We start from the raw sequence: 50,486 nt of genomic DNA, 5'->3' as shown, positions 1-50,486 counted from the left end.
CGAACGGAGGCACCAGCTGACAGCGGGCGCCCCGCACTCAGCTGACACAGCGCACCGCATAACGCCTTCACCCGCCCTCCGACGGAGCGCCGACTCGTCCAGCCACCACCCTCGCGACGGGGCGCCCGCTCCCCCAGCGGGCTCCGCGATGCCGCCCAGGCCGAAAACGACAGAAAAACTTCTGTACCCACCGCCCCACCTGTCACAGCACCAGGCTGTGCACCGCACTGTGCACTACCTGAGGTCAACCGTGCGATTCACCCCAAGGCGCGTCCACAACCACCGCGCCGTCCCCAACCCGTCACCAAGGGCGCCGTTGATATCCACACCCTGCTCACAGGTCGACGCCCCCGCTGGCCAGCGCCGACACCACGTTGTCCCCAGTGTGCACAACACCTACTACTGTTACTGATCTCAATACATCAATTTCTTCTAGAAGAAGCGTCTTGGGGACGCCGTGCTCACAGGCCTTCCCAGAGCCCCGAACGTCGCCGATGTCGGCGGGATGGATTAGCTTTCAAGTTGAGACGGAAAGCTCTACGGTGGTTCATCGACAGCCGTTGCGCTCGCTGCACTGTGCCCGCCCGGGCGCACGTGCGGTGGCGGGAAAACCGCTGATTGACGCTTTATCGGGGTGTGCATCGAAGGGACGCTATGAACGTGGCGACGACAACGGCTGGTCTCACGGATTTGAAATTTCGACTGGCCCGCGAAGACTTCGCCGATGCGGTTGCCTGGGTCGCGCGCAATCTGCCGTCCCGGCCGACGGTCCCGGTGCTGGCCGGCGTGCTGCTCACCGGCACCGACGAGGGACTGACGATCTCCGGGTTCGACTACGAGGTCTCCGCCGAGGTGCAGATTCCGGCCGAGATCGCTTCTCCGGGAAGCGTTTTGGTGTCCGGACGGTTGCTCAGCGACATCGTGCGCGCGCTGCCGGCCAAGCCGGTCGACGTCAGCGTCGAGGGCACGCGGGTCGCGTTGAGCTGCGGAAGTGCACGTTTCTCGCTGCCCACCATGGCGGTCGAGGATTACCCGACGCTGCCCACCCTGCCCGACGAGACCGGAGTCGTGTCCTCCGAGCTGTTCGCCGAGGCCATCGGCCAGGTCGCGGTCGCGGCGGGGCGCGACGACACGCTGCCCATGCTGACCGGCATCAGGGTCGAGATCTCCGGCGAGAAAGTGGTTTTGGCCGCCACCGACCGGTTCCGCCTGGCCGTCCGGGAGCTGACCTGGTCCACCGACGCCGCCGGCGTCGAAGCCGCAGTGCTGGTCCCCGCCAAAACGTTGTCCGAAGCAGCCAAGGCCGGCGCTGACGGCGCCGACGTGCACCTGTCTCTCGGCTCCGGTCCGGCGGTCGGCAAGGAAGGTCTGCTCGGTATCCGCAGCAAGGGCAAGCGCAGCACCACCCGGCTGCTCGATGCGGAGTTCCCCAAGTTCCGCCAGCTGCTGCCCACCGAACACACCGCGATGGCCACCTTGGGCGTGGCCGAGCTCACCGAAGCCATCAAGCGTGTGGCCCTGGTCGCCGACCGCGGCGCGCAGGTTCGGATGGAATTCGCCGACGGTGTGCTCCGGCTGTCCGCGGGCGCCGACGACGTCGGTCGCGCCGAGGAAGACCTACCCGTCGAATTCGCCGGTGAACCGCTCACCATCGCGTTCAACCCGACCTATCTGACCGACGGCCTCGGTTCGTTGCACGCCGATCGCGTGACATTCGGGTTCACCACACCGAGTCGGCCGGCGGTGTTGCGTCCCGCCGGCGACGACGACGCCGCAGCCACCGGCGCCGGGCCGTTCCCGGCGGCGCAGACCGACTATGTCTACCTGTTGATGCCGGTTCGCCTTCCCGGCTGACCGGTGCGAACACACGAAAAGGGGCGTTGACATGCAGCTGGGTCTGGTTGGCCTGGGAAAAATGGGGTTCAACATGCGCGCGCGCCTGCGCGACGGCGGCCATGAGGTCGTCGGGTACGACCCCCGGCCCGAAGTTTCCGATGTCGCGTCGCTGGAGGAACTGGCCGAGAAGTTGCCCTCTCCCCGAGTCGTCTGGGTGATGGTGCCCTCCGGCACGGTCACCAACGAGACCATCGTCGGTTTGGCCGGGGTGCTCGAGAAGGGCGATCTGGTGATCGACGGCGGCAACTCTCGTTACACCGAGGACCAGCCTCACGCACACTTGCTGGCCAACAAGGGAATTGGATTCATCGACGCCGGGGTGTCGGGTGGTATCTGGGGGCTGACTGAAGGCTATGGCCTGATGGTGGGTGGTTCCGAGGCCGACGTCGAGCGCGTCATGCCGATTTTCGACACGCTGCGCCCGCCCGGACCCCGTGAGGACGGGTTCGTCCATGCCGGCCCGGTCGGTGCCGGTCACTTCGCCAAGATGGTGCACAACGGGGTCGAGTACGCGCTGATGACTGCCTATGCCGAGGGCTACGAGATGCTGGCCGCCGAAGAGCTGGTTCAGAATCCGCAGGCGGTCTACCAAGCGTGGACGAACGGCACAGTGGTGCGGTCGTGGTTGCAGCAGCTGCTGGCCAAGGCGCTCAAGGAAGACCCGAATCTCGCCGAGATCAGCGGCTACACCGAGGATTCCGGTGAGGGTCGCTGGACGGTGGAGGAAGCGATCAGGTTGCGGGTGCCGGTGCCCGGCATCGCCGCGTCGCTGTTCGCGCGGTTCCTGTCCCGGCAGGACGACTCCCCCACCATGAAGGCGGTCTCGGCTTTGCGCAACCAGTTCGGCGGACACGCGGTGAAGCGGATCAGCGAATCCGGCTGAGCGAGAAGATCGGTGTACGTCCGCCACCTCGTCTTGACCGATTTCCGGTCGTGGCCGCGAGTCGAGCTCGAGCTCGCTCCGGGGCGGACGGTGTTCGTCGGGCCCAACGGCTACGGTAAGACCAATCTTGTTGAAGCACTGTGGTATTCAGCGACCCTGAATTCCCACCGGGTGGCGACGGACGCTCCGTTGATCCGGGTCGGTGCTGACCGGGCCATCATCTCGACGATCGTCGTCAACGAGGGCCGCGAGTTGGCCGTGGATCTGGACATCACCTCCGGCCGGGCGAACAAAGCCAGGCTCAACCGCTCGCCGGTCCGGTCTGCCCGCGAGGTGCTCGGTGTTCTGCGCGCGGTGTTGTTCGCCCCGGAAGATCTTGCCCTCGTCCGTGGCGACCCGGCAGAACGGCGGCGCTATCTCGATGAATTGGCCACCACGCGGCGGCCGAGGATCGCCGGGGTCCGCGCGGACTACGACAAAGTGGTGCGCCAGCGCACAGCGTTGCTCAAGACCGCCGCCGGTGCCCGGTTCCGCAGTGATGACAGTGCCCTGCAAACCCTGGACGTGTGGGATGGCCACCTCGCCGCCCACGGCGCCCAATTGATCGCTGCCCGAATCGATCTCGTCAACGAGTTGGCTCCGGAGGTCGAGAAGGCCTATCAGCTGCTCGCGCCTGCGTCTCGGCCGGCGTCAGTGCGGTACCGCAGCCGCGTGGACGTGGTCGAGCACGAGGCCGCCGCCGGTAACACCGATGTCGAGGTGCTCGAGGCGGCGTTGCTCGACGAGCTGAGTCGGCGCCGGTCCGCCGAATTGGAGCGGGGGGTCTGTCTGGTGGGTCCACACCGTGACGACCTCGAGCTGAGACTGGGCGAGCAGGTCGCCAAAGGGTTCGCCAGCCACGGTGAATCGTGGTCGATGGCATTGTCGTTGAGGTTGGCGTCCTACGAGTTGCTGCGAGCCGAAGGCAGCGATCCGGTGCTGCTGCTCGACGACGTGTTCGCCGAACTGGACACCGCACGCCGCGAGGCACTGGCTCAGGTCGCCGCGTCGGCCGAGCAGGTGCTGGTCACCGCCGCGGTCGCCGAGGACATCCCGGCCGACTGGGACGCGCGGCGCATCGACATCACCATGCGGGACACGGATTCCGGTCGGATCTCGGAGGTGCAGCAGTGAGCGACGAACCGGACAACACCGAGGGCGCCCCCGCCGGCCCGCCGGCACATCTGTCCCACCTCTCGGGCATGGATCTGGTGCGCCGCACCCTCGAGGAGGCCCGGGGCGCGGCGCGCCAGCAGGGGAAGAATGTGGGGCACGGCCGCAGCGCGCCGCCGCCGAGGCGGGTCGCCGGTGGCGGGCGGCGGCGCTGGTCGGGTCCGGGCCCGGACGGTCGCGACCCGCAACTGTTCGGCAACGTCACCAACGAACTGGCGCGCAGCCGCGGATGGTCGAACCGGGTCGCCCAAGGGGCGGTGTTCGGCCGGTGGCGGTCAGTGGTCGGTGATCAGATCGCCGCCCACGCCTCCCCGACCTCGCTGCACGAGGGGGTGTTGACCGTGTCGGCGGAGTCCACGGCGTGGGCCACCCAGTTGCGATTGGTGCAATCGCAGCTGCTGGCCAAGATCGCGGCAGCTGTCGGCGACGGCGTCGTGACATCGTTGAAGATCCAGGGACCGGTCGGTCCTTCCTGGCAGAAGGGCCGCTACAGCGTGCGCGGCCGCGGTCCCCGCGACACCTACGGGTGAGTTCCGGGAGCTGCGCCTGAGAGCCACCAGGACGCGAGCGCAGTGTTTCCGAGGCGTCAAGACCTATCCTGAATCGAGAAATTCCGTGCACGGCGCGATTAGGTGTGTGGAAACGCCGCCACAGAATCGGTCCTGACGGTCGGTAACGGTAGACTGTACGAAGACCTGCGAGCGGTGCTCGATCGCTTGCCTGCGAAACATCCAAGGAGACGCGTCCAACGTGGCTGCCCAGAAGAAGAATGCTCCGAGCGAGTACGGCGCCGATGCGATCAAGGTCCTCGAAGGCCTGGAAGCGGTACGTAAACGTCCGGGTATGTACATCGGTTCCACCGGGGAGCGCGGTCTGCACCACCTGATCTGGGAGGTGGTCGACAACGCCGTCGACGAAGCGATGGCCGGGTTCGCCACCAAGGTCGATGTGCGCATTCTCGAAGACGGCGGCGTCCAGGTCACCGACGACGGCCGCGGCATCCCGGTGGCCATGCACTCCACCGGCATCCCCACCGTCGACGTCGTGATGACCGTGCTGCACGCCGGCGGCAAATTCGAAGAGGGCGCCTACCAGGTCTCCGGTGGTCTGCACGGCGTCGGCGTCTCGGTCGTCAACGCGTTGTCGACGCGGCTGGAAGCCGACATCCGCAAGGACGGCTACGAGTGGTTCCAGACCTACGACAAGTCGATTCCGGGCACCCTCAAGCAGGGTGAGAAGACCAAGAAGACCGGCACCACCATCCGATTCTGGGCCGATCCGGACATCTTCGAGACCACCGTCTACGACTTCGAGACCATCGCGCGTCGCCTGCAGGAGATGGCGTTCCTGAACAAGGGACTGACCATCGAGCTCACCGACGAGCGGGTGGCCGCCGAAGAGATCACCGACGAGGTGGTCAGCGACACCGCCGAAGCGCCCAAGACCGCCGAGGAGAAGGCCGCCGAGGCGACCGCCCCGCACAAGGTGAAGCATCGCGTCTTCCACTACCCCGGCGGGTTGACCGACTTCGTCAAGCACATCAACCGCACCAAGACCGCGATCCAGCCCAGCATCATCGACTTCGAGGGCAAGGGCGACGGCCACGAGGTCGAGGTCGCGATGCAGTGGAACGCCGGCTATTCCGAATCGGTGCACACGTTCGCCAACACGATCAACACCCACGAAGGCGGTACGCACGAAGAAGGTTTTCGTACCGCACTCACCTCCGTGGTGAACAAGTACGCCAAAGACAAGAAGCTGCTCAAGGAAAAAGACGCCAACCTCACCGGCGACGACATCCGGGAGGGGCTGGCGGCGGTCATCTCGGTCAAGGTCTCCCAGCCGCAGTTCGAGGGTCAGACCAAGACCAAGCTCGGCAACACCGAGGTGAAGTCCTTCGTCCAGCGGATCTGCAACGAGCAGCTCAGTCACTGGTTCGAGGCCAACCCCGCCGAGGCGAAAACGGTGGTGAACAAGGCGGTCTCGTCGGCCCAGGCCCGGCTGGCCGCCCGCAAGGCACGGGAGTTGGTGCGGCGCAAGAGCGCCACCGACATCGGCGGTCTGCCCGGCAAGCTGGCCGACTGCCGCTCCACCGATCCCCGGAAGTCGGAACTGTATGTGGTGGAGGGTGATTCCGCCGGCGGCTCGGCCAAGAGCGGCCGCGACTCGATGTTCCAGGCGATCCTTCCGTTGCGCGGCAAGATCATCAACGTCGAGAAGGCCCGCATCGACCGGGTGCTGAAGAACACCGAGGTCCAAGCGATCATCACCGCGCTGGGCACCGGCATCCACGACGAGTTCGACCTCGCCAAGCTGCGCTACCACAAGATCGTGCTGATGGCCGACGCCGACGTCGATGGGCAGCACATCTCGACGTTGCTGCTGACGCTGTTGTTCCGGTTCATGAAGCCACTGGTGGAAAACGGGCACATCTTCCTGGCGGCGCCGCCGCTCTACAAGCTCAAATGGCAGCGCAGCGAGCCGGAGTTCGCCTATTCCGACCGCGAGCGCGACGGTCTGCTCAAAGCCGGACGCGAGGCCGGCAAGAAGATCAACGTCGACGACGGTATCCAGCGCTACAAGGGTCTGGGTGAGATGGATGCCAAGGAACTGTGGGAGACCACGATGGATCCGTCGGTGCGGGTGCTGCGCCAAGTCACCCTCGACGACGCGGCGGCCGCCGACGAACTGTTCTCCATCTTGATGGGCGAGGACGTCGAAGCGCGCCGCAGCTTCATCACCCGGAATGCCAAAGACGTTCGCTTCCTTGACGTTTAGTTACTGATTCTGCGATAGGGCCAGGGAAAACTCTATGACTGACACCACGTTGCCTCCCGGCGACGAAGCCGGCGACCGCATCGAACCGGTCGACATCCAGCAGGAGATGCAGCGCAGCTACATCGACTATGCGATGAGCGTCATTGTCGGGCGTGCGCTGCCCGAGGTTCGGGACGGTCTCAAGCCGGTGCACCGCCGGGTGCTCTACGCGATGTTCGATTCCGGGTTCCGCCCGGACCGGTCCCACGCGAAGTCGGCCCGCTCGGTCGCCGAGACGATGGGTAACTACCACCCGCACGGCGACGCGTCGATCTACGACACCCTGGTGCGGATGGCGCAGCCCTGGTCGCTGCGTTATCCCCTGGTGGACGGACAGGGCAACTTCGGTTCGCCGGGCAACGATCCGCCGGCCGCGATGCGTTACACCGAGGCGCGGCTGACTCCCCTGGCCATGGAGATGCTGCGCGAAATCGACGAGGAGACAGTCGATTTCGTCCCGAACTACGACGGACGTGTTCAGGAGCCGACGGTTCTGCCGAGCCGCTTCCCGAACCTGCTGGCCAATGGTTCCGGCGGTATCGCCGTCGGCATGGCCACCAACATTCCGCCGCACAACCTCGGTGAGCTCGCCGAGGCGGTGTACTGGTGCCTGGACAACCACGAGGCTGACGAGGAAGCGACCCTGGCCGCGGTCTGCGATCGCGTGAAGGGTCCGGACTTCCCCACCCATGGCCTGATCGTCGGGTCCCAGGGCATCGAGGACACCTACAAGACCGGACGCGGTTCGATCCGGATGCGTGGCGTCGTCGAAATCGAGGAGGACTCGCGCGGTCGCACCGCGATCGTCATCACCGAGTTGCCCTATCAGGTCAACCACGACAACTTCATCACCTCGATCGCCGAACAGGTCCGCGACGGCAAGATGGCCGGGATCTCCAACATCGAAGACCAGTCCAGCGACCGGGTCGGTCTGCGCATCGTCGTCGAGATCAAGCGCGACGCGGTGGCCAAGGTGGTGCTGAACAACCTCTACAAGCACACCCAGCTGCAGACCAGCTTCGGCGCGAACATGCTCTCGATCGTCGACGGCGTCCCGCGCACCCTGCGCCTGGACCAGATGATCCGCCATTACGTCAATCACCAACTCGACGTCATCATCCGGCGGACCACCTACCGGCTGCGGAAGGCCAACGAACGGGCCCACATCCTGCGTGGCCTGGTCAAGGCGCTCGACGCGCTCGACGAAGTGATCGCGCTGATCCGGGCCTCGGAGAGCGCGGACGTCGCCCGCACCGGCCTGATGGAGCTCCTCGACGTCGACGAGATCCAGGCCCAGGCGATCCTGGACATGCAGCTGCGCCGGCTGGCCGCCTTGGAACGCCAGCGCATCGTCGACGACCTGGCCAAGATCGAGGCCGAGATCGCCGACCTCGAGGACATCCTGGCCAAGCCGGAACGCCAGCGGGCCATCGTGCGCGACGAACTCAAGGAGATCGTCGACAAACACGGTGACGCGCGCCGTACCCGGATCATCCCGGCCGACGGAGATGTCGCCGACGAGGACCTGATCGCCCGCGAAGAGGTGGTCGTCACGATCACCGAGACCGGTTACGCCAAGCGGACCAAGTCCGACCTGTACCGCAGCCAGAAGCGCGGCGGCAAGGGGGTGCAGGGCGCCGGCCTCAAGCAGGACGACATCGTCAACCACTTCTTCGTGTGCTCCACCCACGACTGGATCCTGTTCTTCACCACGCAGGGCCGGGTGTACCGGGCCAAGGCGTACGACCTGCCCGAGGCCTCCCGCACCGCGCGGGGCCAGCATGTGGCCAACCTGCTGGCGTTCCAGCCCGAGGAGCGCATCGCCCAGGTCATCCAGCTCAAGAGCTACGAAGACGCCCCCTATCTCGTGCTCGCCACCCGCAACGGACTGGTCAAGAAGTCGAAGCTCACCGATTTCGACTCCAACCGGTCCGGCGGCATCGTCGCGGTGAACCTGCGCGACGGTGACGAGCTCGTCGGTGCGGTGCTGTGCTCGGCGGACGACGACCTGCTGCTGGTGTCGGCCAAGGGTCAGTCGATCCGTTTCTCGGCCACCGACGAGGTGCTGCGCCCGATGGGGCGGGCCACCTCCGGTGTGCAGGGCATGCGGTTCAACACCGACGACGCGCTGTTGTCGCTCAACGTGGTGCGCGACGACACGTATCTCCTGGTCGCGACGTCGGGCGGGTACGCCAAGCGCACCGCGATCGAGGAGTACCCGGTGCAGGGCCGCGGCGGCAAGGGTGTGCTCACGATCCAGTTCGACCGGCGGCGTGGCACGCTGGTCGGAGCGCTGATCGTCGACAACGACACCGAGCTGTACGCCATCACCTCCGGTGGTGGGGTGATCCGCACCGGTGCTCGACAGGTCCGCAAGGCCGGGCGCCAGACCAAGGGCGTTCGCTTGATGAACCTGGGTGAGGGCGACACACTGATCGCGATCGCGCGTAACGCCGAAGCCGGCGACAGCACCGACGAGGTCAACACCGACCCGGGCGCGCCGACCAGTGAGGAGTCGTAGGTGAGCTCACCCAACGAGCCGGGTTCTGCTCATGACGCGGGTTCGTCGGGCGGCCAGGCGCCGCGCGGCGGGCCGCAGCAGTCGGGGTCGTCGCCGGCGCATGTCGCCGAGTCCGGCGACGTCCCGCCCTGGCAGCGGGGGCCGGCAGCCCGCGCTCGCCAGCAGCAGACGCCGGACGGGTCGGCCGGTGAGGCCCGGCGTGGCGGCGGGCAGCAGGGCCTGGACGCGCGGCTGAACCGCTTCATCGCGGGCGGTTCCCCGGCCGAGGGCGACACCACTTCCCGTAATGAGCGCACCGACACGATCCGACCCGACAGTGCGAGACCGGACAGTGCCAGGCCCGACAGTGCCCGGCCGGAAGCCGGGCGGGCCGATGGTGCGAGGCCAGAGGCCGGCCGCCCGGAGTCCCGGCCCGAGGGTCCCCGTCCGGACGCGCGGCCCGAGGGTGCCCGTCCGGAGTCGAGGCCGGAAGGCCCCCGACCTGAAGGGGGGCGTCCCGACGGCAACCGCACCGAGCAGGCCGCCCGGCCAGACGGCGGCAAGTACAACAGCGAGCTGCCCGACCTGTCCGGTCCGATGCCGCGTCCGGCTCAGCAGCGCAAACCGGCCGAGCGTCCCAGCGTCGAGCAGCGCCCGCCACAGCCGAACAAGGGCGTGCAGGTCGCGACCCGCCAGCACAAGGGTCCGGTGCGGGCCAGCATGCAAATCCGCCGCATCGACCCGTGGAGCACGCTGAAGGTGTCGCTGCTGCTGTCGGTGGCGTTGTTCTTCGTGTGGATGATCGCCGTGGCGTTCCTGTATCTGGTGCTCGGCGGGATGGGCGTCTGGACGAAGCTGAACAGCAACGTCGGCGACCTGCTGACCAGCGCCAGTGGTGCCTCCGGGGGTGAGCTGGTGTCCAGCGGCACGATCTTCGGCGGCGCGGCACTGATCGGCTTGGTCAACATCGTGCTGCTGACGGCGGCAGCCACGATCGGCGCGTTCATCTACAACCTGACCACCGACCTGGTGGGCGGCGTCGAGGTGACCCTCGCCGATCGCGACTGACGGTTTGGGAGACAGCGACACCGTACGGTAATCTCGTCGCTCGGCCCGTGTGGTGCACGGGGCTATAGCTCAGGCGGTTAGAGCGCTTCGCTGATAACGAAGAGGTCGGAGGTTCGAGTCCTCCTAGCCCCACGGAAAGGTTCACATCGATGAAGTTGGTGTTCCTGCTCGCAGCCGGCGTCGCTGTGGCCGCCGCGGTGGTGTGGCGGACCCAGCACGAACCCGAGGTGTGGCACACCTTGCCGGGCCGCCTCACCGATGTTCCTTCCTGATCGGGGGCCTTAGCTCAGTTGGTAGAGCGCTGCCTTTGCAAGGCAGATGTCAGGAGTTCGAATCTCCTAGGCTCCACAAGTGCGTCAGCATTCGACGACGTTGAGGGCGAGCCCGCCCAGTGACGTCTCCTTGTACTTCTCGGCCATGTCGGCCCCGGTGTCGCGCATCGTCTTGATCGCGGTGTCCAGGCTGACGTGATGGATTCCGTCGCCGCGCAACGCCATCCGCGCGGCGGTGATCGCCTTGACCGAGGCCACGGCGTTGCGTTCGATACACGGGATCTGCACCAGGCCGCCGACGGGATCGCAGGTCAGCCCGAGGTTGTGCTCGATGCCGATCTCGGCGGCGTTCTCCACCTGTGCCGGCGTGCCGCCGAGCACCGCGGCCAGGCCGGCGGCCGCCATCGAGCACGCCGAGCCCACCTCCCCCTGGCAGCCCACCTCCGCGCCGGAGATGGAGGCATTGGTCTTGAACAACTGGCCGATGGCCGCGGCGGTGAGCAGGAACTCGACGACGCCGTCCTGGGAGGCGTCCGGGACGAAGCGCCAGTAGTAGTGCAGCACAGCGGGAATGATGCCGGCGGCACCGTTGGTGGGTGCGGTGACAACCCGGCCGCCTGCGGCGTTCTCCTCGTTGACCGCGAGCGCGAAGACGGTCACCCAGTCCATCGCGTAGAGCGGGTCGGTCGGATCGGCCTCGAGTGCCTGCGCCAGCGCCGGTGCCCGACGACGGACCCGCAGACCGCCCGGCAACACCCCTTCGGCGCGCAGTCCGTTGTCCACGCACTCGCGCATCACCGCCCAGATGCGCAGCAGGCCCGCGCGTAGCTCCGCGTGCCCGAGCGCCGCCTCGTTGCGGGCCATGATCTCGGCGATCCGGCAGTTGTTCTCGACGGCCAGGCCCACCAGTTCCGCGCCGGTGGTGAACGGATGCGGCACCGCCGGAGTGGCGGCAGTCGCTTCGCCCTCGGCGAGGACGAATCCCCCGCCCACCGAGTAGTACACCCTGCGCAGCAGCTCTCCCCCGTCACCGGCGAACGCGGTGAACACCATGCCGTTGCTGTGGAATTCCATGGCGCGCAACGACAGAACGACGTCTGCGGCCGGGTCGAACTCGATCGGGTGCTCTCCGGCCAGGCGTAGCCGCCGGTCTGTGCGGATGGCGTCGACGCGGTTCCGGGCCTCGGCGGGGTCGACCGTCTCGGGAGCGAAACCCTCGAGGCCGAGCAGGACCGCGCCGGGGGTGCCGTGACCGGCCCCGGTGGCGCCGAGTGAGCCGTAGAGCTCGACACGGATGCGGGCCACGTCGGTGAGCCGCCCGTCGGCCACCAGCTGGTCGACGAAGCGGTGTGCGGCCCGCATCGGCCCGACGGTGTGCGAACTCGACGGTCCGATACCGACGGAGAACAGATCGAACACCGAGACGGTCATGGCGGGGGACGCGTTACGGCTTGGGGGTGACTTCGACGCTGGGTTCCAACGCCGACGGCTCCGGCTGGGTGGAACGCCGCACGATCACGAATGCCGCCGCTCCCCCGGCGAGGACGACCGTGCCGACACCGGCGATCAGCAGCGTCCGGCGCCGAGAGCGGGTCCGGCGCGCCTTGGTGAGGGTGTCGGGCAGCTGCGCCACCGCTTCCTGTGCCGCGGCCAGTTCGGCGGCGACGGTCTCCTGCGCCGCGTTCAGCTCGGCCTTGAGTTGTCTGGCCAGTTCACTGCGCCGGTAACGGTCGCCGACCCAGGCCGCCGACGAGCGGGCCGAATCCACCCCGATTCCGAGCGCTCCCCTGGTGACGTCGACCGGACCGATCGTCGAGTACTTCAACCCGCGGCTCAGTCGCTGACGTGGGGTCAGTCGGAGTTCGGTCTTGGAGCGCATAGTCCACCTCTTTCACACCTGGCGGTGTCGCGTCTATCAGCCTGCCATCTCGCCGAACTCCACGGTGCCCGGTTGGGCCCGGGAGGGGGCGTGGCACACTGACTTCCCGTGACGAGTCCTATTCAGACCGCGACCGCGACCCTGCACACGAACCGGGGCGACATCAAGATCGCCTTGTTCGGTAACCACGCGCCCAAGACCGTGGCCAACTTCGTCGGCTTGGCTCAGGGCACCAAGGACTACAGCACCGAGAACGCGTCGGGCGGCTCGTCGGGCCCGTTCTACGACGGCGTGATCTTCCACCGGGTGATTGACGGATTCATGATCCAGGGCGGCGACCCGACGGGAACCGGCCGTGGCGACGCGGGCTACAAGTTCGCCGACGAGTTCCACCCCGAACTGCAGTTCGACAAGCCCTACCTGCTGGCCATGGCCAACGCGGGGCCCGGCACCAACGGCTCGCAGTTCTTCATCACGGTCACCGAGACGCCGCACCTGAACCGCCGGCACACCATCTTCGGTGAGGTCGTCGATCCCGAGTCGCAGAAGGTCGTCGACGCGATCGCCAAGACGCCGACCGACCGGGGCGACCGCCCGACGGATCCGGTCGTGATCGAGTCGATCACCATCTCCTAGCGACTTCGGCGTGGTTGTCGGCGCTCAGCGTCGGCGACCACGCCGCCTTCACGCCCGGCCGGGGGCGAATCCGGTTTCGGTGAGCGCGTCGAGCACGTGCAACGGGTCGGTGCCGAGGTCCCAGCGGCTCAGGACGAGCAGTCGGTCGTCGGTCGTGTCGATCTCCAGCAGGCGCACCTTGCGCCCGATGCGGCGGAACTCGGTGATCCGGATCAGGGCGATGTCAGCTTTGGTGAGTTCCCGCTGCCGCCACCAACCGCGGTAGATCAAGGTGCCGTCGTCGATTGCCAGTTTCGGTCGAGCGCGCCACGACATGACGGCAAACAGCAGCAAACCGACCGCGGCAAGGCCGATCAAGATGCGTCCCGGCACGTCTGTGACCAGCGTCACAGCGCCGACGCCGAGGAAAACACCGAGAATCGCGGCCCCGACGAGGCCCGCGGTCGGCGGACCCCACGAAGTTTGCTGGGCGGACATTTCACCCTATCCTACCGCGGACAACGAGGTTATCCACAAGTGCTATCCCCAATGGGGATGAATCACAACCGTGTGATCTGGTGACGATCGGGTAGCGCCGACGGTAACGCGAAGCGACCAAGATGAATTCAATCGGCGGCCGCCGCGGGTCACCGCCACCGCATCGTGAGCAGCAGGCCCGTGATCATGAAGGCAAACGCGATGGCGTAGTTCCACACATTGAGGTCGGCCATCCACTGCAGAAAGCTGGGAGCGTCGGGACCGTTGCCGGCCAGCTGGAACACGATGAGCCACACCAGGCCGAGCAGCATCAGACCAACGAAGAGAACGACGAACCACATGCTCGATGGACCGGCCTTGACCTTCACCGGCGTCCGGCTCACCGGGTTGATGGTGAAGTCGTTCTTCTTACGGACCTTGGACTTGGGCATGCGAACCTTCGGACGATCGGCGTCGCACCGGCCGCCGGTGTCCTAAAACCACCGGTTGGTGCGACGATGTGTAGGCAAAGCCTAACGTAGCCGCGAACCTGCTCCCAGGAGATGAAGCCCATGCCGGACTCGACGCCGCCGCGGCCGACACGCTCGGCGTGGCGCTGGGGCGTGCCGGCGGTGTGTGTGGCCGCGGGATTGCTGCTCGGGGTGACGCACAGCGTCTCGGGGGGCGACGAGATCCGGGGCAGTGACGCTCCCCGGCTGGTCGATCTGGTGCGCGAGGCGCAGCAGTCGGTGGACCGGTTGACCGCCGAACGCGACGCCGCCGCGGACGCCATCGCCAACCATCACGGCGGCACCCCGTCGTCGGCGGCGGCGCTGGAGGCGATCACCCGCCGCGGAGATGCCCTGGCCGGTGCCGCCGGGTTGACCCCGTTGCGGGGCCCGGGCCTGGTGGTGACGCTCGACGATGCGCAACGCGACGCCCAGGGCCGGTTTCCGCGCGACGCCTCCCCCGACGACCTCGTCGTCCACCAGCAGGACATCGAAGCGGTGCTCAACGCCATGTGGAGCGCGGGAGCCGAAGGCGTGCAGGTGCAGGATCAGCGCATCATCGCGACATCGGCGCCGCGCTGCGTGGGCAACACGCTGTTGCTCAACGGCCGCACCTACAGTCCGCCCTATGTCATCTCGGCGATCGGTGATGCCGCGGCGATGCAGGAAGCGCTGGCGGCCGCGCCGATGGTGACGCTGTACAAGCGCTACGTCGATCGATTCGGGCTGGGCTACAGCGAGGAGCAGCGCGACGTGGAGCTCGTCGGCCACACCGAGCCGGTCCGGATGGAGTACGCGGAGCCGATGGGTCCGCTGGGCTACTGAATCGACGGTTTCGAAAATTAGCTGTCGCCTAGCGCTTCTGTGTTCCTCCTGATATACAGAATTTCGCTGTTCGGACAGCAAGACCTGTTCTGAACGCGATTGTCCGCTTGCGGCTGTGCTTCGGGGGAGGGCCATGCCATGTTTGCGTCCGCCGGTGTCGTTTGCTCAAATGAACGCCCAGTGAACTGGCGCCGATCTGCCGGCCGGCACCGCCGACGCACCCCGCGCGGGCGCCGGGGAGCACTGGCCGCCACCCTTTCGACGTCGGCGGCACTGGCCCTGTCGTGGGCCCCGTCGGCACCGGCGGCCACGGTTCTGGTGGCCGAAGGCACCGCCCAACCTGCCGGGACGGCCCAGACCGCGTTCAGCGGGGCCTTCTGTGCGCACAACACGTGCCGCTCGATCAGGAATGCGCGCCACCCGTTCGGCGTCGCGATGGGGTCACAACAGATGCAGGACGCCATCGACGCCACCCAGGGACCGCTGATCGTGATGGGGTTCTCCCTCGGCGCGGCGTCCGTGTACGACAGGATGCGGGCCTGGGAGAACGAACCGGCCATCGCTCCCGACGTCGACCGGCTCAAACTGATCGTCACGTTCGGAAACCCCGAGAACAAGTACGGCGGGGACGACCGCAAGAACTCCTACGCCGGCCTTCCCGAGGCGCAGCCCTACCAGCACCTCGACGTGGCGATGCAGTACGACAGCGTCGCCGACCGGCCCACCCGATGGGGGTGGTATTCGATGATCAATCTGACATTCGCCCGCCATCTGGACTACTTCGATCCCATCGACATCAACGACCCGGACAACCTCGTCTATCAGGATGCCGACGGCAGCACCTACATGCTGATCAAGGCCGATGTGCTTCCGATGCTCAAGTGGATGGACTGGTTCACCACCGACGAACGCATGGCGGAGCTCGACGCCAAGTACCGGCCGCTGGTCGAACGCGACTACGACCGGCCGGACTACATTCCGCAGGGCGAGGGCGCGGATTGGGGCAACGGCACTCCGTCGCCGACCGTGGAGACTTCCCCGGGCGGTGTGGATGACGCCGGGGCGGCCACACCGATGGCCACGGATGAGCCGGGCCGCACGGCCGACGATGCGCAATCGGGTGGAGCTGACCCCGACAGCGTGATCGCCGGCGAGGGAAGCGTCGAGGGAAGCGTCGGGGGAAACACCGACGATGCACACGCCGCCGAGTACCCGGACGACCCAAGCGCCGATGACGGGACCGTGATCGACGACACAGGCGCCTCAGACGCCGGCGGCTTCGACCACCCGGAGGACCGCCTGGACGAGCGGGTGGCCGACCACCCGGACGACCGGCTGGCCGACGACCCGACCGCGCCCGACGACCCGGACGACCACTTGGCCGACGCGGACCTCCCGGAAGGCGCCGGTGACGTTGCTGAGGCCGACGAGGCCGCCGACGCCGACGAACCCGACCCGGGGATCGACACCGACGAGGACGAGGCGGACCGCGCCGACCGGGAAGCGCCCACCTCCGCGCGTCGCGAGTCCGAGGATCCCGCCGGCGACCAGAGCTGAGTCAGGGGTGACGGGCGCGGTCGCGAGTGAGCCCGTCAGCGTCACAACTGCGTAATGGCTGCACCGGGTGAATTTGCTGACCCGATGGGTACGGTTGGGGAGGCGGGGAGCGACAGCGTCCCTGGTAGTCGCAAAATGCCAGGGGCCAACCGGTTATTCCCCGCGTGAAGGGTGAAGTAGGTCCGATGTTTCAGCGAAGAGGACTCGGGCATGTACTTCGCCGCAAGCGGTAACAGCACCACGCCCTGAACACTTGCGTCCAACCCCGTCTGGCTCAGTGACGATGCCGCGAAGGCGGCTGCGCGGTGCCCATTGATCGACTGGTCGAGGAACCCATGAACTCTCATCGCCGGACTGGATATGTCGCCGGAATCGCCACGCTGTTGACGCCTTTCGCGGTTCCGTTTGCCGCGCCGCCCACCGCTGCGGCCGCGACCGCGTTGTTCGCCGAGGGTGCCACGCGGCAGAGCGGTGAAGCGCAGTCCGCCTTCGGCGGCGCGTTCTGCGAGGAGAACACCTGCCGGTCTCTGGGGCGGGGCACCATCACGCCGTCGGGAAGTGCCCGCCGCATCCAGGACGCGGTCGACTCGACCCCGGGCGAGATCATCGTGGCGGGTTATTCGGTGGGTGCGGCCGGCGTATATAACCGGCTGCGGACGTGGGAAGAGGATCCGACGCTGGCCCCCGACCCTGAGCGGGTGGTGCTGGTGGTCACGTTCGGCAATCCCGAGAACAAATTCGGCGGCGACAACCGCCGGGTACCGGGAACCGGCCTGCCGCAGACCCAGCCTTACGACCACCTCGACGTCGTGGCGCAGTACGACAGCGTCGCCGACAGCCCGACACGGTTCGGCTTCTATTCCGCGGTCAACTCGCTGTTCTCGAACCGGCACTTCGCCTACTTCGAGGGTCTCGACGTCAACGATCCGGACAACCTGGTGTACCAGGAGGGCAACACCACCTACATGCTGATCCCGGCGGAGACGTTGCCGATGGTCAGCTGGCTCGCGCCGTTCGTGTCCGACGAGCGCCTGGCCGAACTCGACGCCAAGTACCGTCCGCTGGTCGAACGCGATTACGACCGTCCGGCCTACACACCGCAGGGGGAGGGTGCGGACTGGGGCAACGGGACCCCGCCGCCCAGCCTGCAGGATCCCGTGGCCGAGCCCGATCAGACGACGACGGAGACGGGGGAGAGCGAGTCGCAGTCGCCCGGACGGGTCGCGGGAGCCGACGAGCCGTCAGCTGAGGACTCTGCTGGTGCCGAGTGGGTGAGCGTGAGTGCGTCGGCTGACGCCGCTCCCCACGGCGACGACGCGCAGACCTCTGCTGCCGATGACCCGGACAGCGGCCTCGCGGAGACAGACGTCGCGGCGGAGGTCGCGAACGAAGAGTCCGAGGTCGATCAGAGCGACGCCGACGACACGAGAGAGATCCGTGGCACGCGCGAGGCCGACGACTCGGAAGAATCCGCCGACGCTGACGAGTCCGCAAGGACTGAAGGCTCGGACGACGCCACCGACAGCGACAAGACCGACAGCGACTCGGGCGACAGCGACAAGGCCGGTAGCGACTCGGGCGGTAGCGACTCGAGCAGTAACGACAAGGCCGGCGGCGACAAGGCCGGCGACTGAGCCCGCCGCCCGCGCAGCCTCGAACCGGGCGGTAACCTGTGACAATGCAGGTGTTGGTCGTCGACAACTACGACAGCTTCGTGTTCAACCTGGTCCAGTATCTGGGCCAGCTCGGGGTGGACGCGCAGGTGTGGCGTAACGACGACGACCGCCTGGGCACCCCCTCCGATATCGCTGCTGCAGCCACCGAGTTCGATGGGGTGCTGCTCAGCCCCGGGCCGGGCACCCCGGAGCGCGCCGGCGCGTCGATCCCGCTGGTGCACGCCTGCGCCGCCGCCCGCACCCCGCTGCTGGGCGTCTGTCTGGGACACCAGGCGATCGGGGTCGCGTTCGGAGGGACGGTCGACCGGGCGCCGGAACTGTTGCACGGCAAGACCAGCGTGGTGCATCACAGCAACCAGGGCGTACTCGCCGGGCTGCCGGATCCGTTCGTCGCCACCCGTTACCACTCGCTGACGATCCTGCCCGACACGGTGCCATCGGAACTCGAGGTCATCGCCCGCACAGTCGGCGGCGAACGACGTGACGGCATGGATGGCGGCGGTGTGATCATGGCGGTCCGCCACGTCGAGCTGCCCATCCACGGCGTGCAGTTCCATCCCGAATCGATCCTCACCCAGGGCGGTCACCGCATGCTGGCCAACTGGCTGGGCTTCTGCGGAGCCGCGCCGGCCGAGCAACTGGTCCGCGAACTCGAGGAGGAAGTCGCCGGCGCCGTCGCCGCGGCTACGACGCGAAGTTCAGCGTGATCCTCGATCCGTAGGTGACCCCCGTGCCCGGTGCCGGGCTCTGGTTCACCACCGCGTTGGTCCGCTGTCCGCTGTTCTGGACGTCGGCTCCCTTGTCCAGCACCCCGGTCCAGCCCAGCGCCCGCAGCCGCGGCTCGGCGTCGGTCCAGAACATTCCGGTCAGGTCCGGCATCACGAACTGGTTGCCGCGTGACACCTGGATCTGGATGACGGTGTCCTGCGGAACCGTCTGTCCGGCCGCGGGTTCCAAGCCGACCACCAGTCCCGCCGAGGTGGTGCTGTCGACCTGCACCGGCACCGTGTTGAGGAACCCCGAGGCCGTCAAGACCTCCTGGCAGGTCTGCTGAGTCTGGCCGACGCAGTCGGGCACCACGGCGGTGGCCGGGCCGCGGCCGACGACGATGGTGATCTCGTTGGTGATCGCCGAGGTCTGATTGGCCGGCGGAAGGGTGGAGAGCACCCGGTCCTTCTGCTCAGGGGTGGATTCCGACGTCGTCTGCCGGAACCGTTCGAAGCCGGCGTCGGTGAGCTTCTCCACCGCCTGGCCGTAGGTCAGGCCGGAGACGTCGGGCACTTCGCGCTGCTCGGGTCCGGTCGAGACGTTGACGGTGATCTCGTCGCCCGCGGCGACTGAGCTGTCGGCCTCCGGGTCGGTGCTGATGACGTGGTCGGGTGGCACCTCGGAGTCGGGCTGCTGCTGGGTGCGGATGGAGAATCCCCGGTTCTGCAGCGCAGCGATCGCGTCGGCGGAGACCTGCCCGCTGACGTCGGGCACCTGCACCTCGCGGGTGTCGCCGCCGAACATGTTGATGCCGACGGTGACCAGCACCGTCAACACCGCCAGCACGGCGACCGCCACCACCCAGCGGGTGACCGAGCCGCTGCGCGGGCGTTCCACGTAGCGCGGCTGATGGCCGCCGACGGGGTCGATCGGTTCGGTGCGGTCCGAGGGCGCCGATGCGGCCAGCATCGACGTCCGCTCGGCGTCGGTGAAGATCTTCGGGGCGTCCGGCGTCTCACCGCTGTGCACCTTGACCAGGTCGGCGCGCATCTCCGCGGCGGTCTGGTAGCGGTTGTCGGGGTTCTTGGCCAGCGCCTTGAGCACGACCGCGTCCAGGTCGGGGGAGATGTCGCCGTTGCGGGTCGACGGCGGCACCGGGTCTTCGCGGACATGCTGGTAGGCGACCGCGACCGGCGAATCCCCGACGAAGGGCGGTTCCCCGGTGAGCATCTCGTAGAGCACGCAGCCCAGCGAGTACACGTCCGAGCGGGCGTCGACCTTGTTGCCACGCGCCTGCTCCGGCGAGAGGTACTGCGCGGTGCCGATCACCGCGGCGGTCTGGGTGACCGGGTTCCCGGCGTCGGCGAGCGCGCGCGCGATGCCGAAGTCCATCACCTTCACGGCGCCCGACTTGCTGATCATGATGTTGGCGGGTTTGACGTCGCGGTGGATGATGCCGTGCTGATGGCTGAAGTTCAGGGCCTGACAGGCGTCGGCGATGACCTCGATGGCCCGCTGGGCGGGCATCGGGCCCTCGGTGTGCACGATGTCGCGCAGCGTCACACCCTCGACGTACTCCATGACGATGTAGGGCAGCGGCCCGGTGGGTGTCTCGGCCTCCCCGGTGTCGTACACCGCGACGATGGCGGGGTGATTCAGGGCCGCGGCGTTCTGCGCTTCGCGGCGGAACCGCAGATAGAAGCTCGGGTCGCGCGCCAGGTCGGCGCGCAGCACCTTGATCGCGACGTCGCGGTGCAACCGCAGGTCGCGTGCGAGGTGGACTTCGGACATGCCGCCGAAGCCGAGGATCTCACCGAGTTCGTACCGGTCGGAGAGGTGCTGGGGGGTCGTCATCGCAACATCTGTTCTGAGGCGTTCAACATCGACGTCGGGGGTCCGACGTCGTCAAGCGGGCGGGATACCCGGTATCCCTGTAATCCATGATCGCCGAAGCGCGCGGGTGCGGCCGCCGGCGACTCCGCCGGTGTCGTCTGTGACGTCTCGTCGCCGCTGGGGGCGCGGTCCTGCCGATCCTGGGCGTTGAGCACGATCAGGATCGCGATGACGATCGCCAGGGCACCGAGCACCCCGGCCGCCCACAGCAGCGCGCGCTGGCCTGACGAGAAGGTGCGCCGGGCCGGCGGCGCGGGGCGGTGGCTGCCGGTGGCGCGCGCGCGTGGCGGCGGTGCGGGGACCGCGCGGGCCTGGGTGGCCGACGGGACCGCCGTCGGCGCCGCCCGGCCGATCGACGGCGCGGCGTTGGGCCGCGGTGGCCGGCGACCGGCCCGCACCGCGGCGACCGCGTCGGCGAACGGGCCACCGGACTTGTACCGCATGCCCGGGTTCTTCACGAGGGTGATCTCGATCAGTTCGCGCACGTTGGGTGGCAGGTCGGCCGGCAGCGGGGGAGGGTTCTCCTTGATGTGCTTCATCGCCACGGTCAGTGCGCCGTCGCCGGTGAACGGCCGCTTGCCCGACACCGCCTCGTAGCCGACCACGCCGAGTGAGTACACGTCGCTGGCGGCGGTGGCGTCGTGGCCCAGCGCCTGCTCGGGGGCGATGTACTGGGCGGTGCCCATGACCATGCCGGTCTGGGTGACCGGGGCCGCGTCGACGGCCTTGGCGATACCGAAGTCGGTCAGTTTGACCTGCCCGGTGGGGGTGATCAGGATGTTGCCCGGCTTGACGTCGCGGTGCACGAGCCCGGCGGTGTGCGCGACCTGCAGCGCCCGGCCGGTCTGTTCGAGCATGTCCAGCGCGTGCCGCAGCGACAGCCGACCGGTGCGCTTGAGCACCGAGTTCAGCGGCTCACCGTTGACCAGCTCCATCACCAGGTAGGCGGTGCGGCCCTCGCCGTCGATGTCGGTCTCGCCGTAGTCGTACACCCCGGCGATGCCCGGGTGGTTGAGCATCGCGACCGTGCGGGCCTCGGCGCGGAACCGTTCGACGAACTCGGCGTCGGTGGAGTATTCGGCCTTGAGGACCTTGATGGCGACCCGGCGGCCCAGCCGGGAGTCCACGCCTTCCCAGACCTGGCCCATGCCGCCGGTGGCGATCAGCCGCTGCAGCCGGTAGCGCCCGGACAGCGTGACACCGACGCGGGGGCTCATTTCTCGCCTCCGGCTCGGCACCGTGTCGCAACCCCGGCGCGTCTCATGCGCCCTCCCGCAATGCAGCGGCGATGGTGGCGCGCCCGATGGGGGCGGCCAGCGCACCACCGGTGGCGGACAGGTGGTTCCCACCGTTCTCCACCAGCACCGCGACGGCGACCTTGGGGGCCTGCGCGGGCGCAAAAGCGATGTACCAGGCATGCGGAGGCGTGTTGCGCGGATCCGTACCGTGCTCCGCAGTGCCGGTCTTGGATGCGATCTGCACGCCGGCGATGGCTCCCTTCTGCTGAGTCACCTGCTCGGCGGCGACCATCAAGTCCGTAAGTGTATCCGCGACATCCTCGGAGACCGCTCGCCGCTCTTCCGTCGGCTCTGTGGTGGCGATTGTCGCGAGGTCGGGTCCGCGGAGGCTCTCGACCAGATACGGGCGCATCGTGACCCCGTCGTTGGCGACCGTTGCAGCGACCATCGCGTTCTGCAGCGGCGTCAGCGCGACGTCTTTCTGACCGATGCTCGTCATGCCCAGCGCTGCCGCGTCGGGGATCGGGCCGATGGTGGACTCGGCGACCTGTAACGGTATCGACGGCGGCTCGACGTCGACACCGAAGGAACGGGCCGTGCTGCGCAGCGCGTCGGCTCCGGTGTCGATGCCGAGCTGGACGAATGCCGTGTTGCACGAATGAGCGAATGCGTAAGCGAGCGTGGCGGTTTCGGCTCCGCCGCAGGGGCGGCCACCGAAGTTCTCCAGCGTGGCGGTGCTGTCGGGCAGCGGAATCGCCGACTGCGCGGTCACCTGGGTGTCGGGGGTGGCGCCGGCCTGCAGGGCGGCGGCCGTCGTCAGCACCTTGAACGTCGACCCGGGCGGGTAGGTTTCGGAGATCGCGCGGTTGAGCAGTGGTGAGTCGGCCTCGTCACGCAGCCGCCGCCAGGCCTCGGTCTGCTCGGCGAGGTCGTGGGTGGCCAACAGGTTGGGGTCATACGACGGCGAGGACACCAGCGCCAGGATCTTGCCGGTGGACGGTTCGAGCGCTACCACCGAGCCCTGGCAGGGGCCCGAACACCCCTCCTGCATCGCGTCCCAGGCGGCCTGCTGCACCTCAGGGTTGATGGTGGTGTCCACATTGCCGCCGCGGGGATCGCGGCCGGTGAAGAAGTCGGCCAGGCGGCGGGCGAACAGCCGCTGATCGGACCCGTTGAGAACCGAGTCCTCGGCGCGTTCCAGCCCGGTGCTCGAATAGCTCAGCGAGTAGAACCCGGTGACCGGGGCGTAGACCAGCGGATCCGGGTAGACCCGCAGGAACCGGAACCGTCCGCCGGTGGACACCGAGTAGGCCAGCAGCTGGCCGCCGGCGGTGATCTGGCCGCGCTGGCGGGAGTATTCGTCGAGCAGCACCCGTTGGTTGCGGGGGTCCGAACGCAGGCTGTTGGCGGTGAAGACCTGGGTGAAGGTGGCGTTGGCCAGCAGCAGCACGACCAGGCCCATGATCATCACCGAGATCCGGCGCAGCGAGGTGTTCATACCTTCTCGATCACCTCGGTGCTGGCGGCCGCGATGGGCCCGCCGGGTGCGGTGTTGCCGATCGGACGGCGCGCGGCGTGCGAGATGCGGACCAGGATCGCCAGCAGCAGATAGTTGGCCACCAGCGAGGACCCGCCGTAGGACAGCCACGGGGTGGTGAGCCCGGTCAGCGGGATCAGGTTGGTGACACCGCCGACGACGATGAACAGCTGGATCGCCAGCGTCGCGGCCAGCCCGGCGGCCAGCAGCTTGCCGAAGCTGTCCCGCACGGCGATCGCGGTGCGCAGGCCGCGGATGATCAGGATCGTGTACAGCATCAGCACCGCCGCCAGGCCGACCAGCCCGAGCTCCTCACCGACGGCGGCGATGATGAAGTCGGTGGAGGCGGCCGGAATCGTGCCCGGCTGGCCGTTGCCCAGTCCGGTGCCGAAGATGCCGCCGGTGGCGAAGCTGAACAGCGACTGCACCATCTGGTAGCCGGCCCCGTCGGGGTCGGCGAACGGGTCCCACCACGTCTGCACCCGCACCCGGACGTGGTCGAACGCGTAGTAGGCGACGACGCTGGCGACGGCGAACAAGCCCAGGCCGAGCACCACCCAGCTGAACCGTTCGGTGGCGATGTACACCATCACCAGGAACGATGCGTACAGCAGCAGCGACGTGCCGAGATCCTTCTCGAAGATCATCACCCCGATGGAGGCGATCCAGGCGGCCAGCAGCGGGGCCAGGTCGCGCGGCCGCGGCAGATCCATGCCGAGCACGTGCTTGCCCGCGCTGGTGAACAGGTTGCGTTTGGACACCAGCACCGAGGCGAAGAACACCAGCAGCAGGATCTTGGAGAACTCGGCGGGCTGAATCGAGAAGCCGGGGAACTGGATCCAGATCTTCGCGCCGTTCTGCTCCGACATCGACCGGGGCAGCACCGCCGGGATCGCCAGCAGGATCAACCCGGTCAACCCGCACAGATAGCCGTAGCGCGACAGCATCCGGTGATCGCGCAGCAGGATGACCACCGCCGAGAAGCCCAGCACCCCGACCAGGGTCCACAACATCTGCTGGTTGGCGGTGCCGCCGAACCCCTGTGCGCGGTTCTCCTCGGCGGCCAGGTCCAGGCGGTGGATCATCACCAGACCCAACCCGTTGAGCAGCGCGACCACGGGCAGCAGCAGCGGGTCGGCGTAGGGCGCGAAACGGCGCACCGCCAGGTGCGCGCCGGCGAACAGCGCCAGGTAGGCGACGGTGTACTGGGCCAGGTCCCAGTGCAGGCCCTGCTCCTGGTTGGCCTCGACGAGCAGCAGCGCGACCGTGGTGATGACCGCGGCGAAGCCGAGCAGGAACAGCTCGGCGTTGCGCCGGTTCGGCAGCGGGGGTGCCACCGCAACCGGAGATTGCGGTTGGGTGCTCATGGCACTTCCCGGCAGTTGGTTCCCGGCTCGGGTGGTGGGGGCGGCAGCGCGGTGACCGTCGGCGACGGGCTGGACGGGGCCGGAGCTCCGGTGACGGTGCGCGGCGTCTCCGGCGACGGACCGGGGGCCGGGCCGCGGGTGGGGCTGGGCGCGCCCGCCGTCGTGGTGGGCGTCGTCGTGGTGGCCGGTGCTCGGGTGCCGTTGGTCGGGGCGGGGGTCGGACGCGGCGTGGCGGGGGCCCTGCTGGAGGTCGTCGGGGCAGGCGGCGCGCAGATCGGCAGCACGGAGCTGCGGGACAGCTCCTCGATCTGGCGGATCGCGTCGTCGAGGGTGCCCGAGGGCAGCCCCGCGATCACCTGGGCGCGCTCGGAGGGCCGCATGTCGCTGACGCCGAGCAGCCGGCAGTTCAGGTTCTGCTGAGATTGATCGGCGCTGATCAACGACAGTTCGTTGCGCGAGTTCAGACAGCCGAGAAGATAAGGCTCCTGCAGCGAGAGTCCGAGAAAGGAACCCTGCACGCCCCGCAGGATGGAGACGGTGCCCTCGTGTTCGCCGACGTAGTAGTTGCTGCGCACGATTTCACGGGCTACGGCCAGACCTGCGAGCACCACCAGGACCAGCACGGCCGCTGCGATGTACATGCGGCGCCGTGACTTGGGGCGCGGCGGCGGCTCCTCGGGCTGCTGCACCACGCGTTTGGCGGCAGTGCGTTTCGGGTTGAACGCCGATGCGCGGCCCGCCGCGGTGTCCGGCGGCGCGCTCTGGTCGTCGACGCCGGAGACGGCGCCGGCCAGGATGGGCTGCGTCTGGCCGTAGTCGTAGTCGACCACATCGGCCACGACCACCGTGACGTTGTCCGGGCCGCCGCCGCGCAGCGCCAGCTCGATGAGCCGGTCGGCGCTTTCGGCGGTGTCCTCGATCTGCAGCGCGTCGAGGATCGTCTCCTGGCTGACCGGGTCGGACAGTCCATCGGTGCACAGCATGTAGCGGTCGCCGGCGCGTGCCTCCCGCATGATCAGCGCCGGCTCGACCTCGTGGCCGGTCAGCGCTTTCATGATCAACGACCGCTGCGGGTGGCTGTGCGCCTCCTCGGCGGTGATGCGGCCCTCGTCGACGAGGGTCTGGACGAACGAGTCGTCCTTGGTGATCTGGGTGAGCTCGCCGTCGCGCAGCAGATAGCCCCGGGAGTCGCCGATGTGCACCAGGCCCAGGCGGTTACCCGCGAACAGGATCGCCGTGAGCGTGGTGCCCATGCCGTCGAGCTCGGGGTCGGCGTCGATGTGCGCGGCGATCGCCGAGTTGCCCTCCCGGACGGCGGCGTCGAGCTTGCTGAGCAGGTCTCCGCCGGGCTCGTCGTCATCGAGGTGGGCCAGCGCGGCGATGACGAGTTGGGAGGCGATCTCACCGGCGGCGTGCCCGCCCATCCCGTCGGCCAGCGCCAGCAGCCTGGCCCCGGCGTAGACCGAGTCCTCGTTGTTGGCGCGCACCAGCCCGCGATCGCTGCGCGCGGCGTATCGAAGCACGAGCGTCACGGGCGCAGCTCTATCACCGTCTTGCCGATCCGCACGGGGGTGCCCATCGGAACTCGTACCGCCGTCGTCACCTTCGCCCTGTCGAGGTATGTACCGTTGGTTGATCCTAGGTCCTCTACATACCACTCCGGACCTCGCGGCGAGAGCCGGGCGTGGCGGGTGGAAGCGTAGTCGTCGGTCAGCACCAGGGTGGAGTCGTCAGCCCGGCCGATCAGAACCGGCTGGGTACCCAGCGGAATCCGGGTGCCCTTGAGCGCGCCCTCGATCACCACCAGCTGGCGGGGCACGTTGCGTCCGCCCCGGCTGGGCAGGATGGACCCCCGCAGAGCCAGGCCACGACGCACCATCACCGCGCCGGTCGGCGCATAGATGTCGGTGCGCAGAATCCGCAGCACCGACCAGATGAACAGCCACAACAGCAACAGGAAGCCGACACGGGTCAGCTGCAGTACCAGCCCCTGCATCTGACGTCCTCTCCGTCCCGGTGATAAACCCCGCGCAAGCGCTCCGCCCGGTCACACCGCTCGTCGGCCTGGTGAGGCCCCCCGCGCAAGCGCGCCCTGCCTGCCTCCGGCATCGTCACCATACTGTGGTGTCGATCGACGCGAAGGTCACACCGACCGCTTTCCCGGCGTTGCCGGGCGCTCCGACCCTCAGTGAACGCGGACGATGATCTCGGAGTGTCCCAGCCGGATGACGTCGCCGTCGGCCAGCTGCCACTCCTGGACCGGGGCGTTGTTCACCGTCGTGCCGTTGGTGGAGTTGAGGTCAGACAATAGCGCGACCTGACCGTCCCAGCGGATTTCCAGGTGCCGACGGGACACACCCGTGTCGGGCAACCGGAACTGAGCGTCCTGACCGCGGCCGATCACGTTGGCGCCCTCGCGGAGTTGGTAGGTGCGGCCGCTGCCGTCGTCCAACTGCAGGGTCACCGTGGCGCCGGCGGCAGAGTAGTCGCCCTGGCCCGCTCCGTAGCCCTGGCCGTAGCCGGCGGGAGCGCCGTAACCGCCGTCACCGTAACCCTGCTCGGGATAGCCACCCGGGGCTTCGCCGTAGCGGCCGTAGTCCGGCTGGGCGTAATCCTGGCGACCGCCGTAACCCTGGCCGCCGTAACCGCCCTGGTCGGGATAGCCACCCTGATCCGGATATCCGCCGTGGTCGGGGTAGCCACCCTGGTCCGGGTAGCCGGGACGGCCCTGCGGGGGGTAGCCGCCGTCGTCGGGGCGTCCGGGGGGACGGCCGTAGTCGTAGTCGTTGGACGGAGGGCCGTACCCGGGGGGCGGTCCGTAACCGCCCGGCGCCTGCCGGTAGCCCTGGTCCGGGTAGCCGGGGGGCGGGCCGTATCCGGCCGGGGGGCGCTGTTCGTAGGACGGCGGCGGGTAGCCCTGGTCCGGGTAGCCACCCTGCTCGGGGTAGCCGCCCTGGTCCGGGTAGCCGCCGCGCGGCGGGTAGTTCGGCTCGCCCTGCGGGGGATAGCCACCCTGCTCGGACGGCGGGTAGTGACCGCCGCGCTGATCCTCCGGCCGGTTGTAGCGCTCGTCGTAATACTCGTCGGCGGGCCGGCCCTGGCCGGGACCCTGGCCGCCGCGGTAGGTCGGGTTGTCGCTCATCGGTGGTACTCCTGGTTCTGCGGGGGACGAGAGTTCTCGAGGTGGAGGGGCGGGCACGTCGTTGGTCGTGTCGGGATTGACCGCCCCACGCGCGCGAAACTGTCCGGTGTGCAGGCTCGGTGACTGCTCGAATCTGACGACCACATCACCATACGTTTGCCACCCCTGCTCATGGATGTATCCCTCCAGGTGCTTGGCGAACGTGGTCGCGGTGATGTCCGGATCGGCACTCACCTTGTGGTAGTCGGGCACACTGAGGGTAATGACGTAGTCGTTCGGGGCCAAAATGCGACCGCGGCCGACTTCGCGGGCGCTGCTCTCGGCCTCGCGCCGCAGCAGCGTCTCGACCTCGGCCGGAACGATCGAGCCACCGAACACCCGGGCGAAGGCGTCGCCGACCTTGTCCTCGAGTTTTCGCTCGAAGCGGTCGACCAACCCCATCTACCCGCCCGCCTCCTTCATGTCGTGAGCTGTTCGTGCACAGACTGTTGACGCCCCCAGCGTGTCGACTGGCAGCGACGCTCAGATGCATGGTATCGGCCATGTCTGGCACTGCGGGACCAACGGAACTCTGAGAATCACATCGCCGCAGGTCAAGCGGGTGTGACGAGCCGTTTTGGCGTTCGGGGTGCTCGCCCAGTACGGTTGGGTCCCGGGGTTGCCTGCGTGATAGGCTCCCCCGGTTGTTCGGGCGAGTGGCGGAATGGCAGACGCGCTGGCTTCAGGTGCCAGTGTCCTTCGGGACGTGGGGGTTCAAGTCCCCCTTCGCCCACATTTGAGCGGTTCTACGAACTGCGACGCATGAGGTCACGAACCAGAAATGGTTCGTGACCTTTGTGCTTGTGGGCGGGTTCTTTCAGGACTGATCTCGGGAGGCCAGCCCCGGTGGGGAGGCGGACTTCAGGAGAGTCTCGGTTCTCCAGATCTGAGACGGCTGTCTGCTCACGTGACGGGCTCGAGGGTGTCGTGGATCATTCTTCTGAGAGCGGCTACGCCTGGGTCGTTGTCGACGCGGGTGTGCCAGTGCAGACGAATCTCGTATTCCGGTAGTACCAGCGGTAGTTCGAAGATGTGCAGTGCTGACCGCCCGGCGTGGTGGTGTGCCAGCCGGCGCGGCACGGTGGCTACGCAGTGCCCGTTCTCCACGACAGCGACCAGCGCGCTGTAGTACGGCATTGTCAGTTGAATGTTGCGTGTCAAGCCCAGCCGGGCCAGGGCGTCGTCGACTTCGCGACCGCGGCCCGAGGTGATTTCGACATTGGCATGGGGCAGGTCCACGAACCGTTCGAGTGTCATGGGCGTGCTCGCTGCGGGGTGATCGCGGGCAACGATGCCGACGATGTCGTCAGAGAACACCGGCTCCGATCGCCATGCCGGTGAGGTGGTGGTGGGGATGCCGAGGTACAGGTCGAGCTCACCGGTGGCCAGGGCGTCGGTGACGGCGATGCGATCCAGGGCCATGACGCGCAGGGAGGATCGCGGGGCGTCCCGTTGGAGCCGATGGTGGAGTTCGGGAAGAAGTAGCGGGCCGTACAGCTCGGCGAAGGCGATGACCCATTCGCGGGTGGTCGACGCCAGCTCGAAGTCGTCGAGGTCGTGCACGATTCCGTCCAGCAGTCCCAGCGCCTCCTTGAGGCGCGGCTGAATGGCGAGAGCGGCGGGGGTCGGGCTCAGACCGCGACCGGATCGCACCACCAGAGGGTCACCGAGCAGCAGACGTAAACGTGCCAATGCGTTCGACACCGTCGGCTGGGTGGTGTGAAGCCGCGCGGCGGCCCTGGTGGCGCTGCGCTCGTCGAGTACGGCATCCAAGACCACCAGCAGGTTCAGATCAACCGACGCGAGATTCACCAGATGAATATCGCACATCAGCAATCATTGTTGGTGTGCATGCTTTGCCGCTTCTACAGTCGGAATCGACCAGTCTTTCGACGAAAGGGCGTTGTCATGCGCGTACTGGTGACCGGAGCCCGCGGCGGTGTCGGGGGCTGCATCGTCGATCGACTGCGCGACACGGGAGTGGCTGTGCGTGCGACCTGCCGCCACCCAGCTGCCCAGCGCTGGCCGTGGGCCGAGACCGTGGCCGGCGACCTTGATCAGCCGCACACGTTGAGGCCTGCACTCGATGGCGTGGACGCGGTCTTCCTCTACAGCTTCGCCCAACCAGAGACCCTGCCGGGACTTGCCGCCGAGATGCGCGCCGCCGGGGTGCGCAAGGTGGTGGTGCTCTCCACGATCGACACCACCCGTAACGAACCATTCGTCGAGTACAACAAGCAACGTCACCTCGCGGTGGAGAACGCCATGCACGACGGGGGATTCACCACCGTCTGCCTGCGCCCCGGCGCGTTCGCCCGCAACGCGATTCGGTTCTGGGCCAACCAGATCCGCTCCGAAGAGCGGGTGCGTCTGCCGTTCCCGCAATCCCAGCAGGCGCCCATCGCCGACGAGGACATTGCCACGGTCGCTGTACACGCACTGACCTCGCAGCAGTTGGACGGTCAGAAGATCGTCCTCACCGGACCGCACTCGCTGACAATGCGCGAGCAGGTCGAAATCATCAGCCAGGCCATCGGCAAAACGATTGACGTCATCGAGATCCCAGACACCGAGGCCCGCGTACTCTACGGACGAATCCTGCCTCCGGAATACCTCGAGCTACTCATGGGGCAATGGGCCTTCGAGGTCACCGAGCCAGCCGTCGTCACCGACGCCGTGGAACGAATCACCGGCCGCCCAGCCACCACCTACGTGGAATGGGCAACCAGCCACAGCGACGCGTTCACCGAGAATTCGCCGGCCGCCGTCCGTACCGATACGTGAGGAGACGACGGGGGGCTCGGAGACAAGATGTGAGCCGTTCACATTCCTGGAAATGAGACACGTGGCGAACTTCTGGCCACCGGTGTCGGCGATGAGCGATCAAGATCATTTTGCCGGTGTGCTGGTAGACACGGATCTCGTGCAGAAATGGGTTACAGGAACGGCGATCGCGCTGGTAATGCTGCTCGCGTCCACCTTCGCCGGCTACACCTTGTCCACGTCTCGGACCTTTCAACTAGCCGGTGAGATCATTGACCGGGTCGACACCACTGACAAGGTGGTGGCGCTGACGTTGGACGACGGCCCCACCGAATGGACACCAGACGTTCTCGACGCACTGGCCACAGCGGATATCCCGGCGACGTTCTACCTCAACGGCGCCGACCTGGACCGCCACCCCGACCAAGGTGCGGCGATTGTGCGCGCAGGACACGAAATCGGAAACCACACCTACACCCACCGCCGAATGGTGTTCGTCTCCGGTGCCACCGTTGCCGACGAAATAGAGCGCACCGACGAAGCCATCGCACGCACTGGCTATCGCGGTCCGGTGACATTTCGACCGCCCTACGGCAAGAAGCTCTGGGCGCTCCCGCACTACCTCGCCGAACACAGCCGCACCACAATCACCTGGGATCTGGAACCAGATTCGGCAGGCAATCCCACCACCGACCAGATCGTCGGCGACACCGTGGAAAGCGTCCGCCCGGGCTCGATCATCCTGCTGCACGTCATGCTGGAAAGCCGTGCCGCGTCTCGCGCCGCCGTCCCGCAGATCATCGACCGGCTCCAGTCCGACGGCTACCGATTCGTCACCGTGAGCGAACTACTCACCCTCCGCACAGCTGGTGCGCCCGCTGACTGACTCCGGCCCATTAGCGCTGGTCGTGTCGGAGCTGTCTCAAGTTTCCTGAAAACGAGGCCGCATCGCGTGAGGCTCTACGTGGTGGTCAGAGCACGGGGTTGCCCTGCCCCAGCGAATCCGACGAAGGCCAGCGTCGACTGCGCGTGTTCGGTAGCGTGAGGCACGCGAATCTGTGGTCGTCAACAGAGCGAACTGGGCCGCGGCGTCGATCATGTGTGGTGCCCGAGTGAGGAATTGGCCGGCCTCGACCCGACCAGGGGACGGGGGTGACGTGGAAAGAGTGATCCAGGCTCTGGTCGCGTCGCTGGAACCGGCGTCGTTGGTGAACCGCGTCGCGGAGCAGGCATGTGCGTTCGCGCCCAAGGCCGACGGCGCTGCGATCACGCTGCTGCGCGCCACCGACAATGCCTACGTCACCGTATCCGCCCACGGCGTGCTCGCCACGGCGGTCGGCTTCGTGGTGCCCAAGCGAGGCAGCTTGCAGGGACGCGCCGCGCACGAGCGACGTCCCCAGCTGATCGAGGACGCGATGGTCGACTCGCGCCTGACCGCGCGCGTGCGCTCGATGAACAAGCAGTGGGGGACCCGTTCCTGGGCGGCGATTCCGTTGACCTACAACGATCACGCGATCGGCTCTCTGCTGTTGGCCGCCGCGGAGCCCGGCGCGTTCACGGAGGAGGACCTCGATTCACTGCTCGCGATCAGCGAGTTCGTCTCGGCGTTGATCGGGGCGCAGTCTCAGATCTCGAGCCTGTTGACCCAGGTGATGACCGACAGCGAGGAGCGTGGACAGCGGGCGCTCACCGCCCGGTTCGTCGCGTCGGTGATGCTGCCGGAGACCGCCGAGGTCGGTGCATTACAAGACGAACTGGAATCGCTGCTGGCGCAGTCGAACGTTCTGAGTGTGGTCTTCCAACCGATGGTTCATCTCGCCAGCGGTGAGGCCCTTGCCTACGAGGGGTTGACGCGTTTTCCTCCCGATTCCGCGTTGACACCGCAGAAGTGGTTCACCACCGCCCGCCGCCTGGGCCGCGGTGTTGCGATCGAGCACGCCGCGTTGCGGGAGGTGCTGACCGCGGCCACACGCATACCCGACCGCTATCCGGTCGCCGTCAACCTGAGCCCGAGCGCTGTTCTGGACCCGTCGATCCAGGAGCTGTTGGTCAGCGTCGACCGGCCGTTGATCGTGGAAGTCACGGAGCACGAACCATTTCCCGAGTCGTTCGGAGCCGATCTGGAGAAGCTGCGCGGTGCGGGGGTCTCAGTGGCCGTCGATGACGCCGGCGCGGGGTACGCCAGCTTCGTCCAGCTCTTGCGGCTGCGTCCCGACATCATCAAGATCGACGGGGAGTTGGTCGACGGCATCGACGAGAATCCCGTGAAGCGCGCCTTCGCCACGGCGTTGAAGGCGTTGGGCGCAGAGCTCGGAGCGAAGATCGTCGCCGAAGCCGTCGAGACACCCGCCCAGCTCGACACCCTGACCCGGCTGGGCATCGAATACGGTCAGGGCTTCCTGCTGGGGCGCCCGGTATCCGAGCCGTTCCCGACGTAGGGCCTCCGGCTTCTGGTGATCGGCATCGTCCGGCTCATCGTCCCCGCCAGCGCAGCACGTCCAGCGCCACCGCGACGTCGACGACGTTGTCGGACAGCGGCCGAGGCAGCAGTTCATCGGCGCGGGCGAGCCGGCGCAGCAGGGTGTTGCGATGGGTGTAGAGCCGTGCCGCTGCGCGAGAGGCGTTGCACTGCAAGGCAATGAATGTCCGCACGCTGTCCTGTATGTCAGGCTCGGCGGCCGCGAAGTCACCCAGGACCCGGTCGACGAAGCTGGTGGCGCGGTCGGTGTCCGCGGTCACCAGCGCGACCAGTTCGATGTCGGCGAAGAACGCGAGCTGCTGTGGTGAGCGCAGTCGCGCCATCATCTGCTGGGTGGTCAACGCGTCGAAGTGGCTGCGGCGGAAGCCTTCCGGCCCGAGGGCAGTGGACCCCACGGCGACTCGGATGCCCTCGGGCGGGTGCACCGCCTGCAGCACCGAAGTGCCGTCGGCCGGGATGACACCCGGCACCCACAGCCAACGCGTCGCGGTGCTGGCGAGCACGCTGAGGTGGTGAGCGGCCCCGGCGGCCTGCGCGATCGCCTCGGCGGTCCGGTCGAGCCGCGGCGCTGCGTCCGGATCGTCGCTCCAGATCACCGCGGCGGTGTGCGGGCCGGTCAGCGCATAGCCGAGGCGGTCCTCGGCCCGTCGGCGGGGGATGGGCGCGCCGTCGAGCAGCAACGCCACCGTCTCGCGGCGTTCGGCATGCGTGCCGCGGGTGAGTTCGTCGCGCTCGGCGTCGATCTGCGCGGCGATCCCGGCCAGCGTGGCGTCGATGAACGAACTGATCGACCGCGAGCACACGTCGAGCATCTCGTGCAGCTCGGCCGGGTCGGAGGTCAGCTCGAAGGCGATCTCCATCAGCCGCCGCCACGCCACGGCTTCCCCCACCCGGTAGGCGTCGAGGGAGTACGCGTCCAAGCCTCTGCGCACCACCTCGCGGGCGATGGTCAGCGGTTCGGGACCGGTGTTGGGCGGGACCGGGGCCCCGGGGTCGCGGACATTGGCGGTGCCCCAGAAGAACAGGTTGGCGCGGTTGCTGCGGCTGACCGCCGCGGCGAGCTCGGGGTCAGCCGCGATCGTCGGGCTGGCCGCCAGCACGGATGCGTCCAGTTCGTCGAGCCATTCGGGGCGGGCGTTGACGACGATCTGCGCGCACTGCCGGATCAGCTCCCGAACCGCTGGTGAGGGGAGTGCCGACGACATGCTCCGACCGTAGTTCAGTGGTGCATTGTGCACCACATAACCGGTGTATCAGGGTAGTTCTGACCTTGGCTGGCGGCTCCGTGCACGCGACGATCGGTACATCGCTCGACCACCTGCACAGGAGCTACCGCCATGGACCATCCCGAACACCTCGACGTCCTGATCGTCGGCGCCGGAATCTCCGGCATCGGCGCCGCCTATTACCTGCAGCGCCACCATCCCGATCGGCAGTACGCGATCGTCGAGGCGCGCGGTGCGACCGGGGGCACCTGGGACCTGTTCCGCTATCCCGGAATCCGCTCGGACTCCGACCTGCACACCTTCGGTTACGAGTTCAAGCCGTGGCGCGACGAACACGCCATCGCCACCGCCGACAAGATCCTGGCCTATCTGCGTGAGACCGCCGCCGAGAACGGCATCGACGACAAGGTCCGGTTCCACCACAAGGTGCTCGGCGCCGAGTGGAGCAGCGCCGAGGGTCGCTGGATCGTCGACATCGAACGGACCGACACCGAAGAACGCCTTCAGATCAGTGCGAACTGGCTGTTCTGCGCCGGCGGCTACTACCGCTACGACGAGGGCTACACCCCGCACTTCGAGGGCCGCGAACGCTTCACCGGCCGCATCGTCCATCCCCAGCACTGGCCGGAGGACCTCGACTACACCGGCAAGAAGGTCGTCATCATCGGCAGCGGCGCCACGGCGGTGACCCTGGTGCCGGCGATGGCCGGCACGGCGGGACACGTCACCATGCTGCAGCGCTCACCGACCTACGTCCTGCCGGTGCCGTCGAAGGACCGGTTCGCCAACATCGCCAAGACCGTGCTCGGCGACAGACGGGGATATGCGCTGGCTCGCCGCAAGAACATCGCCAAACAGCGCTTCGTGTACCAGTTCTGCCAGCAGCACCCCGCCGCCGCGCGCCGGCTGATCCGGCGGCTGAACGCCAAGCAGCTGCCCGCCGGCTACCCGGTCGACGAGCACTTCAGCCCGACCTACAACCCGTGGGATCAGCGCCTGTGCGCGGTGCCCGACGCCGACCTGTTCACCGCGATCAGCGACGGCAGCGCCTCGGTGGTCACCGACCGGATCACCACGTTCACCGAGACCGGGATCCTGTTGGAGTCCGGACGTGAACTGGACGCCGACATCATCGTCACCGCAACGGGATTGACCATGCAGGCTTTCGGCGGCATGTCGCTGACCGTCGACGGCGCCCCGGTGAATCTGCCGGACACCGTCGCCTACAAGGGCATGATGCTCTCGGGCGTGCCGAACTTCGCCTACGCCATCGGTTACACCAACTCGTCGTGGACGCTGAAGGTCGGCCTGCTGTGCGAGCATTTCTGCCGGCTGCTGGCCCACATGGACGCCCACGGCTATGACACCGCGTGCCCCGTGCCCGACGATCCGAACATGCAGACCCGTCCGTTCATCGACTTCTCCGCCGGATACGTCCAGCGCGCCGTCGACCAGCTGCCCCGTCAGGGCGCCGGTCAGCCCTGGGTGACGTCGATGAGCTACCACTCCGATGTGCGGTTGCTGCGGGACGAGGCCGTCGGCGATCCACAGCTCAAGCTGACATCGTCGGCCCACCTGGCCGCCACGCTGGTGGCCCGGTAGGTCGGACGGGGCGGCCCGGCCACGCCGTGAGGTCAGGAGGCGCGGTGGTGAGCGTCGTCGGGGGTTCGGATTTCCGACCGCGCACTCCAGCGTCGATGGTGGCGGCTGTGGGCGATGCGGTCGAGTCGCCGCAGCGCCGCGCGCAGGTTGTCCGCCAGCGGAAGTTCGCCGCCGGGGTCGCAGATCGACAGCAGCCGGCGCACGTGGCGGCTGCCGACGATCGCCCAGTCGACGTCGGTGCGGGCGCAGTGCACGCTGATGTAATACAGCGCGGTGAAACCCTGGGTGCCGAAGAAGTCGACCGAGCGCAGATCCAGCACCAGTTGCCGCGAGGCCCGGGTGTGGTGCACGACGTAGCGGGCCAGCTCGCGTCCGTTCACCGCATCGATGTCGCCCCGGACTCCGACGGCGATCCGGTCGCGCGAGCACGGCCGCACGGCGAACGTGGCGTTACTGATTCGTCTTCGGTCGTCGCCCGGCACCGGCGGATGGACCCACGTATTGTCGACGTCGACCGTTCTCATGCTTCGCGTCCTGTCGCTACGGCCTTGTAGGGGACTACGACGGCTTCCCCGCGTCGGTGACGCCGTCGCGGGCTGGAAGCTCAACCCGAGCCCAGGGTAGTACGAAATCCGAAGGTCGCCCACCAGATTGCCGAACTGGCCGGAAATAGTTCGCATCCTGGCTCTTCTGAGCGGGACGGGCCCCGAGCAGCGGGAGTTCCCACGCGGGATTCAGAAGGCTCGGCGACGGAATCCGCAGCAGACGTTCACCGGCCAGACCCGAACGGCTCGAGCAGTTGATCGACCGGAGCGTGGTCGTCGGTCAGCACCTGGGCGTCGCCGATCCAACGGGCCAGCTCGTTGCCGGTGATCGCCGTCCACCCGGTGTCGCGGCCGGCGAGCGCCTCGTCGAGGGCCTGCGCCGAGACGAGTCGATCGGAGGCGACGACGACGAGGTTTCCGCCACGTGCGGACGCGGGGTCCACGGCCAGATCGGCGGGTTCGCCCAGCAGCGCGACGTGGTCGAACACCTCGGCCGCCGTGGCGACCTCGGCGCGGGCGAACGCCAGCTCGCCGTGGTCGATCAGATTGGCCGCGTAGACACCGCCGGGCGCCAGCACGCGCTGGATCTCCGACAGGGCCTCGACGGTGGTCAGGTGCCACGGCACGCTGACACCGCCGAACGCATCACCGACGACGAGGTCCCGGGCGTCGGCGTCGAGGCGCTGCAGACCCAGTCGGCCGTCTTCGACGCGAATGTCGATGCCGGTGCCGGCCAGCTCGCCGAACTCGTCGCGGTCGAGTCCGACGACGCCGCCGTCGATCTCGGAGACCACGCTGCGCGTGCCGGGCCGGACCTCGGCGAGATAGCGGGGAAAGGTCAGCCCACCGCCACCGAGGTGGTACGCGTCGAGGGTCTCCCGGTCGGGAAACGCCGCATCGACCACCGCGGCGAGGGCGCGCACGTAGTCGTACTGCAGGACGGTGGGGTCGGCAATGTCGACGTAGGAGTGCCGTAGTCCGTCCAGCACCAGGGTGCGTCCGCTGTCCCGGTCTGGGTCGGCGACGACCTCGGCGCAGTGATACTTGGTCTCGGCGTCGCAGCCGCCGGGGGCGACGGCGCTGGCCAGCGCGGCGACCGTCAGCGCAACGACCAGCACGGCGGCCCGAGAGCGCACCCACCCGTGTGCCCGCCACTCCACCACGGCGGCTCCGATCACCAGCAGCACGCCGAGGCCTACCAGGATGGCGCTGACCGGCAGACGTGAGATCAGCACGAAGCCGGTGATGACGGTGCCGGCGATGGCCCCCACGGTGCCGACCCCGGAAAGCTTGCCCACCACGGTGCCGGTGTCGGCCAGATCGAACAGCCGGATCTTGGTCACCATCGGCGTCACCGCCGACAGCAGCGCACCCGGGACGAGGATGGCCGCCGACGCGACCAGGATCAGCAGCGGCGGCGCCCATTCCGCGGCCATCCGGACCACGGCCGGACTCAGCGCCACCACGACGCCGGAGACGCCCAGCGCCGGGGCGATGAGGCGGCGAGGGTCGACGCGGTCGGCTGCCCGCCCGCCGGCCCAGGAGCCGAGCGCGATCGCCGCCAGCGCGATGCCGATGACCAGCGTGCTGGTCTCCAGCGTGAGCCCGAGGTAGGGCGCCAGCAGCCGCAGTGCGGTGATCTCGACAACCAGCACCGCGGCCGACGACCCGAACACCAGTGCCGCGGCGGCGCGTGGGCCCATGGCCGGTGGCGGCGGGGGCGGCGGGTCGGTCACAGGGTCAATCCTGCCAACCGCTTGCGTCTTGTCTCCCGCGCCGTGGCACCGAGCGGGATCACGCCCCAGAGCGCCGAGCGTGAACTGCTTGCGATTTTCGAGCCGATTCTTCGCAGAGAATTCACGCTCGGCGAGGCGGCTGGAGGGAGGGCCGGCCGCGGCCGGCTACGCACGGGGAGGCAACCGACAGGTGCCGGAGCCGGCCGGCCCTTGCCCCGCTTACTGGCCGGCGCTGGCCCCCGCCTACTGGTCGGTGGGCTTGTCGGCCTCGTCGTCGGGCAACGGCAGGGCTTCGGCCCCGGGTGTCGCCGGCGCCAACACCTTATCTTCTTCGGTGATCCGGTCCGACGTTACATTCTGCTCGGGGTTTGTCATGCCGACGTGGTACCCCGACGGGCTCGGTGCTAATCGGGCGTCATGTCGAAAACCAGGCAGAACGGATGCCCCGACGGGTCGCGGAAGACACGGAAGTTCTCCTCGCCTGGCGCGTCGGTCACCCGGGTGGCGCCCAGCTCGAGCACATCGGATTCGGCCCGGTCGATGTCGTCGACCTCGATGTCGAGGTGGAACTGCTGGGAGCCGTGCGGGTCGGGGAAAGTCGGTGGTTCGTGCTCGGGGGAGAGCTGGAAGGCGAGCCGGCGCCCGGTCGGGTCGTCGAGGGTCACCCATGTTTCGTCGTCGGCCTCGACGCGGCCGCCCAGCACTTCGGCCCAGAATTGAGCGAGCCCGCGCGGGTCGGCGCTGTCCATGACGACGGCGTGCAGTTTTCCGATCATGCCCACCAGATTGCCGGGTCGGATGCCGCCGAAACGAGTGCCGTTTGCGACCGGTTTGATGTCCGCGGTGTTACCGCCGTTGGCGTGCCCGTTAAATCTGTCCGACCAGCAGCTGACCCGGTGTGGAACTGGGAAGCCTGACGCATCCGGTTTGGCCTTTCCGAGGGAGGACGCATGTCAGCTTCATCAGTTGAGCCCGAGCGGCGGAAGCTCTCACTTACCGCAAAAGTAGCGATCGGCATGGTCGCCGGACTGGCGGTGGGGGTCGCCTTCAACGTCCTGGGCAATCAGTGGATCAGTGACAACGTCGTCAACGGCTTCCTCGACATGGTCGGCACGGCCTTCCTGAACGCACTCAAGCTGCTCGTCGTGCCGCTGGTGATCTTCTCGCTGATCACCGGCGTCACCGGGATCGGCGACGTCCGGATGCTGGGTCGCGTCGGCGGCAAGGCGCTCGGGCTCTACCTGATGACGACCGCGCTCGCGATCAGCGTGGCCATCGGCATCGCCCAGTTGATCGGTCCGGGCCGCGGATTCGACATGACCGGCGTCGACACCTCGGGCATCGAAACCGAAGAGGCGCCCTCGTTCTGGGAGGTCATCTCCGGCATCATCCCCACCAACCCGATCGAGGCCTTCGCCGAGGGCGAGATGCTCCAGATCATCTTCTACTCGATTCTCGTCGGAGTCGCCGCGCTGATGCTCGGTGAGCGTTCCGAGGGCTTCGTCAGGGCCTGCGGATTCATGAACGAGCTGATGATGAAGATCGTCAGCATCGTGATGGCGGTCGCTCCCTACGGTGTCTTCGCCCTCATCGCCCGGGTGTTCGCCGAAGAGGGAATCGATCTGTTCAAACCGGTGATGGCCTATGTGGTGACACTGGTGGGCTCGTTGCTGTTCCACCTGTTCGTCACGCTGATGGTGTTGTACTGGGCACTGACCCGGCTCAACATCCGGACGTTCATGCGCAAGATCCGCGCCGCGCAGGTGTTCGCGTTCTCGACCGCCAGCTCGAACGCCACCATTCCGATCACTCTGCGCGCCGTGACCCAGCGGATGGGCGCCGGCAATTCCGTTGCCTCCTTTACGGTTCCGTTCGGCGCCACGATCAACATGGATGGCACGGCGATCATGCAGGGCGTCGCCACGGTGTTCCTGGCCAACGTGTACGGCGTCGACCTGGGAATCGCCGGTTACCTCACCGTCATCGCGATGGCGGTGCTGGCGTCCATCGGCACGGCCGGGGTGCCCGGCGTGGGCATGGTGATGCTCACGATGGTGCTCACCCAGGTGGGTCTGCCGATCGAAGGTGTGGCGATCATCCTCGGCGTGGACAGGCTGATGGACATGATCCGCACCGCGGTCAACATCACCGGCGACGCGGTCGTCACCTGCATCGTGGCCAAGAGCGAGAACAAGCTGGACCGCGCCGTCTACGACGATCCCGACGCCGGGCTGCGCGGGGACGACGACATCGAGTTCGACCCCGAGGCCGAAGAGGAGCTCGCCCATACGCTCGAGGGAGCCAGGCGGTAGCCGATATCCTGCCCGGTATGGGCAGCCAACCGGTTCCAGGTGGAGTGGTGCACGAACTGCCCGCTGACCTGCGGGCGGCGTTGAGCGGCAATGACACCGCGCTGGCGGCGTGGCAGGACATCACGCCGCTGGCGCGCAACGAGTTCATCTGCTGGGTGGAGGACGCCAAGCAGCAGAAGACGCGCGAACGCCGCATCCGCCGCACCCAGGAGGAACTCGAGGAGGGCAAGCGCCGGCCGTGTTGCTGGCCGGGATGCAAGCACCGGGAGCGAAACGGCCGCTGACCGCGACCCACGACGCGACGTGGCAGCACCGCGTGACCAGCGGCCCGGTTGACGGGTGACGCCGCTGTGCTGTCGTGCGATTCGGGAATCCGACGGCAATGTCGCGCGGCCCCGGCGCCGGGATGACACGATGGCACGACTGATTCACCGACGAGACACCGGGAGCGGTCGTGGAGTTCATCCAGGAGCACCTGATCAACCCTGTCAGCGACCTGCTGTACAGCTACATCCTCGTCTACCTTCTGGTCGGCGTTGGCCTCTACTTCACGATCCGCACCCGCTTCATCCAGCTGCGCTACTTCCGGCGGATGATCGGCCAGCTCTTCCACTCCCGCACCCACTGTGACGGGGTGTCACCGTTCCAAGCGTTCTGCGTCGGCCTCGCCTCCCGCGTCGGCACCGGCAACATCGCTGGGGTCGCCATCGCGCTGACGGTCGGCGGGCCGGGCGCGATCTTCTGGATGTGGGTCGTCGCCGCGATCGGTATGGCCACCGCGCTGATCGAGGCCACGCTCGGCCAGATCTTCAAGGTCCGCGCCGACGACGGTTCGTTCCGCGGCGGCCCGGCCTACTACATCCAGCGCGGGTTGGGGTCGCGGGCCGGCGGCGTCGTCTTCGCGATCCTGCTGATCTTCACGTTCGGCATCGCGTTCAACATGGTGCAGGCCAACGCGATCAGCGACGTCGTCAACGGTGCCTACGCCATCGACGTCCGGTGGATCACCGCCGGACTGGTCATCCTGGCGGCGCCGGTGCTGTTCGGCGGGGTGCGCCGGGTGGCCCAGGTGGCCGAGATCGTGCTGCCGCTGATGGCGGTGGTGTACGCGCTGTTGGCGTTGGTGATCGTCGCGCTCAACATCAGCTATCTGCCGGAGGTGCTGATCCAGATCGTCGGTGGCGCCTTCGGGTTGACCGAACTGGCCGGCGGTTTCGCGGGCGGCATCGCCGCGGCGCTGCTCAACGGTGTCAAACGCGGGCTGTTCTCCAACGAGGCCGGAATGGGCAGCGTGCCCAACGTGGCTGCCACGGCGACGGTGTCGCACCCGGTGAAGCAGGGGCTGATCCAGTCGCTGGGCGTGTTCGTCGACACGATGATCATCTGCACCGCCACCGCGTTCATCATCCTGGTGTCCGGGCCCAGCATCTACGACCCGGCGACGCCCACCCGGGTGGAAGGCGCCACCCTCACCCAGGCGGCGATCGCCGACAGCCTCGGCACGTGGACGGTGTCGTTGATGACGGTGCTGGTGTTCGTCTTCGCGTTCTCGTCGGTGCTGGGCAACTACGTCTACGCCGAGATCAACCTGTTCTTCCTCGGCGCCGGCCGCAAGACCATCAACGTGTTCCGGGTTTTCGTGTTGATGGCGATCGGCGTGGGCGGGGTGTCGAAGCTGACCGCGGTGTGGGCGCTGGCCGATGTGGCGATGGGGTTGATGGCGCTGGTCAACCTGGTGGCGATCGTGCTGCTGGGCAAGTGGGCGTTCGCCGCGATCAAGGACTTCCACCAGCAGTCCGACGCGGGCGCCGACCCGGTGTTCATCGCCGAAGAAGCAGACCTCCCCGGGCATCTGTTCGGCGACATCTGGAGCCGGCCTGCGCCGGTCGGCAGCAAGACCTGAGTCACCGCAGCGCGGCGCGCCCCCGGATGCGGCCGAGCACGATCAGGGCCAGCAGCGTGACCGCGAGCAGCAGTGTGGTGCTCGCGGCGGCCTGGAACACCTGACCGCGGTCGGTGAGACCGAAGATGGTCACCGGCAACGTCTTCCAGGTCGCGGGGTAGACCATCACCGTCGCGCCGAGCTCACCCATGGACAGCGCCACCGCCAGCCCGGCCGCCGCGCCGAGCGCGGGCAGCAGCAGCGGGAGCGTGATCCGCATCAGCACCCGCACCGGGCAGGCGCCCAGCGACTCGGCGGCCTGGCGGTAGGCCGGGTCGAGGCGGTCGAGTGCAGCAGAGACTGCGCTGAAGGCGAACGCCAGCACCAGCACGGTGTGGGCCAGGATGACGATCCAGCGGGTGCCGCCCAGCAGCAGCGGCCGGGAGTTGAACGCGATCAGCAGCCCCAGCCCGATCGCCACCGACGGCACCGCGATGGGCAGGTGGAAAACCGCATCGGTGATGCGGCGCAACCAATCCGGTGCTTCGCGGGCCGCGAGCGCCGCCCAGGTCCCGACGACCAGCGCGATGCCGCCGGCCAGGAACGCGGTCTGCAGGCTCACCGACAGGCTCGCCAGATCTTCACCGGACAGGGCGGTGCCGAACCGCGCCAATCCCAGGTTCGACGGCAGCGGACCGGTCCAGGAACCAGCCAGCCCGGCCAGCACCACGGTGCCCAGCGGCAGCACGAACACCACGGCGACGACGAGCGCGAACACCGTGAGCACCGCAGCGCGGCTGCGCGGACTCCACAGCAACATCGACGACTCCTATCTCGCCGTCAGCCGGGCGAAGATCACCCGGTAGAGGCCGTAGAGCAGCAACGAGAGCACCACCTGCACGGTTGCGATCACCGCGGCGCCGGGCAGGTCGAAGGTGACGATGCCGCGGGTGTAGATCAGTACCGGCAGCGTGATCACCCCTTTGGCGCCGGTGAACAGCACGATGCCGAACTCGTTGAGCGTCAACAACAGCACTAGGCTGCCGCCGGCGGCCAGGGCGGGCCACGCCTCGGGCATGATGACGCTGCGCAGCACCGTCAGCGGCGACGCGCCGAGGCTGGCCGCGACGTCGAGCTGGGCCCGGGGGATCAACGCGAACGCCGCGAGCAGGGGACGCACCACGAACGGGGTGAAGAACGTGATCTCGGCGGTGATGACGCCCGCCGGGGTATACAGGAAATCCAGGAGGGGAGAGGACGATCCGGTGAGGGCCGAGATCGCCCCGTTGACCGCCCCGGCGCTGCCGTAGATGAACGTGAACGCCAGGGTGATCAGGAACGACGGCAGCGCCAGCACGGTGTCGATCAGGCGACCCACCAACGCCGAACCGGGGAACGGCACGAACGCCAGCACGATCGCCAGGAACGTTCCGAGCACCAGGCACCCGGCGGTCGACGTCGCCGCGATCGCCACGGTGCGCCACAACGCGTCGCGGAACACCTGCGAGCCGAGTACCTCGCCCCACGAGTTGCCGGTCGAGGACTCCCAGAACACCCGCAGCAGCGGGTAGAGCACCACCAGCAGCACCAGCGCCAGCGGCGGCAGCACCCACAGCCATGCGGTCGACCGGGGCGGGGCCGGGTCGGGCGGTGTCGTCAGATCGCGGTCGAGAACCGTTGTCACGGGGCGCTTCCCGTGGAGACCAGCACCCCGGCCGGTTCGGGTAGGCGCAGCCCGACAACGCTGCCCACCTCGAAGGGGGTGTGGCCGGGCACGTCGACGTCGACGAGCACATCGGGCAGTGACTGCACCGACAGCACCAGCCGGGTCACCGCGCCGCGCCACACCGCGGCGTTGACCGTGGCGGTGAACGCGTCCTTCTCGCGGGTGGAGACGATCTGCAGGGCGTGCGGACGCACGCACAGCAGCGCCGCCGATCCGGGGCCCCAGTCGTCGTGGCCGAACGCCGGCGCCGGGGCCTCGGCGTTGACGGTGCGCGAGCCGACGGTGACCAAAGCCGAGCCGCCGATCACCCGTCCCACGGTGCACGGCAACAGGTTCGCGCCGCCGAGGAAGGCCGCGGTGAAGCTCGTGGGCGGGCGCTTCCACAGGTTCTCGGCGGTGTCGACATCCATCAGCCGCGCGTCGTTCATCACCACGATCCGGTCCGCCAGCGCCAGCGCCTCGGCCTGGTCGTGGGTGACGTAGAGCATCGCGGTGTCGGGCAGGGCCTCTTTGAGCAGTTGCAGCTCGGCGAGCATCGACTGGCGCAGCGCCGCGTCGAGCGCGGCGAGCGGCTCGTCGAGGAGCAGCACCGCGGGCCTGATGGCCAGGGCCCGGGCGATCGCGACGCGCTGTTGCTGGCCGCCGGACAGCTCGCGGGGCAGCCGCTTCAGGTACCCGGACATGCCCACCATGTCGAGGACTTCGGCGACCCTGGGGGCGATCTCGTGGCGAGGTGTCCGCTGCGCCCGCAACCCGAACGCGACGTTGTCGGCGACCGTCATGTGCGGAAACAGTGCGTAGGACTGCAGCACGACCCCGATGCCGCGCCGAGCCGGCGGCAGGTCGGTGACGTCGCGCCCGGCCAGCCGGACCCGCCCGGAGGTGGGGCGGACGAACCCGGCCAGCGCGTTGAGCGCGGTGGACTTGCCGGACCCGCTGGGCCCGAGCAGCGCCACCGTCTCGCCGGCGGCGACCCTTAGGTTGAAGTCGATCAGCGCGTGGGTCTGCTTGCGGCCGCGGCCGTAGGAGACGCCGACCCGGTCGAACAGGATTGCGGGACTTCCGGGTTCGGCGGGTGCCGAGCGCTGACGCAGGCCGGCCTGGCTGACGCGGGTGTCGGCCATCTCAGCTGCCGGTGGCCTGCTGGTAGGCGGCCAGGTCGGCGTCCAGGTCGGCGAGCACCGCATTCCAGTCCGGCACCCACACGTCCACACCGTTGAGGACTGCTGCCGGGGTGTTGGGTTCGGCGGCACCGTCGGACTTCAGCGACTCCAGCACCGGCATCCCCAGTGCCTCGGGTTCGACCGTCTTCTGGGTGTCCTCGGAGATCAGGAACGCCAGCAGCTGCTTGGCCTCCTCGGCGTGCGGCGCGCCGGCGGTGACCCCGGCGACGTAGGGCAGTGAGACGCTGGTGCGGGTCCCGTCGGCGCCGGCGGGGATGAAGATGGTGAAGGTGGAGCCGTCGTCCTTGATCGAGGCGAGGTTCATCTGCACGTCGCCGTTGGCGACCAGCAGCTCACCGTTGCTGACCTTGGGCTGCAGCTTGCCGGTCGACGAGGAGGGCCCGACGTTGTTGGCCTGCAGCGCTTTCAGGTACTCCATGGCGCCCTCTTTGCCGCGCAGGTGCTGCAGCAGCACCAGCACCGCGGTGCCGTCGCCGGCCTGACCGGGGGTGGAGTACTGCAGCTTGCCCTTGAACTCGGGTTTGAGCAGGTCGTCCCACGTCACCGGCGGGGGGTTGGCGCCCGGGTTGGCGATGAAGCTCAGCGCGTTGTCGACGATCGGCACGAACGTCGCATCCGGGCCCACCTGGTCGCTCTCGATGCCGCTGGTGTCGGCGCCGCTGGGTTGCAGCAACTCGAGTTGCGCGGCCTTCTGGATGAACGGCGGCAGCGTCACCAGCAGGTCGGCCTGCGGGTTGGACTGCTCCTTCTCCACCCGCGACACCACCTCTCCGGAGCCGGCTTCGACCAGGTTGACGTTGATGCCGGTTTCGTCGGTGAACCGCCGGAACGTGCTCTCGTACCACGTGGCCAGGCCGTCGGCGCTGTAAACCGTCAGCGTGGTGCCGTCCCCCGAGCCGGAGGTCCCGGTGCCGCCGCAGGCGGCGGTGAGGGTGGCCAGGGCCGCGACCGAGACGGTCGCGAGGGCAGTGCGCAGTTTCATTGTTCAGCCTTTCAGGAGGAGGTCGGCGAAGTCGGTGACGGAGGAGACGACGTGGGTGGCGCCGGCCGCGACGAGCTGGCGCTCGTCGTGGGCGCCGGTGAGAGTGCCTGCCGCGATGGAGCATCCGGCCCGCAGCGCGCTCTCCACGTCATTGGCGGTGTCGCCGAGCGCGGCGACGGCGTGCACGCTGTCGGCGCCGAGGCGCAGCAGCGCGGTGAGGATCAGGTCCGGGTAGGGGCGCCCGCGCACCCCGGGCCCGGGGGACAGGACCAGGTCGGCGAGGTCGTGCCAACCCAGTGCCGCGATGAGCTTGGCCTGGGTGTCGGGGGAGAAGCCCGTGGTCAGCGCGACGCGGATGCCGCCGTCGCGCAGGCGTGAGAGTGATTCGGCGGCGCCGGGTATCGGGACCGCGCGGCCGGCGCCGATGAGCGCGGCGTAGGCCTCTTCGAACACGGCGTTGGCGCGTTGGGCGAGCGCCTCGTCGTCGAACAGCGCCCGGAAGACCGTGATCTTGGACTGGCCCATCGTGTCGAGCACGTACCGGCGGGCCCGCTCGCGGTCGGGCCCTTCGTCCGGCAACCCGGCCGCGGTGGCCGCGGCCTCGAACGCCTCGACCACGAGGCCGTCGTCGGCGACGGTGGTGCCGGCCATGTCGATGACGGCGAGCTGAATGGTGTTGTGCTGCATCAGTTACAGTCCGATCTCGTCTGCGGTGTGTTCCCCGATGACCGGCCCCAGGGTCATGCCGCGCCCGCCGGGGCCCGTCACCACCCACACGCTGTCGCTCACCTCGGCGCGGTAGACCAGGCGGCCGGGGTCCACGCACTGGCTGTACACGCCGGCCCACCGTTGCCGGATGGGCGGCAGGGGGCGGCCGAGCAGCTCCTCGACGACGCCGGCGAGGTAGGTGTAGGGCGCCTCGGCGACGTCGAACGCGAACGGTTCGCGGTACTCGTGGGTGTCGCCGATGGTCAGCCCGCCGTGCCGGCGCTGCACGCACAGCAGCTGCATGCAGTGCTCGGCGGCGATCGGGTCCTGGTGTTCGCTGCGCCGCAACTCTTCCAGCGCGTTGCCCGCGTAGGCGGGGTAGTAGCGCAGGCTGTCGCCGTCGGCGATCGCCGTGGTCAGTGGCTCGTCGAGCGGGGCGGTCTGCATCATCTGCAGCCGGACCCGGCGCACCGGCAGCGGGCCGGCGAGTTCGGCGACCAGACCGCCGTGGGCGGCGCCGGCGCAGACGATCACCACGTCGCCGTCGTGACTGTCGCCGCGGTCGTCGACGACGCGGGTGCCGGTGACGGTGCGCGCCTCGGCGCCGGGGACGAACGTGTAGCGTCCGCTGGTCTGCAGTGCCGCCCGGATCGCGGGTAGCGCCTGGCGGGACTCGACCGCACCGTCGCGCGAACAGTGCAGGGCGGCAATGAACTTGCCGCGCAGCGTCGGGTTGATGCGCCGCGCCTGGCCCGGTTCGAGCAGCCGGAATCCGCGGCGGCCGGTGTCGGCGCGGGTGCAGACCTCCTCGGCGACCGCCACCTCGGCGGGGGTGCGCAGCAGCGTGAGCGACCCGCAGGGACGGAACCCGATCCCGGGCACCTCGGCGCCGAGTTCCTCCCACAGCGTGCGCGAGCGCAGGCTGGCGTCGAGTTCTCCCGAGGACCGCCCGGACACCCAGACCAGCCCGAAGTTGCGCACGGTGGCTCCGCGCGCCTCGACCTCGCGGTCGAGCTGGGTGACCTCGTGGCCGCGGCGCACCGCCTGCCAGGCGTGGGCGGTGCCGAGGATTCCGCCGCCGATGATGGTGACCCGCATGGGGGTTGAGACAACCGGGCGTGAGCGTCGGCACCGCAATGGTGCGATGTGGGGCCGCGGAACACCCGGTGAACAATTGGTATAGACCAATCAGGGGTATGGTTGGCGCCATGCCGACCAGAGCCGAACACGTGCGGGCCGAGACCGCGGCCCTGCTGGACTCGCTGCGCGGGGTGTGGGACGAGACCGCCGTCGACGAATGGGACCATGCGCTGCAGGCCGCGGCGTGTGCCATCGCCGACGGCGCCGACGACGAGCTGATCCTGGCCGCGGCGCTGCACGACATCGGGCACAGCCCGCTGCTGGGCGGCCCCGGCGTCGACGACCACTCCGGGATCGCCCGCGACTGGATCACCGCCCGGTTCGGCGCACGGGCCGGCTGGCTGGCCGGCGCGCATGTCGCCGCCAAACGCCACCTCGCCGCCGTCGACCCCGGCTACGCCGCGGCGCTGAGCACCACCTCGGTGGCGTCGCTGGCCGCGCAGGGCGGCGCCGCGGTGGATCCCGATTTCGCCGGGCATCCCTGGCATTCGGACGCGTTGCGGCTGCGCCGCTACGACGACGCCGCCAAGGACCCCGCGGCACCGGGAGCGCCGGTGCAGGTCGTGCTCGACCTGGCGCAGCGCCTGGCCCGATGAGCCTGCCGAAGCCGTATCTGGTGCGCACCGGGCTCGACGAGATTCTCGACGGCCTGCGCGAAGGTGACCCGTTCCCGCCCGAGCGGGAGCTGGCGGCCCGGTTCCAGGTGGCCCGCGAGACGGTGCGTCAGGCGGTGCACGAGCTGCTGGTGGAGGGCCGCATCGAGCGGCGTGGTCGCGGGACGGTGGTCTCGCGCCCGAAGTTGGTGCAGCCGTTGTCGCTGCAGTCCTACACCGAGGGCGCCCAGCGGATGGGCCGGTCGCCGGGCCGGTTGCTGGTGACGTGGGAAGACGTCACCGTTGATGTCGAAACAGCTGCGGCGCTGGATGTTTCACCGCGGAACCGGGTGATGCACCTGGAGCGGGTGCTGCTGGCCGACGGCGCACGGATCGGGCTGGAGAGCACGTACCTGCCGCGGCACCGGTTCGCCGACCTGGCCGACGATTTCGACCCGACGACGTCGTTGTACGCCGCGCTGCGCGCCCGCGGGGTGGTGTTCGGCCAGGCCACCGAACGCATCGAGACGGTGCTGCCGTCGCCGCGGGAGGCAGCTCTGCTCGAATCCACCACCGCGATGCCGATGCTGCTGCTCAACCGCCGCTCCGTGGACACCGCCGGGTCGCCGATCGAGGTGGTGCGCGCGCTCTACCGGGGCGACCGGGTGGCGTTCGAGGCGACGCTGTCCGACCGGTGACTCGGCGACCGGGTGACGGACGTCGGCCCACGCGGGTATGAACGAAAGCATGCGTATCGCAGAGGGAGTCACCCTGGGCAGCGGTCTGCAGGCGGTGCAGGCGACCGCCGGGGCCCTGATCGCCCAGACCGGTGACCTGTTCGCCGCCGGCGAGACGTTCACCGCGACGTTGACCATCGATGAGCGCGCCGATGTGCCGGGTTCGGCGACGCTGCTGCGGCCGGGGAGCTCCCACGACGCCGTCGTGCAGGTCGGCCCCGACACTCCGGGGTCGGCCGCGCGCGGGTTGTGCATCAAGATCCCGGACGCCTACGGGCCGGGAAGAGACCAGGACTTTCTGCTGGCGTCCTCGGGGGACGGCGCGCCGCTGCATCACGCCGTGCTGCCGGCTGATCCGGTGGCCCCGCTGTACTCGTCGCTGTGGCTCTACCTGGTCGGGCTCACGCCGCTGCTGTTCGGGGTCCGCCCGCCCACGACCGGCCCGGATGTCCGCTTCGGAACCGGCGACCGGCTCAGCTTCCAGGTCAGTGCGCCGGTGGGCCAGTTCCGTCCCGTGGGCGAGGTGACGCTGGGCCCGCCGCACGACGGACCGGTGCGGTTCTCGGCCCGGCGCAGCGGCGGCGGCATCCGGGCGCTGCCGCCGGTGTCGTTCTACTGAATAGGGACGCGGCATGTTGGTGGTCACCGGACCCTCGGGGAACGTCGGCGCCGAGCTGGTGCAGCTGCTCGCCCGCGGCGACGCCCCGCGTGCGTGGCGGGTGGCCAGCCGGCACCCGGTTCCAGTGGGCGGGGCCGACGCG

At 68.4% G+C, this 50,486-nt stretch carries 47 protein-coding genes and 3 tRNA genes (1 of these 50 running past the window's edge); 27 read left to right on the top strand and 23 right to left on the bottom strand.

What is annotated here, in order from left to right; genetic code table 11:
• Positions 1 to 654: 654 nt before the first annotated feature.
• The 10 genes from dnaN to ACEWX3_RS28030 all read left to right on the top strand — a co-directional run bounded on the left by dnaN (position 655) and on the right by ACEWX3_RS28030 (position 10,724).
• Positions 655 to 1,854 (top strand): DNA polymerase III subunit beta, encoded by a 1,200-nt coding sequence (dnaN, locus tag ACEWX3_RS28075; RefSeq protein WP_374158355.1) that lies wholly within the window; start codon positions 655 to 657, stop codon positions 1,852 to 1,854.
• A 31-nt stretch (positions 1,855 to 1,885) separates the two neighbouring features.
• Positions 1,886 to 2,779 (top strand): phosphogluconate dehydrogenase (NAD(+)-dependent, decarboxylating), encoded by an 894-nt coding sequence (gene gnd, locus ACEWX3_RS28070; protein WP_152514806.1) that lies wholly within the window; start codon positions 1,886 to 1,888, stop codon positions 2,777 to 2,779.
• A 12-nt stretch (positions 2,780 to 2,791) separates the two neighbouring features.
• Positions 2,792 to 3,952, top strand: a complete 1,161-nt coding sequence (recF, locus tag ACEWX3_RS28065; RefSeq protein ID WP_374158354.1) for a DNA replication/repair protein RecF — start codon at positions 2,792 to 2,794, stop codon at positions 3,950 to 3,952.
• Complete coding sequence (locus ACEWX3_RS28060) at positions 3,949 to 4,521, top strand: DUF721 family protein (RefSeq protein ID WP_152514808.1); 573 nt, start codon at positions 3,949 to 3,951, stop codon at positions 4,519 to 4,521. Before recF ends, ACEWX3_RS28060 begins: the two co-directional genes overlap by 4 nt.
• Positions 4,522 to 4,741: 220 nt before the next feature.
• Positions 4,742 to 6,769, top strand: coding sequence for a DNA topoisomerase (ATP-hydrolyzing) subunit B (gene gyrB / locus ACEWX3_RS28055; RefSeq protein ID WP_207067941.1), 2,028 nt, complete (start codon positions 4,742 to 4,744; stop codon positions 6,767 to 6,769).
• A 34-nt stretch (positions 6,770 to 6,803) separates the two neighbouring features.
• Complete coding sequence (gyrA, locus tag ACEWX3_RS28050) at positions 6,804 to 9,329, top strand: DNA gyrase subunit A (protein ID WP_207067940.1); 2,526 nt, start codon at positions 6,804 to 6,806, stop codon at positions 9,327 to 9,329.
• Positions 9,330 to 10,376, top strand: a complete 1,047-nt coding sequence (locus tag ACEWX3_RS28045; protein WP_374158353.1) for a DUF3566 domain-containing protein — start codon at positions 9,330 to 9,332, stop codon at positions 10,374 to 10,376. It begins immediately after the preceding gene.
• 58 nt (positions 10,377 to 10,434) lie between these two features.
• A tRNA-Ile gene (locus ACEWX3_RS28040) sits at positions 10,435 to 10,508 on the top strand.
• A 17-nt stretch (positions 10,509 to 10,525) separates the two neighbouring features.
• On the top strand, positions 10,526 to 10,648 hold the full coding sequence (locus tag ACEWX3_RS28035; RefSeq protein WP_286183344.1) for a hypothetical protein: 123 nt from the start codon (positions 10,526 to 10,528) through the stop codon (positions 10,646 to 10,648).
• A gap of 3 nt (positions 10,649 to 10,651) precedes the next feature.
• Positions 10,652 to 10,724, top strand: a tRNA-Ala gene (locus ACEWX3_RS28030).
• An 8-nt stretch (positions 10,725 to 10,732) separates the two neighbouring features.
• Here ACEWX3_RS28030 and ACEWX3_RS28025 read toward each other — a convergent pair.
• A complete protein-coding gene (locus ACEWX3_RS28025) occupies positions 10,733 to 12,079 on the bottom strand; it encodes an L-serine ammonia-lyase (protein ID WP_374158352.1) in 1,347 nt (448 codons plus the stop codon).
• 13 nt (positions 12,080 to 12,092) lie between these two features.
• Entirely contained in the window at positions 12,093 to 12,527 is a 435-nt protein-coding gene (cwsA, locus tag ACEWX3_RS28020; RefSeq protein ID WP_221361753.1) for a cell wall synthesis protein CwsA, read from the bottom strand.
• A gap of 108 nt (positions 12,528 to 12,635) precedes the next feature.
• Here cwsA and ACEWX3_RS28015 point away from each other — a divergent pair, with 108 nt between their 5' ends.
• The gene (locus tag ACEWX3_RS28015; RefSeq protein ID WP_152514826.1) at positions 12,636 to 13,163 is read left to right on the top strand and encodes a peptidylprolyl isomerase; all 528 of its coding nucleotides are present in this window, start codon (positions 12,636 to 12,638) and stop codon (positions 13,161 to 13,163) included.
• 48 nt (positions 13,164 to 13,211) lie between these two features.
• On the opposite strand, the gene ACEWX3_RS28010 is transcribed toward ACEWX3_RS28015, so the two are convergent.
• Both ACEWX3_RS28010 and crgA read right to left on the bottom strand, forming a co-directional pair.
• Positions 13,212 to 13,640: a PH domain-containing protein gene (locus tag ACEWX3_RS28010; protein WP_221361751.1), complete on the bottom strand. Its 429-nt coding sequence runs from the start codon at positions 13,638 to 13,640 to the stop codon at positions 13,212 to 13,214.
• A gap of 149 nt (positions 13,641 to 13,789) precedes the next feature.
• Complete coding sequence (gene crgA, locus ACEWX3_RS28005; RefSeq protein ID WP_152514828.1) at positions 13,790 to 14,071, bottom strand: cell division protein CrgA; 282 nt, start codon at positions 14,069 to 14,071, stop codon at positions 13,790 to 13,792.
• A gap of 120 nt (positions 14,072 to 14,191) precedes the next feature.
• Here crgA and ACEWX3_RS28000 point away from each other — a divergent pair, with 120 nt between their 5' ends.
• The 4 genes from ACEWX3_RS28000 (at position 14,192) to ACEWX3_RS27985 (ending at position 18,893) form a co-directional block, all read left to right on the top strand.
• Positions 14,192 to 14,953, top strand: coding sequence for a DUF881 domain-containing protein (locus ACEWX3_RS28000; RefSeq protein WP_374158351.1), 762 nt, complete (start codon positions 14,192 to 14,194; stop codon positions 14,951 to 14,953).
• A 180-nt stretch (positions 14,954 to 15,133) separates the two neighbouring features.
• Entirely contained in the window at positions 15,134 to 16,510 is a 1,377-nt protein-coding gene (locus ACEWX3_RS27995; protein WP_374158350.1) for a PE-PPE domain-containing protein, read from the top strand.
• Positions 16,511 to 16,845: 335 nt separating this feature from the next.
• On the top strand, positions 16,846 to 18,144 hold the full coding sequence (locus tag ACEWX3_RS27990) for a PE-PPE domain-containing protein (RefSeq protein ID WP_374158349.1): 1,299 nt from the start codon (positions 16,846 to 16,848) through the stop codon (positions 18,142 to 18,144).
• 44 nt (positions 18,145 to 18,188) lie between these two features.
• Complete coding sequence (locus ACEWX3_RS27985; RefSeq protein WP_374158348.1) at positions 18,189 to 18,893, top strand: aminodeoxychorismate/anthranilate synthase component II; 705 nt, start codon at positions 18,189 to 18,191, stop codon at positions 18,891 to 18,893.
• Here the strand turns inward: ACEWX3_RS27985 and pknB are convergent.
• The 7 genes from pknB to ACEWX3_RS27950 all read right to left on the bottom strand — a co-directional run bounded on the left by pknB (position 18,871) and on the right by ACEWX3_RS27950 (position 28,512).
• Positions 18,871 to 20,748 (bottom strand): Stk1 family PASTA domain-containing Ser/Thr kinase, encoded by a 1,878-nt coding sequence (pknB, locus tag ACEWX3_RS27980; protein ID WP_374158347.1) that lies wholly within the window; start codon positions 20,746 to 20,748, stop codon positions 18,871 to 18,873. The two genes, ACEWX3_RS27985 and pknB, sit on opposite strands and share 23 nt — an antisense overlap.
• Positions 20,745 to 22,004 carry a protein kinase gene (locus ACEWX3_RS27975; RefSeq protein ID WP_374158346.1) on the bottom strand — a complete coding sequence of 420 codons (1,260 nt, stop codon included), beginning with the start codon at positions 22,002 to 22,004 and terminating at the stop codon, positions 20,745 to 20,747. The genes pknB and ACEWX3_RS27975 overlap by 4 nt, the downstream gene beginning before the upstream one ends.
• A 43-nt stretch (positions 22,005 to 22,047) precedes the next feature.
• The gene (gene pbpA / locus ACEWX3_RS27970) at positions 22,048 to 23,523 is read right to left on the bottom strand and encodes a D,D-transpeptidase PbpA (protein WP_374158345.1); all 1,476 of its coding nucleotides are present in this window, start codon (positions 23,521 to 23,523) and stop codon (positions 22,048 to 22,050) included.
• The gene (locus ACEWX3_RS27965; protein ID WP_374158344.1) at positions 23,520 to 24,929 is read right to left on the bottom strand and encodes an FtsW/RodA/SpoVE family cell cycle protein; all 1,410 of its coding nucleotides are present in this window, start codon (positions 24,927 to 24,929) and stop codon (positions 23,520 to 23,522) included. Before ACEWX3_RS27965 ends, pbpA begins: the two co-directional genes overlap by 4 nt.
• Complete coding sequence (locus ACEWX3_RS27960; RefSeq protein ID WP_374158343.1) at positions 24,926 to 26,461, bottom strand: PP2C family serine/threonine-protein phosphatase; 1,536 nt, start codon at positions 26,459 to 26,461, stop codon at positions 24,926 to 24,928. The genes ACEWX3_RS27965 and ACEWX3_RS27960 overlap by 4 nt, the downstream gene beginning before the upstream one ends.
• The gene (locus ACEWX3_RS27955; protein WP_152514838.1) at positions 26,458 to 26,925 is read right to left on the bottom strand and encodes an FHA domain-containing protein; all 468 of its coding nucleotides are present in this window, start codon (positions 26,923 to 26,925) and stop codon (positions 26,458 to 26,460) included. The genes ACEWX3_RS27960 and ACEWX3_RS27955 overlap by 4 nt, the downstream gene beginning before the upstream one ends.
• 189 nt (positions 26,926 to 27,114) lie before the next feature.
• Complete coding sequence (locus tag ACEWX3_RS27950) at positions 27,115 to 28,512, bottom strand: FhaA domain-containing protein (RefSeq protein WP_322486598.1); 1,398 nt, start codon at positions 28,510 to 28,512, stop codon at positions 27,115 to 27,117.
• A 248-nt stretch (positions 28,513 to 28,760) separates the two neighbouring features.
• Here ACEWX3_RS27950 and ACEWX3_RS27945 point away from each other — a divergent pair.
• Positions 28,761 to 28,843, top strand: a tRNA-Leu gene (locus ACEWX3_RS27945).
• Between the two features lie 170 nt (positions 28,844 to 29,013).
• On the opposite strand, the gene ACEWX3_RS27940 is transcribed toward ACEWX3_RS27945, so the two are convergent.
• Positions 29,014 to 29,922 (bottom strand): LysR family transcriptional regulator, encoded by a 909-nt coding sequence (locus tag ACEWX3_RS27940; RefSeq protein ID WP_374158342.1) that lies wholly within the window; start codon positions 29,920 to 29,922, stop codon positions 29,014 to 29,016.
• Positions 29,923 to 30,018: 96 nt separating this feature from the next.
• On the opposite strand from ACEWX3_RS27940, the gene ACEWX3_RS27935 reads away from it, so the two are divergent.
• The 3 genes from ACEWX3_RS27935 (at position 30,019) to ACEWX3_RS27925 (ending at position 33,311) form a co-directional block, all read left to right on the top strand.
• The gene (locus tag ACEWX3_RS27935) at positions 30,019 to 30,894 is read left to right on the top strand and encodes an SDR family oxidoreductase (RefSeq protein WP_374158341.1); all 876 of its coding nucleotides are present in this window, start codon (positions 30,019 to 30,021) and stop codon (positions 30,892 to 30,894) included.
• Between the two features lie 91 nt (positions 30,895 to 30,985).
• Positions 30,986 to 31,759, top strand: a complete 774-nt coding sequence (locus tag ACEWX3_RS27930; RefSeq protein ID WP_374159975.1) for a polysaccharide deacetylase family protein — start codon at positions 30,986 to 30,988, stop codon at positions 31,757 to 31,759.
• Positions 31,760 to 32,030: 271 nt separating this feature from the next.
• The gene (locus ACEWX3_RS27925) at positions 32,031 to 33,311 is read left to right on the top strand and encodes an EAL domain-containing protein (RefSeq protein WP_374158340.1); all 1,281 of its coding nucleotides are present in this window, start codon (positions 32,031 to 32,033) and stop codon (positions 33,309 to 33,311) included.
• Positions 33,312 to 33,345: 34 nt separating this feature from the next.
• On the opposite strand, the gene ACEWX3_RS27920 is transcribed toward ACEWX3_RS27925, so the two are convergent.
• The gene (locus tag ACEWX3_RS27920) at positions 33,346 to 34,557 is read right to left on the bottom strand and encodes a PucR family transcriptional regulator (protein WP_374158339.1); all 1,212 of its coding nucleotides are present in this window, start codon (positions 34,555 to 34,557) and stop codon (positions 33,346 to 33,348) included.
• Positions 34,558 to 34,689: 132 nt separating this feature from the next.
• Here ACEWX3_RS27920 and ACEWX3_RS27915 point away from each other — a divergent pair, with 132 nt between their 5' ends.
• The gene (locus ACEWX3_RS27915) at positions 34,690 to 36,180 is read left to right on the top strand and encodes a flavin-containing monooxygenase (protein ID WP_374158338.1); all 1,491 of its coding nucleotides are present in this window, start codon (positions 34,690 to 34,692) and stop codon (positions 36,178 to 36,180) included.
• 32 nt (positions 36,181 to 36,212) lie between these two features.
• On the opposite strand, the gene ACEWX3_RS27910 is transcribed toward ACEWX3_RS27915, so the two are convergent.
• The 4 genes from ACEWX3_RS27910 to ACEWX3_RS27895 all read right to left on the bottom strand — a co-directional run bounded on the left by ACEWX3_RS27910 (position 36,213) and on the right by ACEWX3_RS27895 (position 39,237).
• Positions 36,213 to 36,704 (bottom strand): STAS domain-containing protein, encoded by a 492-nt coding sequence (locus ACEWX3_RS27910; protein WP_374158337.1) that lies wholly within the window; start codon positions 36,702 to 36,704, stop codon positions 36,213 to 36,215.
• A 245-nt stretch (positions 36,705 to 36,949) separates the two neighbouring features.
• Positions 36,950 to 38,461: a fused MFS/spermidine synthase gene (locus ACEWX3_RS27905; protein WP_374158336.1), complete on the bottom strand. Its 1,512-nt coding sequence runs from the start codon at positions 38,459 to 38,461 to the stop codon at positions 36,950 to 36,952.
• A gap of 243 nt (positions 38,462 to 38,704) precedes the next feature.
• Positions 38,705 to 38,836 carry a hypothetical protein gene (locus ACEWX3_RS27900; protein ID WP_374158335.1) on the bottom strand — a complete coding sequence of 44 codons (132 nt, stop codon included), beginning with the start codon at positions 38,834 to 38,836 and terminating at the stop codon, positions 38,705 to 38,707.
• A 29-nt stretch (positions 38,837 to 38,865) separates the two neighbouring features.
• Positions 38,866 to 39,237, bottom strand: coding sequence for a VOC family protein (locus tag ACEWX3_RS27895; RefSeq protein ID WP_207068565.1), 372 nt, complete (start codon positions 39,235 to 39,237; stop codon positions 38,866 to 38,868).
• 174 nt (positions 39,238 to 39,411) lie between these two features.
• Here ACEWX3_RS27895 and ACEWX3_RS27890 point away from each other — a divergent pair, with 174 nt between their 5' ends.
• The 3 genes from ACEWX3_RS27890 to ACEWX3_RS27880 all read left to right on the top strand — a co-directional run bounded on the left by ACEWX3_RS27890 (position 39,412) and on the right by ACEWX3_RS27880 (position 42,676).
• The gene (locus ACEWX3_RS27890; protein WP_374158334.1) at positions 39,412 to 40,773 is read left to right on the top strand and encodes a dicarboxylate/amino acid:cation symporter; all 1,362 of its coding nucleotides are present in this window, start codon (positions 39,412 to 39,414) and stop codon (positions 40,771 to 40,773) included.
• A 17-nt stretch (positions 40,774 to 40,790) separates the two neighbouring features.
• Positions 40,791 to 41,057 carry a YdeI/OmpD-associated family protein gene (locus ACEWX3_RS27885; RefSeq protein ID WP_152514851.1) on the top strand — a complete coding sequence of 89 codons (267 nt, stop codon included), beginning with the start codon at positions 40,791 to 40,793 and terminating at the stop codon, positions 41,055 to 41,057.
• A 170-nt stretch (positions 41,058 to 41,227) separates the two neighbouring features.
• Entirely contained in the window at positions 41,228 to 42,676 is a 1,449-nt protein-coding gene (locus ACEWX3_RS27880; RefSeq protein WP_207068563.1) for a sodium:alanine symporter family protein, read from the top strand.
• A 1-nt stretch (position 42,677) separates the two neighbouring features.
• Here the strand turns inward: ACEWX3_RS27880 and ACEWX3_RS27875 are convergent, their stop codons facing one another.
• From ACEWX3_RS27875 to ACEWX3_RS27850, 6 genes are read right to left on the bottom strand one after another with little or no spacing between them, the layout of a single operon-like run.
• The gene (locus tag ACEWX3_RS27875; RefSeq protein ID WP_374158333.1) at positions 42,678 to 43,475 is read right to left on the bottom strand and encodes an ABC transporter permease; all 798 of its coding nucleotides are present in this window, start codon (positions 43,473 to 43,475) and stop codon (positions 42,678 to 42,680) included.
• 9 nt (positions 43,476 to 43,484) lie between these two features.
• Positions 43,485 to 44,339: a 2-aminoethylphosphonate ABC transporter permease subunit gene (locus ACEWX3_RS27870; protein WP_374158332.1), complete on the bottom strand. Its 855-nt coding sequence runs from the start codon at positions 44,337 to 44,339 to the stop codon at positions 43,485 to 43,487.
• Positions 44,336 to 45,505 (bottom strand): ABC transporter ATP-binding protein, encoded by a 1,170-nt coding sequence (locus ACEWX3_RS27865; RefSeq protein WP_374158331.1) that lies wholly within the window; start codon positions 45,503 to 45,505, stop codon positions 44,336 to 44,338. Before ACEWX3_RS27865 ends, ACEWX3_RS27870 begins: the two co-directional genes overlap by 4 nt.
• Position 45,506: 1 nt before the next feature.
• A complete protein-coding gene (locus ACEWX3_RS27860) occupies positions 45,507 to 46,547 on the bottom strand; it encodes a 2-aminoethylphosphonate ABC transporter substrate-binding protein (RefSeq protein ID WP_221350732.1) in 1,041 nt (346 codons plus the stop codon).
• A gap of 3 nt (positions 46,548 to 46,550) precedes the next feature.
• Positions 46,551 to 47,234, bottom strand: coding sequence for a phosphonatase-like hydrolase (locus ACEWX3_RS27855; protein ID WP_374158330.1), 684 nt, complete (start codon positions 47,232 to 47,234; stop codon positions 46,551 to 46,553).
• A 3-nt stretch (positions 47,235 to 47,237) separates the two neighbouring features.
• Positions 47,238 to 48,353, bottom strand: a complete 1,116-nt coding sequence (locus ACEWX3_RS27850) for a TIGR03364 family FAD-dependent oxidoreductase (protein WP_374158329.1) — start codon at positions 48,351 to 48,353, stop codon at positions 47,238 to 47,240.
• Positions 48,354 to 48,463: 110 nt separating this feature from the next.
• On the opposite strand from ACEWX3_RS27850, the gene ACEWX3_RS27845 reads away from it, so the two are divergent.
• The 4 genes in view from ACEWX3_RS27845 to ACEWX3_RS27830 are tightly spaced (at most 49 nt apart) and all read left to right on the top strand, a layout consistent with a single transcriptional unit that may run on beyond the window.
• Positions 48,464 to 48,991, top strand: a complete 528-nt coding sequence (locus ACEWX3_RS27845; RefSeq protein ID WP_374158328.1) for an HD family phosphohydrolase — start codon at positions 48,464 to 48,466, stop codon at positions 48,989 to 48,991.
• Complete coding sequence (locus tag ACEWX3_RS27840) at positions 48,988 to 49,686, top strand: GntR family transcriptional regulator (RefSeq protein WP_374158327.1); 699 nt, start codon at positions 48,988 to 48,990, stop codon at positions 49,684 to 49,686. Before ACEWX3_RS27845 ends, ACEWX3_RS27840 begins: the two co-directional genes overlap by 4 nt.
• A 49-nt stretch (positions 49,687 to 49,735) precedes the next feature.
• Complete coding sequence (locus ACEWX3_RS27835; protein ID WP_374158326.1) at positions 49,736 to 50,344, top strand: hypothetical protein; 609 nt, start codon at positions 49,736 to 49,738, stop codon at positions 50,342 to 50,344.
• Positions 50,345 to 50,357: 13 nt separating this feature from the next.
• A protein-coding gene (locus tag ACEWX3_RS27830; protein ID WP_374158325.1) for an NmrA family NAD(P)-binding protein crosses the window boundary here: on the top strand, positions 50,358 to 50,486 show its beginning. Its footprint extends 741 nt past the window's final position; 129 of the gene's 870 nt are visible here — the first part of the coding sequence; its start codon is at positions 50,358 to 50,360; the stop codon falls past the right edge of the window.

The organism is Mycobacterium sp. G7A2 (assembly GCF_041902445.1).
Lineage (GTDB): Bacteria > Actinomycetota > Actinomycetes > Mycobacteriales > Mycobacteriaceae > Mycobacterium.
Note: the sequence above shows the minus strand (reverse complement) of the source record. Positions and strands in the feature narration are given on the sequence as shown.

Excerpts from the sequence above, each read along its gene's own strand:
- dnaN (WP_374158355.1), top strand. The coding sequence starts at position 655 with ATGAACGTGGCGACGACAACGGCTGGTCTCACGGATTTGAAATTTCGA.
- gnd (WP_152514806.1), top strand. The coding sequence starts at position 1,886 with ATGCAGCTGGGTCTGGTTGGCCTGGGAAAAATGGGGTTCAACATGCGC.
- gyrA (WP_207067940.1), top strand. The coding sequence starts at position 6,804 with ATGACTGACACCACGTTGCCTCCCGGCGACGAAGCCGGCGACCGCATC.
- ACEWX3_RS28035 (WP_286183344.1), top strand. The coding sequence starts at position 10,526 with ATGAAGTTGGTGTTCCTGCTCGCAGCCGGCGTCGCTGTGGCCGCCGCG.
- ACEWX3_RS28025 (WP_374158352.1), bottom strand. The coding sequence starts at position 12,079 with ATGACCGTCTCGGTGTTCGATCTGTTCTCCGTCGGTATCGGACCGTCG.
- cwsA (WP_221361753.1), bottom strand. The coding sequence starts at position 12,527 with ATGCGCTCCAAGACCGAACTCCGACTGACCCCACGTCAGCGACTGAGC.
- ACEWX3_RS28010 (WP_221361751.1), bottom strand. The coding sequence starts at position 13,640 with ATGTCCGCCCAGCAAACTTCGTGGGGTCCGCCGACCGCGGGCCTCGTC.
- crgA (WP_152514828.1), bottom strand. The coding sequence starts at position 14,071 with ATGCCCAAGTCCAAGGTCCGTAAGAAGAACGACTTCACCATCAACCCG.
- ACEWX3_RS28000 (WP_374158351.1), top strand. The coding sequence starts at position 14,192 with ATGCCGGACTCGACGCCGCCGCGGCCGACACGCTCGGCGTGGCGCTGG.
- ACEWX3_RS27990 (WP_374158349.1), top strand. The coding sequence starts at position 16,846 with ATGAACTCTCATCGCCGGACTGGATATGTCGCCGGAATCGCCACGCTG.
- ACEWX3_RS27985 (WP_374158348.1), top strand. The coding sequence starts at position 18,189 with ATGCAGGTGTTGGTCGTCGACAACTACGACAGCTTCGTGTTCAACCTG.
- pknB (WP_374158347.1), bottom strand. The coding sequence starts at position 20,748 with ATGACGACCCCCCAGCACCTCTCCGACCGGTACGAACTCGGTGAGATC.
- ACEWX3_RS27975 (WP_374158346.1), bottom strand. The coding sequence starts at position 22,004 with ATGAGCCCCCGCGTCGGTGTCACGCTGTCCGGGCGCTACCGGCTGCAG.
- pbpA (WP_374158345.1), bottom strand. The coding sequence starts at position 23,523 with ATGAACACCTCGCTGCGCCGGATCTCGGTGATGATCATGGGCCTGGTC.
- ACEWX3_RS27965 (WP_374158344.1), bottom strand. The coding sequence starts at position 24,929 with ATGAGCACCCAACCGCAATCTCCGGTTGCGGTGGCACCCCCGCTGCCG.
- ACEWX3_RS27955 (WP_152514838.1), bottom strand. The coding sequence starts at position 26,925 with ATGCAGGGGCTGGTACTGCAGCTGACCCGTGTCGGCTTCCTGTTGCTG.
- ACEWX3_RS27950 (WP_322486598.1), bottom strand. The coding sequence starts at position 28,512 with ATGGGGTTGGTCGACCGCTTCGAGCGAAAACTCGAGGACAAGGTCGGC.
- ACEWX3_RS27935 (WP_374158341.1), top strand. The coding sequence starts at position 30,019 with ATGCGCGTACTGGTGACCGGAGCCCGCGGCGGTGTCGGGGGCTGCATC.
- ACEWX3_RS27930 (WP_374159975.1), top strand. The coding sequence starts at position 30,986 with ATGAGCGATCAAGATCATTTTGCCGGTGTGCTGGTAGACACGGATCTC.
- ACEWX3_RS27920 (WP_374158339.1), bottom strand. The coding sequence starts at position 34,557 with ATGTCGTCGGCACTCCCCTCACCAGCGGTTCGGGAGCTGATCCGGCAG.
- ACEWX3_RS27915 (WP_374158338.1), top strand. The coding sequence starts at position 34,690 with ATGGACCATCCCGAACACCTCGACGTCCTGATCGTCGGCGCCGGAATC.
- ACEWX3_RS27910 (WP_374158337.1), bottom strand. The coding sequence starts at position 36,704 with ATGAGAACGGTCGACGTCGACAATACGTGGGTCCATCCGCCGGTGCCG.
- ACEWX3_RS27900 (WP_374158335.1), bottom strand. The coding sequence starts at position 38,836 with ATGACAAACCCCGAGCAGAATGTAACGTCGGACCGGATCACCGAAGAA.
- ACEWX3_RS27895 (WP_207068565.1), bottom strand. The coding sequence starts at position 39,237 with ATGATCGGAAAACTGCACGCCGTCGTCATGGACAGCGCCGACCCGCGC.
- ACEWX3_RS27890 (WP_374158334.1), top strand. The coding sequence starts at position 39,412 with ATGTCAGCTTCATCAGTTGAGCCCGAGCGGCGGAAGCTCTCACTTACC.
- ACEWX3_RS27885 (WP_152514851.1), top strand. The coding sequence starts at position 40,791 with ATGGGCAGCCAACCGGTTCCAGGTGGAGTGGTGCACGAACTGCCCGCT.
- ACEWX3_RS27875 (WP_374158333.1), bottom strand. The coding sequence starts at position 43,475 with ATGTTGCTGTGGAGTCCGCGCAGCCGCGCTGCGGTGCTCACGGTGTTC.
- ACEWX3_RS27865 (WP_374158331.1), bottom strand. The coding sequence starts at position 45,505 with ATGGCCGACACCCGCGTCAGCCAGGCCGGCCTGCGTCAGCGCTCGGCA.
- ACEWX3_RS27860 (WP_221350732.1), bottom strand. The coding sequence starts at position 46,547 with ATGAAACTGCGCACTGCCCTCGCGACCGTCTCGGTCGCGGCCCTGGCC.
- ACEWX3_RS27855 (WP_374158330.1), bottom strand. The coding sequence starts at position 47,234 with ATGCAGCACAACACCATTCAGCTCGCCGTCATCGACATGGCCGGCACC.
- ACEWX3_RS27850 (WP_374158329.1), bottom strand. The coding sequence starts at position 48,353 with ATGCGGGTCACCATCATCGGCGGCGGAATCCTCGGCACCGCCCACGCC.
- ACEWX3_RS27845 (WP_374158328.1), top strand. The coding sequence starts at position 48,464 with ATGCCGACCAGAGCCGAACACGTGCGGGCCGAGACCGCGGCCCTGCTG.
- ACEWX3_RS27840 (WP_374158327.1), top strand. The coding sequence starts at position 48,988 with ATGAGCCTGCCGAAGCCGTATCTGGTGCGCACCGGGCTCGACGAGATT.
- ACEWX3_RS27835 (WP_374158326.1), top strand. The coding sequence starts at position 49,736 with ATGCGTATCGCAGAGGGAGTCACCCTGGGCAGCGGTCTGCAGGCGGTG.